Here is a 57671-nt window from a genome sequence, read left to right as displayed (position 1 = left end):
CAGCCAGCCCTGTACCGGTGCAGTCAACGGCCAGGTGCTGCGGGTCTGTGGCCAGGCACTGATGGGGGCTTGAACATGAAACGAACCTGGCACCACGTGCACCGCCCAGCTGGCCGCGCCAGCCTGTACCTGCGCGCCGCTGGCAAGCGCAGCATCACGGGTGACCGCCTGCCGGAAGCAGGCCTGCGCTGCTACATCCCACTGCAGCAGCAAAACCTGCAGGCCTACCGCCGGCTCTGTCACTTCGCCGATGACGGCCGCCTGCCGGCCACGTACCCGCACGTCATGGCGTTCAACCTGCAACTGCAACTGATGACCGGCCATGACTTCCCGTTCCCGCTGCTGGGCCTGGTGCACTTGCACAACCGCATCGAAGTACTGCGCCCGCTCGGGGGGCTTGAAGGGCTGCATATGGCCGTGTACGCGGATAACCTGCAACCCCATGCCAAAGGCGGCACGTTCGACCTGGTGACCGAGGCCCAGGACGGCATAGGCCCGCTGTGGCGGGAGACCAGCCGCATGCTGGTACGCGGGCTAAAGCTCGAAGGCGCCGCCACCCCCACGCCCCCGGACGAGCCCGTAGACCTGCCCGAAGCCACGCGCTGGTATGCCGACCGTGACATTGGCCGGCGTTACGCCAAGGTGTGCGGCGACTACAACCCCATCCACCTGAGTGCTGCCAGTGCGCGGCTGTTCGGTTTCCCCACCGCCATCGCCCATGGCATGTGGAGCAAGGCCATGGCCATGGCGGCATTGCGTGGGCATCTGCCCCACAGTGGGTATGGGTTCGAAGTGGCGTTCCACAAGCCTGTGCGCTTGCCCTCAGAGGTGATACTCAGTGCCAGTGAAGCTGGCACCACTGGCGCTGTGCGGCTGGATGGCCATGCCGGGGTGCTGCACATGGCTGGCCAGTGGTCACGCCTGTAGCCAACCGGGGCACTGTTGACCGTACGTTTGTGTGGGGCCCTTGCTTTGCAGCGGCCCTGCGCAGAAGCTATGCGGCACCAGGAGGCCCCGATGAACTTGCAAGAACTCACCCAACGCCTGCACCAGATCCGCGACAACAATGACTGGCAGCGCTTCCACAGCCCCAAGAACCTCGCCATGGCCGCCAGTGTGGAAATGGCCGAGCTGGTCGAAATATTCCAATGGCTGAGCGAAGACGAATCGCGCCAGCTGCCTGCTGACAAACTGGCCCACGCGGGCCAGGAAGTCGGTGATGTAGTGCTGTACCTGTTGCTGCTGTGCAGCGAGCTTGGCCTGGACATGGACCAGGTCGTGCGGGCCAAGCTTGCTGACAGCGAGAGGCGCTTTGCCCGATGAACGACCGCCACTTTGATGAACTGGCCACCCGCTTTGCCGAAAAAATCTATGGCGGAGCCAAGGGTGCGATACGCCTTGCCGTGCTGCAGGCCGACCTGGCCGAGGCACTGCCCGACCGCCCACTGCGTATCCTCGACGTGGGCGCAGGGCTGGGCCACATGGCCTTGTGGCTGGCCCAGCGCGGGCACCATGTCACCCTGGCCGAACCTGCCGCCCCCATGCTCGATGGCGCACAGGCGCGCTTTGCCGAGGCCGGCCAGGCCGCGACATTCATTCATGCGCCCTGGCAGGCGCTGCTCGGTGAGCTGACCGAACCCTACGATGTGGTGGTGTGCCATGCCGTGCTGGAGTGGCTGGCCGAACCAGAAAGCATCCTGCCGGTACTGCACCAGCTCACAGCTCCCCAAGGCTGGTTGTCGCTGGCGTTCTACAACCGTGATGCCCTGGTGTACCGGAACCTGCTCAAGGGGCATTTCCGCAAGTTGCGCAGCAACCGGCTGGAAGGTGAAAAGCAAAGCCTCACCCCGCAAAAACCTCTTGATCCCCGCCACCTCAAAGCGCAACTTGAGCCCATGTGGCAGGTCGAAAGTGAAAGCGGTATCCGGGTGTTCCACGACTACATGCCCAAGGACTTCCAGGACAAGGCGGAGCTGCTCGACCTGCTGGAAATGGAACTGGCCCACCGTCGCCACCCCAGTTTTGCCGGGCTTGGTCGTTACCTGCATTGGGTTTGCCGCCCACGTTGATCTGCCAGGCAGGAGGAAGCATGCCGTATCGTCTGTTTCGCCTCGCCCTGCTGCCGCTGGTCCTCGCGGGCTGTCAGGGCACCAACCCCTATGTGGCCAGTAGCCGGCCATTGCCCCCGGCGCCGGCGCAGGCGGCCAACACCTTCGATGCCAGTGCCTACCCCACCCCTGCCCGGGATTACGGGCATTACCAGAGCTGGGGCTGGCGCAATGGGCAGTTGCCCACCGGCTCGGCAAAGGCCGACCCGGCACAATTGGCCGATGCCGTCAGCGCCGCCCTCGACCAGCACGGGCTACGCCCTGCACGCAACGGCTCGCCAGACTTGCTGGTAAGCGCCAACATCCATCTGGAAAAGCGCCTGCGCCAGGTTCGTGATTACGACAGTTATGACCCTTACCCCTACGGCAGTGTCGGCTACGGCGGGTACCGCAACGGTTACGGTGGCTATGCCAGCGTACCGGTGGTGCGCACTTACCAGGTGGAAGTAATGGTGGTACGCGTCGATCTGTATGACGGGCGCAGCGGCCAGCCCGTGTGGAGCGGCAATGCCGAAAGCGGCAGCGACCAGGGGTCGCCCCGTGATCGTGAAAGTGCTGTGCGCCAGGCCGTCAGCAAGGCACTCAGCGGCTATCCTCCCAGTTAACGCTTAACGGAGAACCACCATGTTGCGCCGTCTGTTTCTACTGTCGTTTGCCGTGTTGCTGGCTGCCTGCTCGAGCAACAACGTGCAGCAGGATTACGACGCCAGTCGCGATTTTGCCGCCTACCGCAGCTGGGCCTGGCAAGAACCTGGGTTGCAGTACCGCCCGGACGACCCGCGCATCAAAAGCGACCTGACCGAACAGCGCATTCGCCAGGCTGTAGCCGATCAGCTCGACCAGCGCGGCCTGCGCCCGGTGCAACCCGGCAAGCAGGCTGATGTAAAAGTGCGTACCTATCTGATCGTTGAACAGCGCCAACAACAGATCACCACCAACTATGGCGGCGGCTGGGGTGGCTATTGGGGCGGTTACTGGGGCGGGCCGATGTATAACGAAACCCGCAGCGTCGACTACAAGGTGGCGACGATTCAGGTGGACCTGCTCGACGGGCGCGATGGCAAGTTGGTGTGGCGCGGCAGCGCCGAGCAGATCATGAACAACTACCCGCCTGGGCCGGATGAGCGTAACAGCGCCATTCAGAAAACGGTGGCGCAGGTACTGGGGAATTACCCGCCGGGTAGCCGGAGGTAATCGAATGATTGAACAGCGCTGAAGCGGGGCCGCCCGGCGGCCCTTGTGTCACCTGCGACAAAATCCATTCCGGCCACGCCTTTTCCCTGCCCATACCCCGCCCGCTCCCGGGTTCCGGTCTATCTTGACTGTGAAACCTGACTGAACAGGTAGTGTTCAACTTCAAGGGAAGGTGGGCTGTCGATGCAAAGCATTGTGCTTCTCCTATGGCTTGCCCTGTGCACCGAACAGGACGTGCGCCAGCGTCAGATCTCCAATGTACTCACCCTCGGCGTGGCCGTCTGCGCGCTATTCTGGCTATTCGCAACCGGCCACACCTGGTTGGGGGCAGACCCCGGCGATGCGGGCTGGGCATTGGCGATTGTGATGCTGCTTACCCTGCCGGTGTACATGCTCGGCCATTTCGGTGCGGACGACGTCAAGCTGATGGGCGCCCTGGCACTGGCCACAGGGCCCCAGTATGTATTGGGGACCTTCATTGGGGCCGGCATCAGCCTGCTGATCTGGCTGATGACCCGCAGGCGCTTGTGGGCACTGCTCGATGCGAAGGTGAAAAAGCGCCTGCAAGCCCTGACCGAGGCCATGGGCGACAAGCAGGCATTCGTACCTTACGTGCTGGCCGGCTTCCTCCTGACAGCTGTATGGATCCAATGAACATCCCGGCGGTCCGAAGATGTGTACGTGCCTTGTACATATTTCAGAGGTACGGCTACTTTTAAACTGCCAGAGCGTCTAGCCCGGGAGCAGGGCCGTATACGAACAGGGAGTTGATCGTGTCCAGACCAGTGAGTGAAGTAAAGGTGTTGGTGGTCGATGATCAATCGGCCATCGTTGAACAGTTGTGCGAATTCCTCAAAGCCAAGGGCTATGCGTGCACATCGGCCCTTTCCACCAACGAAGCGATCGAACGCTACATGGCCGACCCTGCCATCGGCCTGGTCATCTGCGACCTGCATATGCCTGAACGTGACGGCATCGAGCTGGTACGGGCGCTCAAGCAGATCAACCCGGGGCAGCGCATGTTCGAGGCCATCATGCTGACCGGGCGTGCGGAGAAACAGGACGTGATTCGCGCCTTACGTGAAGGCTTTGCCGATTACTACCAGAAGCCCATGGACCTGGACGAGCTGCTCGAAGGCGTGCGCCGGCAGGAAGAGGTGCTGGTGGAACGCCAACGCAATCTCAGCGACCTCGGCGGGTTGAACCAGCGGCTGCAGGAGCTGGCTGACTCTGTCGACGAGTTGTACCAGGACCTGGAGAAAGCCCGAGGCCAGGGCGCGCACCGTCGCGCAGGGGATGCCGAGGATACCGAGGGCGAGTTGCCTTCAGTGTTCGACAAGCTCTCGCCGCGCCAGCTTGAGGTCGCCCGCCTGGTGGGCAAGGGCAAGACCAACTACCAGATTGCCTGCGAACTGGGCATTACCGAAAACACGGTCAAGCTGTATGTCTCCCAGGTGTTGCGCCTGACCCACATGCACAACCGCACCCAACTGGCATTGGCGCTGACCCCGGGCTCCGCCCCCGTGCATCAGCGCTTCACCGCCCACTGACGGGCGACACCTGCCGGGCTACCTCACTGGCTGACCTGGAACGTTACGCGGGCTGTTTCGCCGCTTTCGTCCAGTGCGCTCAGCTCGGCCCGCCCTGCCTGCGGCAGGCGTAACGGCAGGCTGTCCTGGCCCTGGGTGTCACCCAGCGGCTGGCCATTGAGGAACCACCAGCGCCGGCCGGCGCCGCCCAGTGCTGACACATCAAGCTGCAATGGCTCACCGCTGTTGGCGGGACGACGCAGGTTATCACCCGGCCGCACCCCGACGATGGACAGCGGTGGCGCGCTGGCCGCAACCTGTGGCGGGCAGCCAGGGTCGATGGCAGGCAGCAGGGCCGCACGGCGCTCCGCCCGCGGCAGCCAGGGTTCCAGCGGCGCCGGCCATAACGCGATATCCCGCTGTCGGGCACCCGGGCAACTGCCGTCTACCCGCAACCCACGGTCATTGACCCACACGTTTTCGTGCAACCCCAGGCCGAGCGGTTGATCCGCCGCCTGCAAGGTCGGAGGGATGGTGCCGTCCAGCGTCCAGGCAAAGCGCTGGCGCCGGCAGTTCGGGGCCTGCCGCTGCAGGGGCTGGCCGAGTGGCCAGCAGATCGCAGCCACCCCCACGCTCGTCGGTACAGGCTGTGTCGGCACGCTCAGCCCCCGTTGGCGGTCACGGTTGGTCAACAGGTCATGCACCTGCAGCATCAGCGGTGCTGCAGAGGCCAGGCCGAACTGCCCGGGCACCGGCGTACCGTCGGGCCGGCCGATCCACACACCGATCAGGTAGCGAGGCCCCACCCCGACCGACCAGGCGTCCCTAAAGCCGTAGCTGGTACCGGTCTTCCAGGCAAGCTGCGGGCGCTGCACCCACTCGGCATGAGGGTCGCGGTCTGGCCGGGCCTGGCCACTGAGGATGCGGCGGATGATCCAGGCAGCACCCGGCGACATCAGGCGATGCTCTACCAACCGAGCCTGAGGCTGCAAACGTATCTGGGCCGTGTTGCCCTCACGGGCCAGTGCCGCATAGCCCCCCACCAGGTCTTCCAGGCGGCTGCCAGCTCCGCCCAGAATCAACGAAAGGTTCGGTTCGGCCAGCGGCGGCAATACCAGCGGCAAGCCCGCCATGCGTAGCTGTGCGGCAAAGCGCTTGGGGCCGTAGGCTTCCAGCAGCTGCACCGCTGGCAGGTTGAGTGACAGCGCCAGCGCCGAGCTGGCCGACACCGGGCCGCTGAAGCCGGACGAAAAGTTGCCGGGGCGATAATCGCCGTAGCGGCGCGGCACATCCTGCAGCAACGACTCGGAATGAATAAGGCCATCGTCCAGCGCCATGCCATACAGGAAAGGCTTGAGCGTGGAGCCTGGCGAGCGCAACGCCTGCACCATGTCGACATGGCCGAAGCGCCTGTCATCCGCCAGGTCGACCGAGCCCAGGTAGGCACGCACGGCCATGTTCTGCGCCTCGACCACCAAGATGGCCGCTGAGGTACGTTCGGGCAGCCGGGCGCGCCAGCCCAGCAGCAGGTCCTCAAGGCGCCTTTGCAGGGCGGCGTCCAGGGTGGTGCGTATCAGGGGCGGGCTACCGGCCGTATTCAGGCGCCGGGCCAGCAGTGGGGCCAACGCCGGCTCCTGGCGTGGCGCCAACAACAGCGGTTCCTCGGCAGCCTCGCGGATGCGCTGGGCAGGCCATACCTGGTATTGCGCCAGGCGTTGCAGCACCTTGTCACGGGCGCGCTGTGCGCGTTCTGGGTGGCGGTCCGGGCGCAGCCGGCTGGGGGCCTGGGGCAGCACGGCCAGCAACGCGGCCTCGGCGGGCGTCAGGTGCAAGGGCGACTTGCCCAGGTAGGCCCAGCTCGCGGCGGCGACGCCCTGCAACGTGCCGCCGAATGGCGCGCGGTCCAGGTATATCTGCAGGATCTCGCGCTTGGGCAAGTGCCACTCCAGCTGTAGCGTGCGCCACAGCTGGCGCAGTTTGCCTGCCAGGGTACGGTCATGCGGGTCGAGCAGCCGTGCCACCTGCATCGACAAGGTACTGCCCCCCGACACCACCCGCCCGCCGCTCAGGTTCAGCCAGGCCGCCCTGGCCAGCGCCAGCGGGTTCACCCCCGGATGGCGATAGAACCAGCGGTCCTCGTAGGTGAGCAGCGCCTCGAGATAAAGCGGCGACACCTGCTCGGGGCTGACCGGGTAACGCCAGACACCGTCGGCATCGGCAAAGCGCCACAGGGGCGTACCGTCTTCGGCAAGCACCACGCGCGCCAGGTCGTCCTGGGGCATCGGTAGCGGCCATAGGCGATCAGCCAGCCACAGCAGGCCAACCACAATCAGGCTGCCGAGTAGCGCAGCGCGCAGCAGCTTGCCCGCACGGGTGCGCGGCCACGCTAAGCTTGGCATTGGGAACCGACCTGGCCAGATAATGGCCAAAGGGTAGGGGACGGCACAATCGCCGAGTCGATCATCAGGAAGCAACTATGCATGTAGAAGGTTTTTTCGAGTGGCTGGGCCAGGCGCTGGGGTCGCTGATCCGTATCATCGTCGACGCGTTGAGCGGCCTGTTCAACCTGCTGGCCAATGCCGGTGGCAACTTCGTCGACGGCCTGGCACGCACCTTGGGCATGGACACCTCGCTGGTCAGCATCCTGGCGCTGATCGTCGGCCTGATGCTGCTGTACTCGGCAATCCGCGCGTTCATGCGAGCCTCAATCATCCTCGGGATCATCTGGCTGGTGCTGGGGTTGTGGGTGATGAGCTGGGTCATACACTAAGCGCCGGGCTGCCGTGTGTGGGCGCCAGGCAGGTGGGCACATTGCCCTCCTGCCTGGCGCTACCGCTGCCTAACGCGGCTTGACTGTCATTTCCCCTTGCCCGTCACCCACAGCCTGCAGGTTCGGGCGGTACATCGACTCGACCTGCGGCGGCGGCACCCGGTAGGTGCCCGGGGTGACTGCACGCGCCAGGTACAGCAGGTGGGTGGTGCCGTAGCCGTCGAGCTTCACGGCCGCGACGTAACGGTCGTCGCGGTACTCCTGGTGCACCACATTCGCGTTCTGCATCGACTCACGCCACTCTTTCACCGCGCTACTGGCGTTGTCCAGGCTGGCAGCGCTTTGCGCCAGGTTCTGGTTCTCCAGCTCCAGGCCGGCTGGCAGCAGGTCGACTACCAGCGCATCAGGCACACGGTCCTCGGCCTTCAGCGCCAGGTGCACCAGCACCAGGTCACCGCTGCGCAGGTTACCCAGGTCCAGCGGCTGGCCATTCATGCCCAGGTACTCACGACGGACCTGCATACCATTGCCGCTGGCCGCTGGGGCCTGACGGGGGTAACCCGAAACCGTCAGTTGCTGATAAAGCGTCTCGCCGCCCTGGTTCTGCACGGTCAGCGGGGAGGCCAGTAACGGGCCCTCCAGCTTCATGCCCGTATCGGCGTTGTCGAATTCGCGGATTTCACCCGCGCTGTCCAGCCGCGCTTTCCATGGGCTTTCAGGTTTACCGAGCAAGCCACGGCCTGCCAGGAACAGCGCATTACGCTCCTGGGTAGAGAGCCAGCGGTTGGCAGCCAACTCATCCGACAGGGCAAACAGGCGTTGATCGACCTGGCTGCTGGCAAGGTTGTTCTCCTGCAGCAGTGCCAGAATCAGCGCCTGGTCCCGCAGGGCGCTGCCGTAATCGGCCATCCAGCCTTTGCCACGGCTGACTGCAAGGCCAGCCTGCAGCGCCTGCTGCGCACGGGGCTTGTCACCCATTTTGTCCAAGGCCACGGCCAGTTGCACCAGCGGCAGGCCAGAACGGGCATCGGCCCGGCGTTCGAACAGGCCACGCAGCGCACCCAGCGGTGCCTGCTGGCTGCGCGCCAATACCAGGGCGGCATAGGCCTGGACCGCAAAGCGGGTGTGATCGGCGTTGTCGCTGTAGTCCACTTCGATCAGGTTGCGCTCCTGCAGGTAGCGCAGCAGGCGTTCGTTGGCCTTCTTCAAGGCTTCGGCCGGCACCCCGTAACCCTGGTCACGGGCCCGCAGCAGGAAGTCGCTCACATAGGCGGTCAGCCAGTACTCCTCCTCGCTGTCCGAACTCCACAGGCCGAAGCTGCCGTTGTAACGCTGCATGCCCAGCAGGTGTTCGATGCCCATTTCGATCTTGCGCTTGCGCACGTCTGCCGGTTCGCCCTTGATGCCCAGGCGCTTGAGGCTGTCGGCATCGGCGTACAGCGATGGGTAGAGGCCGCTGGTGGTCTGTTCCAGGCAACCATAGGGGTAGGCTTCCAGCGCACGAATCTGCTCGCCCAGGTTCAGCGGCGGCCGGCTAGACAGGGCCAGGGTGGCTTCGAGGCCCGCCGGCTCATAGGCCGCCAGGTCTGCTTCGGGCAGGGTCCAGGGCTGGTCTTTCAGTGCCACGCGGTAATGCTTGAGCATGGCCGGATAGGCAGGGCGCACGCCCAGCGTCCATTCACGTTCGAACGCAGCCGCTGGCTCATCTGGCAATTGCAGGCCTGTGACACGCACGTGGACCTTGCCCTGCCCCAACCCGCCTTGAGCTTGCACAGGGATCATCAGCGTGGAGCGCTGGCCTTCAGCCAGGGATACAGCTTGCACGGCACTGGCCGTGAGGCTGACTTGCCCTTCGGTGGTGATCTCCACGTTCAGCTGTTGGGCACGGCCCGACAGGTTGGCCAGGTCCAGCGCCAGGCGGGTACGGTCACCACCCGCCAGGAAGCGCGGGGCGGACAGTTCAGCAATGAGTGGCGCAGCGACCACGGTCTTGGCTTCAGCCATGCCGAAGTCTTCCTCGGCCCAGGCCTGGGCCATCACGCGCAGTTCACCATTGAAGTCGGGGATATCGACACTGGCCTGGCCTTCGCCGTTTTCGTCCAGGGTCACCGGCAGGCTCTGCTGGGCGACGATGGTCACCGTGGTATTGGGGCGTTTGCCGCCTTTGGCCATGGCCGCATCGCCACCAAATGCCAGGCTGGCCAGGCGACCTTGCCCGGCTTCGATCAGTTGGCCGTAGATGTCCAGCTGGTCGGCGCCATAGGCCTTGCGCCCGAACAGGCTGGCGAAGGGGTCTGGGGTTTTGAAGTCGGTAATGTTGAGGATGCCCACATCCACCGCCGACAGCAGCACATGCACCTGCTTGGGCACGCTGCCATTGCTTCTGGCGGCTTTGATCTTCACGGTAAGCGGCTGTTTGGGGCGCATTTTCTCCGGTGCCTGCAAGCTCACCGCCAGCTTGCGCTCGGCGCGGTCCAGCGGGAGGTGCAGCACACCCACCGCACGCTTGGGCGTGGCATTGGCCTTGCGCTCACCCGGGCGAATCACCAAGGTGCTCAGGTACAGGTCGTGGCGCGCCCAGGCCTTGTCCAGCGACACCTCGAAGGTTTTGCCCTCGGCAGGTACATCGATTTCCTGCCACCACAACGGGCCATCGCTGGATTCGATCATCAGGTAGCCACTGCCTGCAGCAGGCGGGGTGACAGTGACCTTGGCGGTCGCGCCGTCGGCATAGGACGGCTTGTCCAGCGCCAGCTTGACCTGGTCTGGCCGTACGGCGCCACCTTCGGCGTTATCCTGGGCGCGGTAACCGGCCCAGAAGCGTTCGCTCGACACCATACCCGTCTGTGGGTCTTCCACCTCCACGCGGTAGGGGCCCCACTCCACCTGGAAGTTCATCTTGGCGGTGGAGCCCGCCTTGACGCTGAGGGTTTCCTCGCTCTGGGTGAGGAATTTTTCGTTGTAGGCGTAGCTCCAGCCATCACTCTGGGAGTAGTTCCAGTAATAATCGCGTCGCTCGCGAATCAGCCGCACTTTCAGGTCGTTGGCCGCAAGCTTGTTTCCCTCGCGGTCGGCGACCAGGAATTCGAACTCGACGGGGCCATCGCTGTTGGTTTCTTCACCGTCAAACAGCCCACGCAGCCCGGGCAGGCGCTCGGCGGGCCACACAGGTTGCTCCAGGCGCCGGGTGATCGGCCTGCCACCGGACTCCTGCAAGCTGGCCTGCACGGTCAGTTGCAGCGGCGAACGCGCTTCGCCCCAGCGGCTGGCGATGTCGAGTACGGCCTTGCCCGCCTGGTCGAGGGTGACTTCGTCCAGTTCCAGGTCCTGGGTCAGCTCGGCCTCGGTGACCGAGCCAAACTGGTAGCCGGGCAGCGCAGGCACCGCCTCACGCAGCGGGCGAACATAGGCCTGACCGCTTAGGCGGTTGCCTGCCGCCGGTGCGCCGTACAGGTAGCGGCCGGTCACTTGGATGCGCGCATCTTCATCGGGTGCAAGGGGCTTGCTACTGCCTTTGAGCTCCAGCGCAAGCCGCTCGGGCAGGAAATCCTCGACCAGGAATTCATACACCTGCTTGCGCCCGCCACCCAGGTCGAGCAGCAGCTGCCAGCGGCCGGTTGGGGCCTCGGTCGCCAACTGCAACTGGTATTGGTACAGGCCATTGTTGTCGGCCTCCCAGACAAACTTGCGGCTGACCTGCTCATCCGGGCGCCGCACTTCCACATTCACTGGCTGGGCTTTCACCGGCTTGCCGTCCTGGTCGCGCAGCAAGCCGTTGAGCAGCACCGTCTCACCAGGCCGGTACAGGTCGCGCGGGCCGAAGATAAAGAACTGCAGCGGGTTGGCCTGGGGGCCGGTGATGTCAAACTCGGCCAGGTCCAGGGCGGCGGTATTGAGGCGCAGGAGCGTGGTGTGCACACCCTGGGTTGCGATCAGGGTATCGGCCTTGGTCGTGATCGGCAGTTGGGCATGGCCCTTGCCGTCCGTGCTGGCCTGCGCCAGCAGCTTGCCTTTTTCGTCATGGATTTCGAGGTTGACGCCGTTCAGTGCCTTGCCACCCTCCAGGGCCTGGGCGAACACGTCGATACGGTCACGATAACGATGGGCAGACACGCCGATGTCGCTCAAGGTAAACATCGTGGCCGGCTGCGAGTAGTCATAGGTACCCGATGCGCGCATCACCGCCAGGTAAACGCCTGGCGCTTGCAAGGGCTTGATGCCAGCAATCGGCAGCAGCACGGTTTCGCGGGTATTGCGCGCAGGGTTGAGGTCGAAGCGGCCGCTGTACACCAGTTCGGCCATGCTCAGGGTGTCTTTGGACTGGTAGTACTCCAGGCTGCTGCTACGCCCCCAGTTGGCGAGGAACGACGAGAGCATGTCCGGTTTGACCCGGAAGAACTCCACATCCACCTTGTCCACGTTCAAGGCAATGACCGGCAGGCCTTCGGCAAGGCGTGTCGGAAGCAGCGAACCCCGGCTGGCAAAGCCGATGGTCGGCTGCATGTCACGGGTTTCGAGGCGGGTGATGGACTCGTCCTGCAACTGCTCACCGTTGACTGCCAGCAAGCCCTTGTCCACGGTCAGCACCAGTTTGCGCTTGGGCTCAAGGTGGCGCAGGCGCAGCTCCATCTGGTTTTCGGACAGCTCCCAGGCGCCATCGACCTTGCCCTTCACGGTATCGACCAGATGCACCTTGCTGGCAAAGTCCTGTTTGGCGTCCAGCGGCGCCGAGAAGCTCAGCGACAGCGTGGCTGCGCCATCGAGTTGCACTTCGGAGGCGTCCAGCACGGTCAGCTCGCGGCCCTTGTAACGCTCGGCGAGCAGCGCCGGATCTTCGCGCTTGACGGGTTGGCTTGCGGCGGCCGTCGGCTTCTGAGCAGGTGCCGGCTTGTCCGGCGTGGAAGAGTCACAGGCGCTAAGCAGGGCCAGCGCACAGGCCAGCAACAATCCTTTGTTGAACATGGAGTACAAACTCTTGGACAGTGTGTAGGTGAGGGCTGCAACTATAGCGCACGCGCAGGCATGGCACCCAGCGCGACGCGGCAAGTGAGACCCCGCTCGGGCATATTGGTTGCGTGGTCGGTACACTCTGTTGCTGCATTGCCATACGGCTGTACTGCAACCCCGACTTTCCAGGCCCCCGATGACCTCGATGCTTACCGACTGGCGGCACCGCCCCACCCACCTGAAGGTGTGGGCGCTGGCCGCGCCGATGATCCTGTCCAATATTTCCGTGCCGCTGGTTACCCTGGTGGACAGCACGGTGATCGGCCACCTGCCCCACGCCCATCAGCTGGGGGCCGTGGCCGTGGGCGGCACGCTTTTCACCTTCATGGTGGGCCTGCTGGGGTTTCTACGCATGGGGTCTACCGGTTTCGCTGCCCAGGCAGCCGGGCGGGGCGACGGCGCGGCCTTGCGCCAGGTGCTGGTGCAGGCGCTATTGCTGGCCCTCGCCCTGGCCGTGCTGATCGCCCTGGTGGCCCTGCCCTTCAGCCAGCTGGCCCTGCATGCGATGCAGCCCAGCGCCGCGCTGCAGCAATCCACCGAGGCATTCTTTCACACCCGGCTGCTGGGTTTGCCGGCGGCGCTGGCCAGCTACGCGTTGGTTGGCTGGTTCCTGGGCACCCAGAATGCAAGGGCGCCGCTGGCGATCCTGCTGACCACCAACCTGCTGAATATCGCGCTGAATTTATGGTTCGTGCTGGGCCTGGACTGGGGGGTGCTGGGGTCGGCGCGGGCGTCGGTGATTGCCGAGTGGAGCGCTGCCCTGCTCGGCCTGGCACTCACCCGCCCAGCCTTGCGAGCCCACCCAGGGCAAGTGGCGTGGCGGGCACTCACCCGCTGGCAGGCCTGGCGGCCTCTGCTCGCAGTGAACCGCGACATCTTCCTGCGCAGCCTGGCGCTGCAAGTGGTGTTTCTGCTGATCACGGTACAAGGCGCTCGCCTGGGTGAGGCGACCGTGGCGGCCAATGCGCTGCTGCTCAACGGCCTGCTGCTCACAGCCTACGCCCTGGACGGGCTGGCCCATGCAGTCGAAGCCTTGTGCGGCCATGCCATTGGTGCACGGGACCGAGACACCTTGCGGCGCTCCCTGGTGATAGCCGGTGGCTGGTCACTGTTCGTCAGCCTGGGTTTTGCCGGGTTGTTCCTGCTGGGTGGGCACCTGTTCATCGACCTGCAGACCAACATCGAAAGCGTGCGCATGGCGGCATACCCGTACCTGCCCTACCTGGCGGTGCTACCGTTGATTGCGGTGTGGAGCTACCTGCTGGACGGGCTGTTCATCGGCGCGACCCGGGCACGGGAGATGCGCAATGCAATGCTGCTGTCGGTGTTGGTGGCACTGCCCTTCGGCGTGGTGATGAGCGGGTTTGGCAACCACGGGTTGTGGCTGGCCTTTCTTGGCTTCATGGCGTTGCGGGCGGTGACGCTGGGTTGGGTGGGGTGGCGGTTGCAGGTGCGAGGGGGTTGGGTGGGGTGAGGGTCGCGCCGCGTTGCGGCGCACCGCGAGCTTCGCTCGCTCCTACAGGGGGGTAGAAGCGAGCGATATACCGCCGCTTACGACGACAAGTACGAAGACCGGGTCAACCCAAGGCGCAACGCATCCAGGTACTGGGTACGTTCGCGTGCGGTGATCTTGGCGCTGGCCACCTTGTCGCGGTAATGGGTCATCAGTTCCTCCGGCGACAGGTGCACATAGCGCAGCATGTCCTCGATGGTGTCGTGCGTCTCGATACCGGCGTGGTAAACGCTGCCATCAGCGTTCTGGTAGATGTTCACCGAGTCGGTATCACCGAACAGGTTGTGCATATCGCCCAGGATCTCCTGGTACGCCCCCACCAGGAACACACCCAGCAGGTAGTCCTCGCCCTCGTTCAAGGCATGCACCGGCATGCTGGTCTCGATGCTCTGCTCATCCACGTACTGGTTGATCTTGCCGTCGGAATCGCAGGTCAGGTCCTGCAGCACGGCGCGGCGCAGGGGCTCTTCGTCCAGGCGGTGCAGCGGGATGATCGGCAGCACCTGGCCAATGGCCCAGGTGTCGGGCAGGCTCTGGAACACCGAGAAGTTGCAGATGTACTTGTCGGCAAGCTTGTCGTTCAATTCGTCCAGCACCTGGCGGTGGGAGCGCTGGCGAGCCTTCAGCGAGTTGTGCAGGCGGCGGCACACGGCAAAGTAGCACTGTTCGGCCAGGGCTTTCTCGGCCAGGGTCAGCTTGCCGTCGGCATACTGCGCCGCCACGTCACCCATGTAGTGGGTGGCGCGCCAGTAAGTCTCGGTCACCATCTCGATGTCGGTAGGGCCCAGCAGGTCGACCAGCCACTGCACGGTCTCGGGCAGGGCTGCCTTGTTCTCGATGGTCGGCACCTGGTCGTTGTGTTTCTCGACGTCGGTCACCTGGATCACCAGCATGGCATGGTGCGCGGTCAGCGAGCGGCCACTCTCCGAGAAGATGTGCGGGTGCGGCAGGCCCTGCGCGTCGCAGAACTCCTTGAGCATGCCCACCACCACGCCGGCGTAATCGTCCATGTCGTAGTTGATCGAGCTTGCATTGCGCGAGTGGGTGCCGTCGTAGTCCACGCCCAGGCCACCGCCCACGTCGATATGGTCCACCGGCAGGCCCAGGGCACGCAGTTCGCCGTAATAGCGGATGGCCTCCTTGAACCCATGCTGGTAATCGGCCAGGTTGGCGATCTGCGAGCCCATGTGGAAGTGCAGCAGGCGGATACCCTGGTCCAGCCCGGCATCACGGAAACGCTGTACCACCGAAATCAGCTGCGCGGCCGACAACCCGAACTTGGACTTCTCGCCACCGGTGTCGGCCCATTTGCTCGAGGCCAGCGACGACAGGCGCACCCGCAGGCCCACCTGCGGCTTGACCTTGAGCTCGGCGGCCTCGTCGATCACCAACGCCACTTCCGACTCTTTCTCGATGACGATGAACACGTTGTGGCCCAGCTTCTGGCCCATCAGCGCCAGGCGGATGAACTCACGGTCCTTGTAGCCGTTGCAGACAATGGTGCCGCCCTTGGGCGCCAGTGCCAACACTGCCAGCAGCTCAGGCTTGGAGCCGGCTTCCAGGCCGATGGACACGTTCTGCGTGGCGATGATGTTTTCCACCACCGCTTCCTGCTGGTTGACCTTGATCGGGTACAGCGCGGTGTACTGGCTCTGGTAGTCCAGGCGCGCGATGTTGGCATCGAAGGCGCCGGTCAGCTGGCGCACGCGGTCCTGCAGAATGTCAGGGAAGCGCACCAGCAACGGCAGCGACAGCCCACTCTGGCGCAGCTCGTCCACCTGCTCGAACAGGTCGATCGGGGCACTGTCCGGCCCATTGGGGCGCACTTCGACGCGCCCGGCATCATTGATGGCGAAATAACCAGCGCCCCAATGGCGGATGCCATACACACTGCGGCTGTCGGCCACGGTCCATTGGCTACCATCGTCTTTGCGTGTGCGTCGTACGGACATTCAAGTCCCCTATAAGTAAGTCGTAAACACGGCCCTGCCAGCTGGCGGGCGCAGTGTAAAAGCCAAAAGTGACGGTTCGTCTGTTGCCTGGGTAGACCCTGGTCACAGCAACGAGTTTAGAAAGCACCGGGCAAAAAGACTCAGCCGCCAGACTTCTTCGCCTTGAAACCCTGCTTGATGAGTTCGGCAACCAACAGCTCCACATGGTCGCCCTGAATTTCGATAACCCCGTCCTTCAACGCACCACCGGTGCCACAGCGGCGCTTAAGGGTGGTGGCCAGCTCCTTGAGCTGATCCAGCGGCAGCGGCACCCCGGTGACGGTGGTTACGGTCTTGCCGCCGCGGCCTTTGCTTTCACGGCGCACGCGGGCAATGCCATCCCCTTCGGGGATAGCCTGCTGCTTGCAGGTGCAGGCATCCACCGGCTGGCCACAGTCCGGGCAGTGCCGACCGGCATCGGTGGAGTAAACGAGACCGCCAAGGGCGGAAAAGGAAGAAGCTTTCTTGGCCACTTTTGTTCCTCTGCGCTGAGGACAAATACTGGTCGAGCCTGGGACAAGGCCGACCGCAAAGCCCCACTCTGGCAGGGGCAGCGCTACTGCCGCAAGGTGTTGCGGCAGCCTGAAAAGGGCGCGCAGTGTAACGATAAATCTGGCTATTGTGTAGGCGCGCCGCGATCGCGAGCGAAGTATTTGCACAGGAACGGGGTCATTGGCCAGCTCCACTTCCTGAGCAACACGCAAGCACTCAAAGGCTGGCTTTATAGCGCTGCAACGCCGCCAACGAATCCGGGCAATAAGGTTCGCTCAGGCTCTGCGCCTCAGCCTGCTCCAAGCCCATGAACCGCGCCTCCATCACCTCTTCCGGCTGCAAGCGCAACGGCGCATCGGACACCGCCGAATAAACTGCACACCACAAGCGGTTGCCAGGCTAGTCAAAGTAGAACCGCTCATGAAAGCGCAGTTTAACGCCCTCCACCCCCAGCTCCTCGGCCAGCTCCCTGGCCGCAGACTGGGCATAGCCCTCGCCCGCTGCGACCATACCCCCTGCCGCGACGTCCCAGTAACCTGGGTACAGCGCCTTGCTCAAGGTGCGCCTGTGCACGCACAACTCACCGGCGGTATTGAACAGCAGGATGAAGGTGCAGCGGCCGATCAGGCCGCGTTCGCGTAACTGCGCCCGGGGCAAAGCCCCCTGCACCTGGTCGGCTTCATCCACCCAGGTCACCAGCTCGCGGTCTGAAGCCGCCCGGTGGGCGGCCTCGCGGGCAGTGATGCTCACCTTAGCCCTGCGACAGCAACTGGCGCAGGTCGATGACGGCAGCGTTGGCGCGGGAGATGTAGTTGGCCATGACCAGCGAGTGGTTGGCCCACATGCCAAAGCCGCTGCCGTTGAGCACCATCGGGCTCCACAGCGGTTCCTGCGAGGCTTCCAGTTCACGAATGATCTGGCGCACGCTCACCGTGGCATTCTTCTTCGCCAGCACGTCGGCGAAGTCCACCTCGATGGCGCGCAGCAGGTGCGACAGTGCCCAGGCCTGACCACGGGCCTCGTAGAACACGTTGTCAATCTGCAGCCAAGGGGTTTCCACCACTTCCTCGTCCACCTGCGGCGCCTGGCCAGCCACCACCGAGTCGGTCTTGGACGTGGTGTTGAGCTTGACCCGGCCGACGCTGGCCGACAGGCGCTGGGACAGCGAACCCAGGCGGGTGGCGACATCGCCCAGCCAGTTGTTCAGGTTGTCGGCGCGGGTGTAGAAGATTGCACCTTTGTCACCCGAGGCCAGGCGTGCCTGGTAGCGCGACAGCGACTTGATACCTTCCTCGAACTCCGACTCGCTGGAAGGCAGAATCCAGCTCTTGTTGTCGAAGTTGAAGCGTGGCTCGGCCTTGGCCAGGTCGGCGTCTTCAGTGGACTGCGACTGCGAACGGGCGAAGTCCTTGCGCAGGGCCCGGGACAGGTCACGCACCTGGACCAGTACGCCGTATTCCCAGCTCGGCATGTTGTCCATCCACAGCCCTGGTGGGAAGCGGTCGTTGGAAATGTAACCGCCCGGTTTGTCCAGCAACGTGCCGGCCACGGTCTTGAGGGTTTCGATGGTGGTGTAACCCACGACCATCTGCTGGGCGTTACGTTGAGCGGCCGCTTGCGCGTTCTGCTGGACCGGGAACAGGTCCGGCTCCTGGCTCCAGTACCAGCCAAGGCCAATGCAGACCAACAGGTACAACCCGACCAGGGTCAGCAGCGCACGGCTCCACAACCCGCCAAAGTAGCTACGGGCGGCAGCGCCGCGGCTGTCGGCACGCTCACGGGGCTCGGCTTTCGCCTCGCGGTTTTTCCAGTCCAGCATGGCTTTGTCCTTAATCAGTCACGACGGTTCAGGGGCTTGGACCACAGGCCTACGCCAGGGTGCCACGGCAAGCCCGCCTCGCTGCACTATAAAGCAGACACTGCCTTACGCATAAACGACTCATCAGTCATGAACTGAATAGTGATCCTGGTCATTTTGTTGACATGTGACACTCACCCTGCAATGAAGAGGTGCTAGCATAGAGCCATCACTGCCCCTGCATACCACAACCTACAAAGTAGCCAGGACATGAGCCAAGCAGTCGAGCCGAGCCCGCAGCGCCCCGCCCAGCAGCTCACGCGTAGCGGCCTGCGCAAGGATGACCCGCTCGACCAGGTACTGCTCGCGCCTGTGCGCAGGCCGGTCTACATCCTGCTGCAGGACCACGAGCGTGCCGAGCGCCTCGCGCAACAACTGGAATTCTTCGGCCTTGGCGTCCAGGCGTTGCCAACGGCTGATGCGTTTCGTGCCTCCTTCAGTGAATGCCCGCCGTCGGCGGTGATCATGGATGTCGATTTCAGTGGCGCCGGCCAAGGCCTGGCACTGGCTGCCGAGATCCAGGCCAGCCTGGTAAAACCCGTGCCGTTGCTGTTCTTCAGCCACCACGAAACCGACACCCCTACCCGCCTGGCTGCGGTAAGGGCAGGTGGCCAGGACTTTCTCACCGGCACCCTGGAGGCCTCCAGCCTGCTGGAAAAGGTCGAACGCTTGACCGACGCCGCCCCCTACGACCCGCTGCGGGTGCTGATCATCGATGACTCGCGCACCCAGGCCTTGTACACCGAACGGGTACTGGCCGGGGCGGGCATGGTTACCCGCAGCCTGAGCGACCCGATTCGCACCATGGCCGAACTGGCCGACTTCCAGCCCGACCTGATCATCCTGGATATGTACATGCCCGCCTGCACGGGCCCGGAGCTGGCCAAGGTCATCCGTCACAACGACCGTTACGTCAGCGTGCCGATCATCTACCTGTCGGCCGAAGACGACCTGGACAAGCAGCTCGATGCCATGAGTGAAGGCGGCGACGATTTCCTGACCAAACCGTTTCGCTCACGCCACCTGATCACCACCGTGCGCAACCGCGCCGCCCGCGCCAGGCACCTGAAGGCACGCATGGTGCGCGACAGCCTGACGGGCCTGTACAACCACACACACATCCTGCAACTGCTCGAAGACTGCAGCTTCCGGGCGCGGCGTGAGTGCCAGCCGCTCAGCTTTGCCATGCTCGACATCGACCATTTCAAGAAGATCAACGACCGCCACGGCCACCCCATGGGTGACCGAGTGATCAAGAGCCTGGCGCTGTTCCTCAAGCAGCGGCTACGCAAGTCCGATTTCATTGGCCGTTATGGCGGTGAGGAATTCGCCATCGTCATGCCCAATACCGCCCTGGAGGCGGCGCACCAGGTGCTGGACGAGATCCGCCGGCGCTTTGCCGACATCCTGTACCCGGCCCAACCCCGGGACCTGCAGTGCACCTTCAGTGCAGGTGTGGTGCAACTGGATGACGGGCTGGACGCACTGACCATGGCCAGTGCCGCGGATGAAGCCCTCTACCGGGCCAAGCACGCAGGCCGTAACTGCGTGGTACGCGTAGAGCCTTGAAACGGGACCTACGCAAATAGCGGCACTTTGCCACTTTTTTTGACGCCGGGCCTTTGTCGTCATCACCACGTCACAAAATCGCAATAACTTCAGGCGCCTATCTCCCCCCTGCGCAGGAAGTGTGCGGCTATGCGCCTGAAGTGGCTGACCAATTTCAACACGCTGTTGCTGGTGACCGTGTGCATTGCGCTGGCGGCCACGTTGTGGTGGTCGCAACGGGCGCTGGAACGCCCTTACCAGATGATGGAGCGCTACCTGGGCCTGTCCCAGCAGTTCCAGAACCAGGCGGCGCGCAATATCCAGGCCTACCTGGGCAGCGGCGATGCCCTGCGCCACGCTGCCGCGCTGGAAGCCACCCAACAGTTACAGGCGGGCCTGGCCGAATGGCCGGGCGAACTCGCCGACAAGCTGCAGCCTAGCCTGGATGGGCTGCAGGCCTTCACCGCCGGGGATCTGCTGGCGGCAGGCAAGCTGGCAGGCGACCCGCAAGCCCTGCTGCTGCAGGCCGAGCGTGAACTGGGCGCCAACCTTGAGCAACTGGCCGGCTATGCCCGGGACAGCAACAGCCCCGACGCCAACCGTTATCAGGTACCGTTGCTGGATGCCGCCGTGCACCTGGGCCGGCTGTCGCTGGCACGGGACAAGCTGGTCAGCAGTGGCCGACCGGAGCTTGCCGATGAAGTGGAGCGCGAACTGCAACTGATACGCGCCCAGGCCCAGGTCATCGACGGCCTGCCGCTGCTGGGGGTGACCCGCGCCGCCGAGTCCGGGGCCGACGATTTTGCCGCCATGATGGGCCTGCAAACCCAGGCCAGCGAGCAGCAGGAAGATATGGCCGTGCCTCTCAAGCGCGAACTGCAGAGCCTGCTGGGCCGTTACCCTGCCGAACTGCAGCGCACCCGCGCCCAGATCGAGCGCCGCGCCGCGTTGGCGACCAGCACCGGCCAGCGTCTGGATGCGGTGCAACAGGCCATTGCCGCCCTGGAGCCAGAAGTGCGCAACCTGCATGGCAAGATTGCAGGGGAAGTGCGCATCATCCAGGGCCTGATGATCGGCCTGATCCTGTTGATCGCCTTGTTGATCGATACGCTGCAAAGGCGCCTTGCGCGCACCCTCACCAGCCTGGCCCCGGCCCTGTCGCGCTGGGCCGAAGGCGACTTCGCCCAGGCCATCGCCCTGGGCAAGACCAACCGCGAACTGCACGATATTCAGGAATCGCTCAACCGCCTGCGCCAATACCTGGTCGAGCTGGTGGGCACCATCCGCCACAATGCCGAACAGGTAGCCGGCAGCAGCCATGCCCTGGCAGGCATGAGCGCCGCCCTGCACGACGGCGCCCAACGCCAGGCCGGTGATACAGGCCAGATCCGCGACGCCCTGGGCGAGCTGGAAGCGACCATCCAGCAGGTGGCCGGCGATGCCAGCGCCGCCGCCCATGCCAGCCGTGATGCCGGGCGTGCGGTGGAACAGGGGCAGACGGTGATTGGCCAGAGCCTGTCAGGGCTGCGCACGCTGGTCGACGAGGTGCAGGGCAACGCCCGCATGATCGAGCAATTGGCCGAGGAGTCTGCCACCATTGGCGGGGTGCTTACGGTCATCCGCTCGATCGCCGAGCAGACCAACCTGCTGGCCCTGAATGCCGCCATCGAGGCGGCCCGCGCTGGCGAAATGGGCCGCGGCTTTGCGGTAGTGGCCGATGAGGTGCGCTCCCTGGCCCAGCGCACCACGGGCGCCACCGGCGAAATCCAGACACTGATCGACCGGCTGCAGCAGGCGGCCAGAAGCGCCGTGACCGGCATGCGTACCCAGCTTGAGCACGCCGAGGCGACCGCCAGCCAGGCGCAGACGGCGGACGGCGCGCTGGATGAAATCGTCTGCGCCATCCGCACCATCTCCGATACCGCCGTGCGCATCGCCGACGTCACCGCCCAGCAGAGCGGCGCCGTGAGCGAAATTCGTGACCACAGCGAACGTATCCATGAACTGGGCGGCGACAACCTGCAGCGCATAGGCGAAGGCCGCGAGCAAGGCGAACAGTTGCTGAGCCTGAGTGGCGAGCTGAACCGGGCGGTACGCGCGTTCAGGGTGTGAGCCAGTGCCCATGGGGGACATCGCACGGGCGCTCCGCTATCATGCGCGGCACGTTCCACCTCGCGAGTCCGCCATGCGCCGCCTGTTTTTCCTGTTGTTCCTGCTGCTGGCCAGCCCGGTGTTCGCCACCGGCCTGCTGGACAACCGCCCCAGCGCCACCCTTGGCGCCGCCTCGCTGGCCAACAATGCCGACTTCCTGCCGGTGCACGAGGCCTTCAAGCTCAGCCTGGTACAGGCCGATGCGCACAGCATCAAGCTGCGCTTTGTGGCCACCGATGGCTACTACCTGTACCGCCACCGGTTCCAGTTCCATGCCGAACCGGCGGACATCGCCCTGGGCACGCCGAATATCCCGAAAGGCGAGCCCAAGCATGATGAGTTCTTCGGCGACGTCGAGGTGTATCACGGGGTGCTCGACATCGAACTGCCGCGTACAGACTCCCGTGCATTCACGTTGCAGGTGGGTTACCAGGGCTGCGCCGACAAGGGCCTGTGCTACCCGCCGGAAACCGAACGCATCAGCATCGACGGCCAAGGCGCCAGCACCGCACTGGCTAGCCCCTCTGCCCCTGGCAGCGAACAGGGCTGGACGTGGAAGTCACTGCTGCTGTTCTTTCTCGCCGGCCTGGGCCTGACCTTTACCCCTTGTGTGCTGCCGATGCTGCCGATTCTGTCCGGGGTGGTGCTGCGCGGCCAGGTAGGCGGGTTGCGCGGCCTGGCGTTGTCGCTGGCGTATGTGCTGCCGATGGCCGCAAGCTTTGCCGCCCTGGGCGCGCTGATGGGCCTGTTTGGCGCAGGCCTCAACCTGCAGGCCCGCTTGCAGTCGGCCTGGGTGCTGGTGCCCTTCGCGCTGTTCTTCGTGGTGTTCGCCCTGGCCATGTTCGGCTTGTTCGAACTGAAACTGCCACAGGCGCTGAGCAGCCGCCTGGACAGTGTGGCCAGCCGCACCAAAGGCGGCTCGCTGCTGGGCGCGGCAGCGCTGGGGGTGCTGTCGAGCCTGCTGGTTTCACCCTGCGTTTCGGCCCCCTTGGCCGGTGCCCTGCTCTACATCAGCGCCAGTGGCGACGCCCTGGGCGGCGCCCTCAAGTTGTTTGCCCTGGGCCTGGGCATGGGCGCCCCGCTGCTGCTGATCGCCACCGGTGGTGCCGCCTGGCTGCCAAAAAGCGGAGCCTGGATGAACACGGTGAAAAATGCCATTGGCGTGCTGTTGCTGGGGCTGGCTGTCGGCCTGCTCAGCCGCGTGCTGCCCGGCCCGCTGACGTTGTTGCTGGTGGGCCTGCTGAGCGCCGGTGTGGCGCTGTTTCTCGGCGCCCTTGAGTTCGTGGTCAAGTCGCCACGCCAGCGCCTGGCACAGTTGCTGGGCCTGGCGTTGCTGGTGTACGCCCTCGCGTGCTGGTACGGCGCGCTCAGTGGCCAGGGCGATCCGCTGCGGCCATTGCCGCCCGCTGTTCAGGTGGGTGTCGGCACCCCTGCGGTACCGGCCGACGCCTGGCAAACCCTAACCGCCCCCGCCGCCCTGGACGCAGCGCTGGCGCAGGCCAAGGCGGCTGGCCAACCGGTGCTACTGGACTGGTATGCCGACTGGTGCATCAGTTGCAAGGTGATCGAGCACGAGGTGCTGAATGCCGCACAGGTGCGCCCGCAGTTGGCTGGGTTCAAGCTGCTGCGCTTTGATATCACCCAAAGTGATGCCGCCCAACGCGGCCTGCTGGACCGGTACGGGCTGTTCGGCCCACCTGCAATCCTGTTTTTTGGCGGTAATGGCAGCGAAATTACCGCTGATCGGGTCATTGGTGAAGTAAACGCCGATGAATTTGCCGCTATTCTTCAGCGCGTACGCGCTACTGCGGGGCTTTGAGGCGCCCGTATGCCGGGCGCAAACCTGCACTGAGTGACCGGATCCAAACATCCGGTCACATACTTCGCGCGAACCTCGGGCATCGTGCTGGCTATTTCGGGGAACTGGACACTTGGTACCCCTTTACGGCACACTCGCCGCGCTGTGTCGAATTGCCCTACAAATCCAAGGAATCCGCAGATGGCAACGCTACTGGTGCTTCACGGCCCCAACCTGAACCTGCTCGGCACTCGCGAGCCTGGCCATTACGGCGCCGTGACCCTGGCCCAGATCAACCAGGACCTGGAGCAACGCGCCCGTGCAGCGGGCCACCATTTGCAGTATTTGCAGAGCAATGCCGAATACGAACTGATCGAACGCATTCACGCGGCGCGCAATGAGGGTGTGGACTTCATCCTGATCAATCCGGCGGCGTTCACCCATACAAGTGTCGCATTACGTGACGCGTTGCTTGCGGTGAGCATCCCATTCATCGAAGTGCACCTGTCCAACGTGCACAAACGCGAACCGTTCCGCCATCACTCCTACTTTTCCGACGTTGCAGTGGGTGTGATCTGCGGCCTGGGCGCCAGCGGTTATCGGCTGGCCCTGGAGTCTGCGCTGGAACAACTGGCTGCCAACGCACAGCCCAAATAATGAAAACCCTGGCCTCGGTGGCCAGGGTCGAGAGAAACGTGTCGACACGTTTTTACCTTTCGCCCCCTGACCGAACCTTTGGGAGTTGATGATTAATGGATATCCGTAAAGTCAAGAAACTGATCGAGCTGCTGGAAGAGTCTGGCATCGACGAGCTGGAGATCAAGGAAGGCGAAGAGTCTGTCCGTATCAGCCGTCACAGCAAGACCCCGGCTGCCCAGCAGTTCTACGCACCTGCGCCAATGGCTGCTGCCCCAGTAGCCGCCCCGGCAGCCGCCGCGGCCCCGGTTGCTGAAGCCGCTGCTGCTGCCCCTGCCCTGAAAGGCACCGTGGTCCGCTCGCCAATGGTCGGCACCTTCTACCGCAAGCCTTCGCCGACCTCGCCGAACTTCGCTGAAGTTGGCCAGACCGTGAAAAAAGGCGACACCCTGTGCATCGTCGAAGCCATGAAGATGATGAACCACATCGAAGCCGAAATCAGCGGTGTGATCGACGCCATCCTGGTAGAAGACGGCCAGCCGGTTGAGTTCGACCAGCCGCTGTTCACCGTCGTTTGAATCGCGGAGAGCCAACGATGTCTGGGAAGCTCGAAAAAGTCCTGATCGCCAACCGTGGGGAAATTGCCCTGCGGATCCTGCGTGCCTGCAAAGAGCTGGGCATCAAGACCGTCGCGGTGCACTCCACCGCCGACCGTGAACTGATGCACCTGGGCCTGGCAGACGAGTCGGTCTGCATCGGCCCTGCATCGTCCAAGGATTCCTACCTGCATATTCCGGCAATCATCGCGGCCGCCGAAGTCACCGGCGCCACGGCGATCCACCCGGGCTACGGCTTCCTGGCGGAAAACGCCGACTTCGCCGAACAGGTGGAAAAATCCGGGTTCGCCTTCATCGGCCCCAAAGCTGACACCATTCGCCTGATGGGCGACAAGGTTTCGGCCAAGGACGCCATGATCAAGACCGGCGTACCTACCGTGCCCGGCTCCGATGGCCCGCTGCCGGAAGACGAAGAAATGGCCCTGGCCATTGCCCGTGAAGTCGGCTACCCGGTGATCATCAAGGCCGCCGGTGGCGGTGGTGGTCGCGGCATGCGCGTGGTGCACAAGGAAGAGGACCTGATTGCCTCGGCCAAGCTCACCCGTACCGAAGCCGGTGCTGCCTTCGGCAACCCGATGGTGTACCTGGAGAAGTTCCTGACCAACCCGCGCCACGTTGAAGTGCAGGTGCTGTCGGACGGCCAGGGCAACGCCATCCACCTGGGCGACCGTGACTGCTCGCTGCAGCGCCGTCACCAGAAGATACTGGAAGAAGCGCCGGCCCCGGGCATCGACGAGAAAGCCCGCCAGGAAGTGTTCAAGCGCTGCGTGGACGCGTGCATCGAGATCGGCTACCGCGGTGCGGGTACTTTCGAGTTCCTGTACGAAGACGGTCGCTTCTACTTCATCGAAATGAACACCCGCGTACAGGTTGAGCACCCGGTTTCGGAGATGGTCACCGGTGTCGACATCGTCAAGGAGATGCTGAGCATCGCCGCTGGCAACAAGCTGTCGTTCCGCCAGGAAGATATCGTGGTCCACGGCCATTCGCTGGAATGCCGGATCAACGCCGAAGACCCGAAGAAGTTCATCCCGAGCCCAGGCACGGTGAAGCACTTCCACGCACCCGGCGGCAACGGCGTGCGTGTCGATTCGCACCTGTACAGCGGCTACTCGGTACCGCCGAACTACGACTCGCTGATCGGCAAGCTGATCACCTGGGGCAAGGACCGCGACGAGGCCATGGCCCGTATGCGCAATGCCCTGGACGAAATCGTGGTCGATGGCATCAAGACCAACATCCCGCTGCACCGCGACCTGGTGCGTGATGAAGGCTTCTGCAAAGGCGGCGTCAACATTCACTACCTCGAGCACAAACTGGCGAACCAGGATTGATCGCGTAGTGTGATGTTCAACAACCCCGGCCCTGGTGCCGGGGTTTTTTATGGCCTGTCCGGGCCTGTGCTCACCCCTTCATCCGCGGCATTTCGATGCGGTGTTCATGTACGCGCCGATACAGCGTCGCGCGCGATATGCCCAAAGCCCGCGCCGCTTCAGCCGGCTTCCAGCGGTGACGTATCAAGGCATCGAGCAGCAACTGCCGGGCGGGGCACGATACCCCTGGGGCATCTGCAACAGGGGGTTCGTGTTGCAGCGCCTGGGGCAGGTCTTTCATCCGGATGTGCCCGCCTTCACTCACTGCGCAGGCGTAGCGCAGCACCTGGCGCAACTGCCGCAGGTTCCCAGGCCAGCGGTACTCCAATAGCGCTTGCAGCGCATCATTGGCCAACACGGCGTCGGTACTGCAGTTGGCCGCTTCTTCACTCAGCATCTGGTGGATCAACCCCAGCAGGTCCTCACGCTCACGCAGCGGCGGCAGCGCGAAGCTGGCGTTGGCCAGGCGGAAGTAGAGGTCCTCCCGGAACTGGCCCTGCTCCACCCTCGCCGCCAGATCCCGGTGCGTCGCGCAGATCACCTGAATGTCCACGTGCTCACGCCGCGCCGCGCCCAAGGGCGCCACTTCGCCGTCTGCCAGCACACGTAACAGGCGGGTTTGCAGGGTGAGGGGCATGTCGCCGATTTCATCGAGGAACAACGTGCCGCCGTCGGCCTGCTGCAACAGCCCCTGCATCCCTTTGCTGGAAGCCCCGGTAAACGCCCCCGCCGCATACCCGAACAGTTCGCTCTCGATCAGGCTTTCCGGAATGGCCGCACAGTTGAGGGCCACGAACGGCCCTTCGTGGCGACGGCTCAGGCGATGCAACTGGCGGGCGAACACTTCCTTGCCAGCCCCCGTCTCGCCCAGCACCAGTATTGCCAGGCCACAGTCCTTGACCCGCGTGGCCAACTGCAGGTGCTGCTCGATACGCGCGTCCTGGCCTTGCTGCACGGCCCGCGCAGGCGTGCGGCGCTGGGGCGGGCTGACCCGGCCGTACAGCCCGGCAAGGCCTGGCAGGCGCTGGGCACTGGAAGCACTGACACGCCGTAGCTGCTCAGGGTCGAACAGCTCGCCGATGTGCGCCGGCAAGCGCCCAAGCCTTTGCGCCAGGTGCTCTCGTGCCAGGCTGTTGAGCGCCTGCAGGCGCCCATCGGTGTCCCAGGCCAGCAGGTAGTCGGGCTGGCTTTCCACGTAGCCCGGGGTGCCATGGGCACGCATCACCCAGTGCCCCTGCGCACTGTGCATGAATACCGCGTTCTCGATCTCGCGCGCGGTCTGCTCCACCAGTTGGCGAATCAGGTGCTGGCTGCGACGGTCATCCGGCGACTGCAGGGCCGATACATCCAGCACGCCCAGCACCTCGCCTTGCGGGTCAAACACCGGCGCCGCCGTGCACGTCAGGCCGATGAAGGCCGCACGAAAGTGGTCGCGCTTGTGCACCGTGACCGGGGCCCTGCTGGTCAGCACCGCGGCCACCCCGCAGGTGCCCTCCACGCCCTCCGACCAGCAGGTGCCCAGGTCGAGCCCGGCCTTGCGGCAGTCCTTGCGGATGGCTGACTCGACGCGATAGTCGATGGTACGGCCCTGGGCATCGGTCAGCAGCACGCAGTAGTCGGCGCCGCGCACCCGTTCATGCAGGCGTGCCACCGCATCGCTGGCAATGCGCAAAAACAGCTCGGCACGCTCGCGGCATTCGTTCAGCAGGCTGGGTGAAAGCACCCGCGGCCCTTGTTGGGAGGCAGGGTCCAGGCGGTATAGCTCCATGGAGCGGCGCCATGAATCCAGGATCAGCGGTGGCACCGGCGCCTGGGGCAGGCGGTCGGCATTTTTCAGCACCCGGCTGACGCAGTCGACATGGGCTCGGGAGTTCGCGGCAAGCATTCAGGCCCTCCGGTTCTCGTTACAGCTTTTTATGGTTGTGCGGCCATTAAGCGCCCGCTGGCATGCCCCGACAAGCACGGGGTGATTATCGGCAGGCGTGAGACGCAGCGTCTCAACGTCTCACCGGCCGCAGCCGCGCGCCGGCACCGGGCGTCTCAGCCTGCCTGGCGAGGCTGATCACGAAATACATGCAGGGCCGCTCTGCAACGGGCCTTTCCGGCAGCCTGCACAAAGCTGGCACCGGCCTTGCTCCAGCCCAGGCAAGCACGTGCGATGGGCCTGCACGCTGTGAACCGTTGAGACACCCCGGAGAACAACAACATGTCCAATCAACTGAGCACCGAACAACTGCTGCATGCCTACGAGGTGATGCGCACCATCCGCGCGTTCGAAGAACGCCTGCATGTCGAATTCGCCACCGGCGAGATACCCGGCTTTGTCCACCTTTATGCCGGCGAGGAAGCCTCGGCCGCCGGCGTCATGGCGCACTTGCGCGACAGCGACTGCATCGCCTCCAACCACCGTGGCCATGGCCACTGCATCGCCAAGGGCGTGGATGTGTACGGCATGATGGCCGAGATCTACGGCAAGAAGACCGGTGTGTGCGGCGGCAAGGGCGGCTCGATGCACATCGCCGACCTGGGCAAAGGCATGCTCGGGGCCAACGGCATTGTCGGCGCAGGCGCGCCGCTTGTGGCCGGCGCCGCGCTGGCGGCTAGGCTCAAGGGCCGTGACGATGTGGCGGTGGTGTTCTTTGGCGACGGCGGCTCCAACGAGGGTGCAGTGTTCGAGGCCATGAACATGGCGGCGATCATGAAGCTGCCCTGCATTTTCGTGGCCGAGAACAACGGCTATGCCGAAGCCACCGCCTCGAACTGGTCGGTGGCCTGCAAGCACATCGCCGACCGCGCCGCAGGCTTCGGCATGCCAGGGGTGACCATTGATGGCTTCGACTTCTTTGCCGTGCACGAAGCTGCCGGCGCCGCCGTCGAACGCGCCCGCATTGGTCAGGGCCCCTCGCTGGTCGAGGTGAAGCTCACCCGCTACTACGGCCACTTCGAAGGCGACGCACAAACCTACCGTGCGCCCGACGAGGTAAAGAACCTGCGCGAGACCCGCGACTGCCTGATGCAATTTCGCGACAAGACCACGCGGGCGGGCTGGCTGAGCGTCGCACAACTTGACGCTATCGATGCGCGCATCGAAGACCTGATCGAGGACGCCGTGCAGCGCGCCAAGGCCGACCCCAAACCGCAACCTGCCGACCTGCTGACCGACGTCTACGTCGCCTACCCCTGAGCTGCCCATAACAAGAACGACAGGAGAATCACCATGGCAAGAAAGATCAGCTACCAGCAAGCCATCAACGAAGCCCTGGCCCAGGAAATGCGCCGCGACGAGAGCGTTTTCATCATCGGCGAAGACGTCGCCGGCGGCGCCGGCGCGCCGGGCGAGGATGACGCCTGGGGCGGCGTACTGGGGGTTACCAAAGGCCTGTACCACCAGTTCCCCGGGCGGGTGCTGGACGCGCCGTTGTCCGAGCTTGGCTATGTGGGGGCGGCGGTGGGCGCCGCGACCCAGGGCCTGCGCCCGGTCTGCGAGCTGATGTTCGTCGACTTCGCCGGCTGCTGCCTGGACCAGATACTCAACCAGGCCGCGAAGTTTCGCTACATGTTCGGTGGCAAGGCGGTCACCCCGCTGGTGATGCGCACCATGTACGGTGCCGGGCTGCGTGCCGCTGCCCAGCACTCGCAAATGCTCACCTCGCTGTGGACGCACATTCCTGGGCTGAAGGTGGTGTGCCCGTCTTCGCCCTACGACGCGAAAGGCCTGTTGATCCAGGCCATTCGCGATAACGATCCGGTGATCTTCTGCGAGCACAAACTGCTGTACAGCCTGCAGGGCGAGGTGCCGGAAGAGGTGTACAGCGTACCGTTCGGCGAGGCCAACTACCTGCGCGACGGTGACGATGTGACCCTGGTGACCTACGGCCGCATGGTCCATGTGGCACTGGAAGCTGCCAACAACCTTGCCCGCCAGGGGATCGACTGCGAGGTACTGGACCTGCGCACCACCAGCCCGCTTGATGAGGACAGCATTCTGGAAAGCGTAGAAAAAACCGGGCGCCTGGTCGTCATCGATGAAGCCAACCCACGTTGTTCCGTGGCCACCGACATCAGCGCGCTCGTTGCACAAAAGGCGTTTGCCGCACTCAAGGGACCGATCGAGATGGTGACCGCACCGCATACTCCCGTGCCGTTCTCCGATGCGCTGGAAGACCTGTACATCCCTGACGCAGCCAAGGTCGAGGCCGCCGTACGCAAGGTGATCGACGCGAAAAGGAGCGCCGCATGAGCCAGATCCATACCCTGACCATGCCCAAGTGGGGCCTGTCGATGACCGAAGGCCGGGTGGACACCTGGCTCAAGCAGGAAGGTGACCCGATCAGCAAGGGCGATGAAGTGCTGGACGTGGAGACCGACAAGATCAGCAGCAGCGTCGAGGCGCCTTTCAGCGGGGTGCTGCGCCGCGTGGTGGCCAAACCCGATGAAACCCTGCCGGTGGGGGCGCTGCTGGCGGTGGTGGTCGAAGGCGAGGCTGACGAGGCCGCAATCGAGGCCGTGGTACAGCGGTTCCAGGCCGAGTTCGTCGCAGAGGGCAACGCCGACCAAGCCCAGGGGCCCGCCCCGCAAAAGGCCGAGGTGGCCGGGCAACTGCTGCGCTGGTTCGAGCTGGGCGAAGGGGGTACGCCGCTGGTGCTGGTGCACGGCTTTGGCGGCGACCTCAACAACTGGTTGTTCAACCACCCCGCCCTGGCCGCCGAGCGCCGGGTGATCGCACTCGACCTGCCAGGCCACGGCGAGTCGGCCAAGGCTCTGCAACGCGGCGACCTGGGTGAGCTGGCCGAAACCGTGTTGGCCTTGCTTGACCACCTGGGCATCACCAAGGCTCACCTGGCTGGCCACTCGATGGGCGGCGCAGTGTGCCTGAACATTGCGCGCATGGCCCCGCAGCGGGTGGCAAGCCTGAGCCTGATCGCCAGCGTGGGCCTGGGCGAGCATATCAATGGGCAGTACCTGCAAGGCTTCGTGGCTGCCGCCAACCGCAATGCCCTGAAACCGCACATGGTCCAGCTGTTCGCCGACCCGGCGCTGGTGACCCGGCAGATGCTGGAGGACATGCTCAAGTTCAAGCGGCTGGAGGGCGTGGACGGTGCCTTGCGCCAGCTGGCTTCGGGCCTTGCCGAGGGCGATACCCAGCGCCACGACCTACGCCATGTACTTGCCCAGCAGCCGGCGCTGGTGATCTGGGGCGGCAAGGACGCGATCATCCCGGCCAGCCATGCCGAAGGCCTCGATGTTGAAGTGCTGCTGGTGCCTGAGGCTGGTCACATGGTGCAGATGGAAGCTGCCGAAGCGGTGAATCGCAGCATGCTGGCGTTTTTGCGCAGCGCCTGAAGGACCGGGGCTGCTACGCAGCCCATCGCGAGCTGCGCTCGCTCCTACATTTTTGTGGGCAATTATTCCAGTGTAGGAGCGGGCGGCGCTCGGGTTCACAGGCGGAAAAATCATCAGAGCGGGCACCTTCAAGCCCTCCCTCCCTCCTACCGTCGCTCACCCAATCTGCGTCATACTCGGCAAACTTATTGCCCGGTCATCGCCATGCGTCCACTGCTGCCTTTTACCTTGCTTCTGCTGCTTACCGCTTGTGGCGATGGCGAATCCCTGTTGCCGCCAGATGCGCGCCTGCCCGATGGCGGCCGCTACCGAGGCCAGGTGGTCGATGGCCTTCTGCAGGGCGAAGGGCGCATCGACTACCCCAACGGCAGCTGGTACGCCGGTACCTTCAAGAATGGCCAGTGGCACGGCCAGGGTGAATGGCATGGCCAGAACGGTGAGGTGTACCGTGGCCAGTTCAAGGATGGCCTGTTCGAAGGCCTGGGCGACCTGATCACCCCCGGCAGCCATTACGCCGGCACCTTCCGCCACGGCCGCCGTGACGGTGAAGGCACCCTCAAGCAGGCCGACCAGACCTACCGTGGCCAGTTCAAGGACGACCAGTACGAAGGTGCCGGCCAGCTGGAGCTGGCCGACGGCAGCCGCTACCAGGGCCTGTTCGCCAAAGGCAAACCCAACGGCGCCGGGGTACGCAGCGACGCCAGCGGCAACCAGTTCAGCGGGCGCTTCGTGGACGGCCAATTGCAAGGCACCGGTACTTACGACAGCGTCGACGGCGAGCAGTACATCGGTGAATTCAAGGACAACCGCCTGGAAGGCCGGGGCCGCTATGAAAATGCCGACGGTGATGTGTGGATCGGCCAGTTCAAGGACGGCGCGCTGGTGGGCGAAGGCGAAATGCTCGGCAGCGATGGCAGCCATTACAAAGGCGCTTTCGTCGACTGGCGCATGTCTGGCCACGGCAGCCTGAAACTGGCCGATGGCAGCCAGTACGTGGGTAACCTGCTCAACGATGCCTACCACGGCCAAGGGCGCCTGACCCTGGCCAACGGCCAGGTGCAAAGCGGGGTCTGGGCCAACGGCGTGCGCGTGCGCGACCAGCACGGCAAGCTGCTGCCCGACCCTCTCGACCTCGCCCTGCTCAACCAGGGCCGGCTGCTGGACGAAGCGCTGGCGGCAGTGCCGCGCTCGCTGGCGCCCATCCAGCTGTACAGCCTGGTGGTGGCCGGGGATGGGCAGCAGAGCGTGTTCCTGCGTGAGGCCGACTACGTCAGCAACCTGCTGAAGGTACGCTTCGGTGCCCGTGGCCAGGTCACCCTGGTCAATCACCGCGACTTCATGGCCACACGCCCCATGGCCACCCGCCAGAGCATTACCCGCGCGGCCCAGGCACTGGCAGAACGCAGCGGCCCGCAAGACCTGCTGTTCATCTACCTCACCAGCCACGGCAGCGAGGATCACCAGCTGGTGCTGGACCAGCCACGGCTGCAGCTGGCGGACCTGTCTGCCGACGAGCTGGCCAGCGCCCTGGCACCGCTCAAGGACCGGGACAAGGTCATCGTCATCTCTGCCTGCTATTCCGGTGGCTACATCGCCGGCCTGAAGGACGAGCGCACCGTGATCATGACCGCAGCGCGGGCTGACCGGGTGTCGTTCGGCTGCTCGGAAGAAGCCGACTTCACCTACTTTGGCGATGCCCTGTTCGCCCAGGCACTGAACCAGACCGACGACCTGAAACAGGCGTTTGAACTGGCGCGTGACAGTGTTGCCGAACGGGAACGAAGGGAAGGCTTCGAGGCGTCTGAACCGCAGTTGTGGGCGCCGCCCAAGGTGCTGGAACACTGGCAGCGGCTGCGCAGCCAGCAAGCCGAAGAAGCCTTGCGCAATGCCACGCATGCCAAGGTGGGGGCCCAGGCAAAAACGCCGCGCAACCACTAAGCTTGGGTGTAACAAGGGAGAGACATCATGTACTTGACGCCTCAGCATGTCCTGCTTGCCGGAGCGACCGGCCTGACCGGTGAACACCTGCTCGACCGCCTGCTCAACGAGCCGACCATCACCCGGGTGCTGGCACCGACCCGGCGGCCACTGGCCGAACATCCTCACCTGGAGAACCCCGTCGGCGACCCGGCGGTGTTCTTGCCACAGCTGGGTGGGCGTGTCGACATTGCCTATTGCTGCCTGGGCACCACGCTGAAACAGGCGGGCTCCGAGTCTGCTTTCAGGGCAGTGGACCTGGACATGGTAGTGGCCTTCAGCAAGCGGGCGCGGGAAATGGGCGCCCGTCACCTGTTGGTGATCAGCGCGCTGGGCGCAGACCCGAAATCCTCGATTTTCTACAACCGGGTCAAGGGTGAGATGGAGCAAGCATTGAAGGCCCAGGACTGGCCACAGCTCACCATCGTGCGCCCCTCGTTGCTACTGGGCGAGCGCAGCCACCCGCGCCTTACAGAAAAACTCGCAGCGCCGTTTTCCAAGCTGATACCGGGCAAATACCGGGGTATCGAGGCCTGCACCTTGGCCAGGGCCCTGTGGCGCCTGGCGCTGGAAGAACAGGACGGGGTACGCATCGTCGAATCGGACGAGCTGCGAAAGCTGGGCAGGCCGTAGCCGTCAAAGGCCGCCCGAGGCCCTGTACTCGATACCCGCTGCGGTCAGCAGGGACAGTGGCAGCAGCAGGGTATCGAGGAGCATGCTGGGCACAAGGTCAGCCTTTGCAAAATAGGGCGCCTCAGCACCAAACCGATCCAGCGGGCAGCAGCCGCCATTGATCACGTACCAGTCCAGCCGGGCCCCGGCATACACCACCGGGGCCCCAGGTACATTCGCATCCAGTGTACGCACCGTGGCGCAGCCGCCCAGCGCAGCCACTGCCATCAGGCAGGCCAATGCTCGCTTCAATCATCCACCCCAAGGTGATGCTCACCCCAGCGCGGCAGCATGTCCTGCGGGATGTCCAGCAGGTTGAGAATGCGCGCCACCACAAAATCCACCAGGTCATCGATGGTCTGCGGCTGGTGATAGAACCCGGGCGCGGCAGGCAAAATCACCGCGCCCATCTGGGAGAGCTTGAGCATGTTCTCCAAGTGAATGGTGGAGAACGGCGCTTCGCGCGGCACCAGGATCAGCTGGCGACGCTCCTTGAGGGTCACATCGGCAGCCCGCTCGATCAGGTTGTTGCAGGCGCCAGTGGCAATGGCGGACAACGTGCCCGTCGAACAGGGCACTACCACCATGGCAGCGGGCGCGCCGGAGCCCGACGCAACCGGCGACATCCAGTCTTCCTTGCCGTACACCCGCACCTGCCCGGCGGCGGCACCGGTGTACTCGGTAAGGAACGCCTGCATGGCCTGAGGCTTGGCCGGCAGCAGCACGTCGGTCTCGGTGGCCATCACCAGTTGTGCGGCCTTGGAGATCAGAAAGTGCACCTCGCGGTCCTCGCGCACCAGGCAGTCGAGCAGGCGCAGGCCATACTGGGCGCCCGAGGCCCCCGTCATGGCCAGGGTGATGCGCTGCGGCCCGCTCACTTCAGGGCCTCTGCCAGCTTGCCGTGCAGGCCGCCAAAGCCGCCGTTACTCATGATCACCACGTGGGTGCCTGGGCGGGCCTGGCCCTTGATCTGCTCGATGATCGCCTCGAGGCTATCCGCCACCGTGCTCGGTACCGTGCACTGTGCGGCAGTGCCCGCCAGGTCCCAGCCCAGGTTGGCAGGCGCGTACCAGATGACCTGGTCGGCATCATTGACGCTTTCGGGCAGGCCGTCGCGGTGCGCCCCCAGCTTCATGGAATTGGAGCGTGGCTCGATCACCGCAATGATCGGCGCCTCGCCTACGCGCTTGCGCAGGCCGTCCAGGGTGGTGGCGATGGCGGTAGGGTGATGGGCGAAGTCGTCGTAGAGGGTTACACCCTGGACTTCAGCGACCTTTTCCATGCGCCGTTTAACGCTCTTGAATGCGCTGAGGCCTTCGATACCCATGGCGGCCACCACGCCCACATGGCGTGCTGCCGCCAGGGTAGCCAGGGCATTGGCCACGTTGTGCTGGCCAGTCAGGGCCCAGTCCACCACGCCCTGCACCTGGCCTTCGAACAGCACCTCGAAGCGCGAGCCGTCCGGGCTGAGAAGGCGCGCCTGCCACTGCCCGCCATCGCCCGTGGTCTGTACCGGCGTCCAGCAACCCATGCCAATCACCCGCTCCAGCGCCTGTTCGGAGGTGGGGTGAATCACCAGGCCTTCGCTGGGGATGGTCCGCACCAGATGATGGAACTGCCGCTCGATGGCCGCCAGGTCCGGGAAGATATCTGCGTGGTCGAATTCCAGGTTGTTCAGGATGGCGGTGCGTGGGTGGTAATGCACGAACTTGGAGCGTTTATCGAAGAAAGCACTGTCGTATTCGTCAGCCTCTACCACGAAGAAGGGCGTCGCGCCCAGGCGGGCCGACACCGAAAAATTCTGCGGCACACCGCCAATCAGGAAACCCGGGCTCATGCCAGCGTGTTCCAGCACCCAGGCCAGCATGCTGCTGGTGGTGGTCTTGCCGTGGGTACCGGCTACCGCCAGTACCCAGCGCCCCTGCAGCACATGGTCGGCCAGCCACTGCGGGCCAGACACATAAGGCAGGCCCTTGTTCAGCACGTACTCCACTGCCGGGTTGCCGCGGGACATGGCGTTGCCGATGACCACAAGGTCTGGCGCCGGGTCGAGTTGCGCAGGGTCGTAGCCCTGGGTCAGCTCGATGCCCTGGGCTTCAAGCTGGGTGCTCATGGGCGGATAGACATTGGCGTCGGAGCCCGTGACGCGGTGGCCAAGTTCCTTGGCCAGCACCGCCAGCGAGCCCATGAAGGTGCCGCAAATACCGAGAATGTGAATATGCATGGTCGACCTCGCAAAACATCGAGGCAGGGTAGCCCAGGGCGCGATAAATCGCACCAGCTGTTTCGCTCAGGCTGGTCGGTTCAGGTCGTGCTTGCGCAGTTTCCGGTACAGGGTGTTGCGGCTGATGCCCAAGTACTCGGCAACCCGGGTGAGGTGCCAGTGTTTTGCTTGCAGGGCGGCCAGGAGTGTTTGGCATTCGGCATCTTTCAGGGCGTCGGGCCCTGACGCGGGCAAGCCAGCACCTGCACGCAAGGGCGAGCCCTCGCGGATGATGTCTGGGAGGTCGGCAAAAGCGATGTGGGTGTGCTCGCACAGCGCTACCAGGGTGCGCAACACGTTACGCATCTGCCGCACGTTGCCGGGCCAGGCGAAAGCCAGCAGCGCCTGGCGCGCGCAGGGTGCGATGTCGATCAACTGGCCTTTGGCCTCCTCGCGGAACAAGAAGTCCAGCAACTGGGCCTTGTCGCTGCGCTCGCGTACCGCAGGCAGTGCTACCTCCAGGCCATTGAGGCGGTAGTAGAGGTCTTCGCGGAAGGTGCCCTGCTCCACACGTTGCAGCAAGTCACGGTGGGTGGCGCTGATGATCCGCACGTCCACCGCCTGGGGCTCGCCGCCAATCGGCACCACCTGGCGTTCCTCCAGCACCCGCAGCAGGCGCGTCTGCAGGTCCAGCGGCATGTCGCCAATCTCGTCCAGCAACAAGGTGCCGCCATCGGCCTGCAGCAGCTTGCCGCGCATGCCTTCCTTGCGTGCGCCGGTGAAACTGCCGCCGCGGTAACCAAACAGCTCGCTTTCGATCAGGCTCTCGGGGATGGACGCGCAGTTGATGGCCACGAACGGTTTGTCGCGTCGCCCGCTGGCCTGGTGCACGGCGAGGGCAAAGGCCTCTTTGCCGCAACCGGTCTCCCCGCGCAGCAGCAACGGCACATTGCGCTCGAACACCCGCACGCTACGGCGGAAGTGGTTCTGCAACGCAGGGTCCAGCAGGCACACCTGCGGCTGCACCTCGGGCACCGGCAGCGGCTGAGCCGCAGGCACCGACCACACCGGCGCGGGCGCCTGACCACGCAGGCTGGCAAACACCAACCGGCCATCGACGGTGTGCAGCGGCCACACCGCACTGCCGCCCGGGGTGGCTCGGCTGAATACCTCGTCGTGGCGGCAGGTGAAAAAGTCTTCCAGTGACTGGCCGACTACGCCCCCGCGCACGCGCCCCAGCAGGTTGAGCGCGCTCTGGTTGGCAGCGCAGATGCGCCCATCCCCCTCCACCGCCAGCAGCCCTTCGCTGAACAGCCCGACCGATTCGGCCTGGACATGAAAACGCAGCAGCCAGTACTGCTCGAACTGGCGCAGGAAATAGCAACTCTCGATCATCTTGGCCGACAGGGTGACCATGGCCATGGTGTGGAATTCGCTTTGGCGCGAAACATCGGGCCGCGCTGACGACACGTCGAGCACCGCCAGCAACTGGCCGTGGGGGTCGAACACGGGGCTCGCAGAGCAGGTCAGCCCGGTGTGCCGCCCACGGAAATGTTCATGCTGGTGAATGGTGAGCGCCTGGCGCTCGACCAGGCAGGTACCGATGCCGTTGGTGCCCTCGCGGGCTTCGCTCCAGTCGGCGCCCAGCCACAGCCCGGCGCGCTCGAAACTGCGCCGCTCGGCAGGCGCGGTGACGCAGTTGAGGATCACCCCGCGTGCGTCGGTGAGCAGCACCGCGTGGCCGGCACCCGAGAGCTGCTGGTGCAGGCTGTTCATCTCGTGCTCGGCAATTTGCAGTACCTGGCGCAGGCGCTCGCGGCTCTCCTGCAGGCGGCCATGCTCCAGCACCACCGGAGCCTCGATCAGTGCCGGGTCGAGGTGATAGTCCTCCAGGCAACGCAGCCAGGAGCGAGCGATGGACGGGTCGCCGCCACCCTCGCTGGCGCCGCCGTGGGCCACCGTGTGCACTTGCCGGGCGTGGCGGGTGAACGGGTTGCTCTGCATTGTTGTTGTGCTCCGCAGATGAGTGCATCGCCCCAGCATCCTCCACCGCGCAGGGGTTTGCAATGCAGCGGCCCAACGTTGTGCCGTAAACGGTACACAGTGTCATGCCCAACCGTACCGCCAGCGGTACAAGGGCCAGGCTGCAACAACCGAAAACTGGCACAAACCTTTGATTTTATTGAGCGAAGGCACAGTGGCCCGCGCTTTGCTCTACGCTTGGTAACTCCACACAAACACAATAGCCAGGAGACACACCATGCGTTACGCACATCCCGGTACCGAAGGCGCGAAGGTTTCCTTCAAGAGCCGCTACGGCAACTACATCGGTGGTGAGTTCGTTCCTCCGGTAAAGGGTGAGTACTTCACCACCACGTCCCCGGTGGACGGCCAGCCGATTGCCGACTTCCCGCGTTCCACTGCCGAAGACATCGACAAAGCCCTGGACGCTGCACACGCGGCCGCCGATGCCTGGGGCCGCACCTCGGTGCAGGACCGCTCCAACGTGCTGCTGAAAATCGCCGACCGCATCGAGCAGAACCTCGAAGTGCTGGCCATTACCGAAACCTGGGACAACGGCAAGCCAATCCGCGAAACCCTGAACGCCGACATCCCGCTGGCAGTGGACCACTTCCGCTACTTCGCCGGCTGCATACGCGCCCAGGAAGGCGGCGCTGCCGAGATCAACGAAAACACCGTTGCCTATCACATTCACGAGCCACTGGGCGTGGTCGGTCAGATCATTCCCTGGAACTTCCCGATTCTGATGGCCGCGTGGAAGCTGGCCCCGGCACTGGCGGCCGGCAACTGCGTAGTGCTCAAGCCTGCTGAACAAACGCCGCTGGGCATCACCGTACTGGTCGAGCTGATCGGCGACCTGCTGCCCAAGGGCGTGCTCAACGTGGTGCAAGGCTTTGGCCGCGAGGCCGGCGAGGCGCTGGCCACCAGCAAGCGCATCGCCAAGATTGCCTTCACCGGCTCTACCCCGGTGGGCTCGCACATCATGAAATGCGCGGCCGAAAACATCATCCCTTCCACCGTCGAACTGGGCGGCAAGTCGCCGAACGTCTATTTCGAAGACATCATGCAAGCCGAGCCGAGCTTCATCGACAAGGCCGCCGAAGGCATGGTGCTGGCGTTCTTCAACCAGGGCGAGGTGTGCACCTGCCCGTCGCGGGCACTGGTGCAGGAGTCGATCTACCCGCAGTTCATGGAAGTGGTAATGAAGAAGGTGCTGCAGATCAAGCGCGGCGACCCACTGGACACCGACACCATGGTCGGCGCACAGGCCTCCCAGCAGCAGTTCGAGAAGATCCTGTCGTACCTCGACATCGCCCAGAAGGAAGGCGCCGAGCTGTTGACCGGCGGCAAGGTGGAAAAACTGGAGGGCTCGCTGGCCACCGGTTACTACATCCAGCCGACGTTGCTCAAAGGCAACAACAAGATGCGCGTGTTCCAGGAGGAAATCTTCGGGCCGGTGGTCAGCGTGACCACGTTCAAGGATGAGGCCGAGGCCCTGGCGATTGCCAACGACACCGAGTTTGGCCTGGGTGCCGGGGTGTGGACCCGCGACATCAACCGCGCCTACCGCATGGGCCGCGGGATCAAGGCTGGCCGTGTCTGGACCAACTGCTACCACCTGTACCCGGCCCACGCGGCGTTCGGCGGCTACAAGAAGTCGGGTGTTGGCCGTGAAACGCACAAGATGATGCTCGACCACTACCAGCAAACCAAAAACCTGCTGGTGAGCTACGACATCAACCCGCTGGGCTTCTTCTAAAAGGGCAGCTGCAAGCTGCAAGTTACAAGCGGCAAGAGGGGCGGACCGCATCATGGCTGCCCCTGTTGCTCGCTTGTGGCTAGAAGTTTGCTAGTGATCTTCGTGGCTCAACGCTCGCCACTGATAACAACCACATAAATTCAAACAGCGAGCTCCAAGCTAAAGAAGATGGCGAGCCAGGCGCAGTTCGCTTTGTCTTGCAGCTTATGGCTTGCCGCTTGCCGCTTTTTTTTGAAAGGTGAAATTATGCCAAGCGATCATTCCGCCGGCTCGCCGGCAGGCTCTTCCGTCGATTTCGAAAAGGTCGGCTCCGACTATTTCCAGCAACGTGAACTGAAAAAGGGCGCCGCAGGCTGGGTTTTGCTGGTCGGCCTGGGTGTGGCGTACGTGATTTCCGGCGACTATGCCGGCTGGAACTTCGGCCTGGCCCAAGGTGGCTGGGGCGGCATGTTCCTGGCCACCTTGCTGATGGCCACCATGTACCTGTGCATGTGTTTCTCCCTGGCTGAGCTGTCGTCCATGATCCCTACAGCCGGCGGCGGCTACGGCTTTGCCCGCAGCGCATTCGGCCCCTGGGGCGGGTTTCTGACCGGTACGGCGATCCTGATCGAGTACGCCATTGCCCCCGCCGCCATCGCCACGTTCATCGGCGCCTATTGCCAGTCGCTGTTCGGCATCGGCGGTTGGCTGATCTACCTGGTGTTCTACGTGGTGTTCATCGCCATCCACATCTTCGGCGTGGGCGAGGCGTTGAAGCTGATGTTTGCCATCACTGCCGTCGCGGCCATTGCACTGGCCGTGTTCCTGGTGGCCATGGTGCCCCATTTTGATGCAGCCAACCTGTTCGACATCGCCGTTACCGACGCCGCAGGCGCCAGCAGCTTCCTGCCGTTCGGCTACGTGGGCGTATGGGCGGCCATCCCCTATGCCATCTGGTTCTTCCTTGCAGTGGAGGGCGTGCCGCTGGCCGCTGAAGAAACCAAAAACCCCAAGCGCGACCTGCCGCGCGGGCTGATCGGCGCCATGCTGGTGCTGGTTGCCTTTGCCTTGCTGATTCTGGTGGTAGGCCCAGGTGGCGCGGGCTCCGAAGCCCTTAAGGCCTCCGGCAACCCGCTGGTCGAGGCCCTGGCCAAGGCCTATGGTGGTTCCACCTGGATGGGCAGCTTTGTAAACCTGGTGGGCCTGGCCGGCCTGATCGCCAGCTTCTTCTCGATCATCTACGCCTATTCCCGGCAGATCTTCGCCCTGTCCCGGGCTGGTTACCTGCCGCGCAAGCTGTCGGAAACCAACAAGAGCAAAGCGCCGGTGATGGCCCTGGTCATCCCTGGCATCATCGGTTTTGCTTTGTCGCTCACCGGCCAAGGTGATCTGCTGATCCTGGTGGCGGTTTTTGGCGCTACCTTGTCTTATGTACTGATGATGGCGGCGCACATCACCTTGCGGATCCGTCGGCCGAAGATGGAGCGGCCCTACCGCACGCCGGGGGGCATCTTCACCTCGGGGCTGGCCCTGGTGCTGGCCTGTATCGCGGTGGTCGCGGGCTTCCTGGTAGACCCGCGGGTGGTGATTGGCGCCGCCGTGATCTATGCGGTGCTGATCGCGTACTTTGCCTTCTACAGCCGCCACCACCTGGTAGCCGGCACACCGGAAGAGGAATTCGCCGCGATCCAGCAGGCCGAACAGGCCCTGCACTGATCATCGCCACCTGCCGCGGGGCAGCCCGCGGCTCTGGAGAACCTGTATGGCAACTTTCGTGCACACGGTCGGCCAGATGGTCTACCGCTTCGACAGCCTCAAGGAGGTGATGGCCAAGGCCAGCCCGGCGCGTTCCGGTGACTACCTGGCCGGCGTCGCCGCCAGCAACGATGGCGAGCGGGTGGCCGCGCAGATGGCCCTGGCGAACATCCCGCTGACACACTTTTTGAGCGAGGCATTGGTCCCCTACGAGGACGACGAAGTCACCCGCCTGATCATCGACACCCATGATGCCCAGGCATTTGCTGCGGTCAGCCACCTGACAGTAGGTGGCCTGCGGGACTGGCTGCTCAGCGAGCAGGCCGACGAGACGAGCCTGCGGGCACTGGCACCTGGGCTGACGCCGGAAATGGCCGCAGCCGTGTCGAAGATCATGCGCGTGCAGGACCTGGTGCTGGTAGCCCAGAAAATTCGCGTGGTCACGCGCTTTCGCGGCACCATGGGCCTGCGTGGGCGGCTGTCGACGCGGCTGCAGCCCAACCACCCCACCGACGAACCGGCAGGCATTGCCGCGAGCATTCTCGACGGCCTGCTGTACGGCAATGGCGATGCCATGATCGGCATCAACCCGGCCACCGACAGCATCGCCTCCATCTGCGCACTGCTGGAGATGCTCGACGCCATCATCCAGCGCTACGACATCCCTACCCAGGCCTGCGTACTCACCCACGTCACCACTTCGATCGAGGCGGTCAACCGTGGCGTACCGCTGGACCTGGTGTTTCAGTCCATCGCCGGTACCGAGGCCGCCAATGCCGGGTTCGGCATCAACCTCAACGTGTTGCAGGAAGGCTACGAAGCCGGCCTGTCGCTGCAGCGCGGCACCCTCGGCCAGAACCTGATGTACTTCGAAACCGGCCAGGGCAGTGCCCTGTCGGCCAATGCCCACCATGGTGTCGACCAGCAAACCTGTGAAACCCGCGCCTACGCCGTCGCCCGCCACTTCAAGCCGTTTCTGGTCAATACCGTGGTCGGCTTCATCGGCCCGGAGTACCTGTACAACGGCAAGCAGATCATCCGTGCCGGCCTCGAAGACCACTTCTGCGGCAAGTTGCTGGGCGTGCCCATGGGTTGTGACATCTGCTACACCAACCATGCCGAAGCCGACCAGGACGACATGGACACCCTGCTGACGCTGCTGGGGGTGGCCGGGATCAACTTCATCATGGGCATCCCCGGCTCCGACGACATCATGCTCAACTACCAGACCACCTCGTTCCATGACGCCCTGTACGCGCGCCAGACCCTGGGCCTGAAACCCGGGCCGGAGTTCGAAGCGTGGCTGGCCCGCACCGGCATCTTCACCCAGGCCGACGGCCGGGTGCGTTTCGGTGACAACCTGCCGCCGGCGTTCCGCCAGGCATTGGCGCAGCTCGCATAGGGATGACCATGAACAAACACACACCTACTGCCGACAACCCCTGGCTGGCCCTGCGCAACCTCACCCCGGCGCGTATTGCCCTGGGCCGTGCCGGCACCAGCCTGCCCACCGGCGCGCAACTGGATTTCCAGTATGCCCATGCCCAGGCCCGCGATGCGGTGCACCTGCCATTCGATGCTGACGGCCTGGCGGCCCAGCTGAGCGAGCGTGGCCGCCACAGCCTGCTGCTGCACAGCGCGGCAAGCGACCGCCACCAGTACCTGCAGCGGCCCGACCTGGGGCGGCGGCTGAACGACGAGTCGGCGGCAACCCTGCGCCAGTACGCCCAGCAAAACCCCGGCGGGGTCGACCTGGCGATCGTGGTGGCCGACGGTTTGTCGGCCCTGGCCGTACATCGCCATACCCTGCCGTTTCTGGCCCGCTTCGAGGAGCAGGCCAGCGCCGACGGCTGGGCCTGCGCGCCGGTCGTGCTGGTGCAACAAGGCCGGGTAGCGGTGGCCGACGAAGTGGGCGAATTGCTGGGCGCGCGCATGACGGTCATGCTGATCGGTGAGCGCCCAGGGCTCAGTTCACCCGACAGCCTGGGGCTGTACTTTACCTACGCCCCCCGGGTAGGCCTGACCGACGCCTACCGCAACTGCATCTCCAACGTACGCCTGGAGGGGCTGAGTTACGGCATGGCAGCGCACCGCCTGCTGTACCTGATGCGCGAAGCCTGCCGGCGCCAGTTGTCGGGCGTGAACCTTAAAGACGAAGCCGAGGTGCATAGCCTGGAAAGCGACGACCTGGCCAGCCAGAAGGGCAACTTTCTGCTGGGCAAAGATTAACCAAGCTGTCACGTAGGGCAGATTGCACTTGCCCCGGGCATTGGGCAGCATGGCCTTGGACGCTGCTGGCGTTGCACTGTTTTCCACATGGACGCTGAGGGCCGCACATGCGCATCATCAAGGCAACCCTGGATCACCTCGACCTGCTAACCCCGATGTTCGTCAAATACCGGGAGTTCTACGGCCAACTGCCCTACCCCGACAGCTCTCGCAGCTTTCTGCGCAAGCGCCTGACGCGTGAAGAGTCGGTGATCTACCTGGCATTGCCCGATGACGATAACAGCAAACTGCTGGGCTTCTGCCAGCTGTACCCTAGCTTCTCGTCACTGTCGTTGAAGCGGGTGTGGATTCTCAACGACATCTATGTGGCCGAAGACTCCCGGCGCATGCTGGTGGCTGACCACCTGATGCGCGAAGCGAAGAAGATGGCGCGCCAGACCAACGCCGTGCGCATGCGGGTTTCCACCAGCATCGACAACCAGGTGGCGCACAAGACCTACGAGTCCATCGGGTTTCGCGAGGACACCGAGTTCCGCAACTACATTCTGCCCATCAGCCAGGAATGACCTGCGGTTGCCTTATCGCGGGTATGCCCGCGACAAGGCCAGCCGAGGACGACTTCCGTCGTAACCCGCCGCTACAAACTCCCCGGGCATGATCCTGACTTCGCCGTATAATGGCCTACTTGTCATGTGAGAAATGTTTCCCCTCTCCCAGCTAACCGAGCCTTCGACCAAGAACACAGGTGCTGTACATGGATTTCAACCCGCTGGACCTTATCCTGCATCTCGATGCGTACCTCGACCTGCTGGTCACCAATTACGGCCCCTGGATCTACGCCATTCTGTTTGCCGTGATTTTCTGCGAAACCGGCCTGGTGGTCATGCCGTTCCTGCCGGGTGACTCGCTGCTGTTCATCGCCGGCGCCGTGGCCGCGGGGGGCGGTATGGACCCGGTACTGCTTGCCGGGTTGCTGATGATCGCCGCTATCCTCGGCGACAGTACCAACTACGTCATCGGGCGAACGGCCGGGGAGCGTCTGTTCAGCAACCCCAACTCGAAGATCTTCCGCCGCGACTACCTGCAGCGCACCCACGATTTCTACGAACGCCACGGCGGCAAGACCGTGACCATGGCGCGCTTCCTGCCAATCCTGCGTACCTTTGCCCCGTTTGTTGCCGGCATCGCTCACATGCACTACCCCCGCTTCCTGGGGTTCAGCATTGCCGGGACCTTGCTGTGGGTAGGTGGGCTGGTCACCCTGGGTTACTTCTTCGGTAACGTGCCGTTCATCAAGCAGCACTTGTCGCTGATGGTGGTGGGCATCATCGTGTTGTCACTGGTACCCATGATCCTGGGCCTGCTGCGCACCCGCCTGGGCCGCACGGCCAAGGCACACTGACCGCCAGGCGTTGCGTCCATGTGGTCATTCAGCGCCTGGCGGCGCAAGCGCACCCTGGCGCGCTACCCCATCACGCCCCAGCAATGGCAGGCCGTGCGCGAGCGCCTGCCAATGCTCGACGGTATCAGCGACGAAGAAGACCACTGGCTGCGCGAAGCCTGCATTCTGTTCCTGCTGGACAAGCACCTGACATGCCTGCCGGGGGTCGAGCTGGACGACCAGCAGCGCCTGATATTGGCAGCCCAGGCCCAGTTGCCGTTGCTGCACCTGGGCGAGCTGCACTGGTACCAGGGCTTTCACGAAATCATCCTCTACCCCGACGATTTCAAGAGCCCCCAGCGCCACCGTGATGCCAGCGGCATCGAGCATGCCTGGGACGGCGAGCACAGCGGCGAGGCCTGGCAGCAGGGCCCGATCATCCTGGCCTGGAGCGGGGTACTGGCCAGCGGTGGCTGGGAAGCCTACAACCTGGTCATCCACGAGCTGGCGCACAAGCTGGACATGCTCAACGGCGACGCCAATGGCCTGCCGCCCCTGCACAGCGACATGTCGATCGAGCACTGGGCCAGCGCCATGCAACACGCCTACGACGACCTCAACCGGCAGCTGGACGCCAACCCCGACGCCGAAACCGCCATCGACCCCTATGCGGCAGAAAACCCCGCGGAATTCTTTGCAGTGGCCAGCGAGTACTTCTTCAGCGGGCCCGACCTGCTGTACCAGGCCTACCCACAGGTCTACCACCAGCTGTCGCTGTTCTACCGCCAGAACCCGCTGGCCCGGCTCAAACAATTGCAGGCGGAGCACCCCGCGTACCGTGAGCACCCCGCCTGACGCCCCGCGGCATCAGGCCAGGCGTGGCATGCGCAGGCAGAATATGCCTATAATCGCCGCCACTTTTTTGGTCAAACACGGGGGCACTGCCCAATGAGCTACAGCAAGATTCCGGCGGGCAAAGACCTGCCGAACGACATCTACGTCGCCATCGAGATCCCGGCCAACCACGCGCCGATCAAATACGAAATCGACAAGGACAGCGATACCCTGTTTGTCGACCGTTTCATGGCTACCCCGATGTTCTACCCGGCCAACTACGGTTTCATCCCCAACACCCTGGCTGACGACGGCGACCCGCTGGACGTGCTGGTGGTCACCCCTTACCCGGTAGCCCCAGGCTCGGTCATCCGTGCCCGCCCGGTAGGCGTGCTGAACATGACCGACGATGGCGGCGGTGACGCCAAGGTTATCGCTGTTCCACACGACAAGCTGTCGCAGCTGTACGTGGACGTGAAAGAATACACCGACCTGCCAGCCCTGCTGATCCAGCAGATCGAGCACTTCTTTGCCAACTACAAAGATCTCGAGAAAGGCAAGTGGGTCAAGATCGAAGGCTGGGATGGCGCAGACGCCGCCCGCGCTGCGATCACCAAATCGGTCGCTGCCTACAAGGGCTGATACCGTTGTATGAAAAACCCCGCTTTGGCGGGGTTTTTTTATGGCGGCTGAACGCGTCACGCGCTGTGTAATGAGGCCGGTAACAGGTCCTACAACGTCTTACGTCTTAGCCCTACAAACCACCGTATTTCTTACAAGCCCTGTCAACCTGCTGTTCATATCCTTGCTGGCACCTCGCCGCTACACTCGCGCCATGAACACATCCGGTGACCGCCTCAGGGCCCTGCTTCATGAATGCGGGCTTACAGCCTCCGACTTCGCTGCCCAGTGCGGCGTGACCCCACAGCATGTCAACAACTGGTTCAACCGCGGCGTGCCACTGGCGCGCCTGGACGAACTTGCCGACCTGTTCTGCGTGCACCGCCGCTGGCTGCGCAGCGGCGAGGGCATCAAGCACCCCAATGCGATTTTGCGCAATTGCGCGCCGCGGCCTGCGCCTGCGCAGGTGCCCATCCCGTTGTCGGTGCAGCGCGGCCGGGTGGTGAGTGTGCCCTTCCATGAGTTGCGCAGTGGCCTGCTGTGCCCGGTAGCCGGCCGCCACCTGCGCCTGCCCGCCAATGCCTTGAAGGGGCTGGGGGTACACCCCGACAACACCCTGTGCGTGGCCATGCCCACGGGCAACATGGCGCCGCTGATTCCACTGCAGGCGACGTTGGCAATCGACATGGGCATGACGCAGATTGTCGAGGGCGAAACCTATGCCTTGATGCTCAATGGGGCCTTGCGCGTGCACAACCTCAGCCTTGGCCAGAACGGCACCCTGTACCTGCACAGCCACGACCGGCACAACTATGCGGTTGAGCGCTACACGCCCGCCCAACGCCATGCCCAGGGGCTGGAGATTCTGGGCTGGGTGTTCCACTGGGCGTTCTTCCGCCAGCAACGCCCGCGGTGACACACCCTGTGCCATTTTTTGCTGTGCATACTGGCTGGGGCCTTGTATGCTACGCCGCACATCAGCCCCGCCCGGTGCAAACCGCGGCCCAGAGGGCTCGGCGATACCCCACACGGGCATCTGCCTTCTTTTTCAGGCCTTTGCTGGCCACCCTGTTAAGGCGATTGCGGCTTACCATAAATTAGCCGGAAGCGTCCCCGAGAAGCCGGCCACAAGCCGGCTTTTTATTGTGTTTTTTTCGGCTGCGTGAGGTCGATTCAAAACGCATCACCCCCTCAGAAATCGTAACGCGCCCCCACCATCATGCTGCGCGACGGCCCGTAGAAGTTGAACGTCGAGGTAGACCCCACCCGCGACAGGTAGTCCCGGTCGAACAGGTTGTTCACGTTCAACGTGGCTGTAAGCTTCGAGGTCACCGGGTACGACAGCATGGCATCCACGGTAGCGTACCCCGGTGCATCGATACGAACCCCGCCATTCTCCGAGTGGAAGTTGCTCATCGCCGAAACGCCGCCGCCGATGGCCAGCCCTGTCAGCGGGCCCTCGCTGAGGGTGTACTTGCTCCACAACGAAGCCTGGTTGCGCGGCATGATGAAGAAGGTGGTTTCGGCATCACCCTTGACCGTTTCGGTTTCCATCCAGGTGTAACCGGCCAGCAATTCCCAGTTCGGCGTCAGTTTGCCGCTAACTTCCACCTCGGCGCCCTTCACCCGGGTCTTGCCTGATGCCGCCGAGTCATTGGTGGCCACGCCGTCGGCGTCGTACACCGTGGTAGCGCGGTTCTCATCTGTCAGCCGGAATATTGAGAACCGTGTATTCAGGTCGCCACCGAAGTAGCTGCTTTTCAAGCCGAACTCATACTGCTCGCCCTCGCGCGGCTTCAATACACGGCCATTGCCATCAGTGGCAGACTGCGGCTTGAACACTTGCGAGTAGCTCGCGTACAGGGCGTGGTTCTCGGTGAGGTCGTAGACCAGCCCACCGTAAGGCGTGAAATGGCCATCTACCTGCTTGCTGTCGTTGGTGGTGGCGCCGGTCTTGAGCGTGGTGGTGTAGAAGTCGCCGCGGTACCAGCTGAAGCGGCCACCGGCGATCAGCGCCAGGCGCTCGACCGGGCGGAAGGTCACCTTCGAGTACAGGCCGTATTCTTCTTCCTGCATCCCCGTCTCGGTGCTGTAGTTGGGCGACGGCTTGGCGAAGCGCTTGGGCGTGTAGGTATTGACGTTGATGGCCCCCAGGTTGGTGGTGCCGTTGAGGTACTCGGTGTCGTAGTTCTTGTAGTCGCTGCCCACCACGAACTCACTGACCTGGCCGAAAGTTTCGAACGGCTGGCTGTAGCTGGCGTCCAGCGCGTAGGTGTCCTGGGTGAAATCCCGGGCGCTGGCGCGTTCGGAGTTGGCACCATTGGCCGCATTGGTGGCGGTGAAGGCATACAGGTAATCGGTATCACGGTGCGAGCCGCGGGCGGCGATCCGGCCATAACCACCATTGTCGAAACGGTGGGTCAGTTCTGCGACCAGGTCGGTGGTCTTGCCGTCGAAGCTGTTCCAGTCCGCCCCCAGGAAGCGGGAGTGGCTGAAGTCTGGCACCTGGCCGGCCAGTGTCGCCGGGTAGCCGTTGTGCGGGGTGATGTTCTTCACCTCATGGATCAGCCCGAACGACAGGGTGGTGGCATCGTCCAGGTCCACATCCAGCGCACCGTAGTAACTGTTGCTGGTGTTGGCGTTGTAGTCGACCTCGCCATTGGTGTCGTCGCGTGAGGCAATCAGGCGGCCACGCACGCGGCCAGCATCGTCCAGCGGCCCGCTCAGGTCGATTTCTTCATGGTTGGTGTCCCAGCTGCCGTAGCGGCCTTCCACATGGCCCTGGAACTCGGCCGTAGGGCGCTTGCGCACCATGTTGACGATGCCACCCAGTTCGCTGGTGCTGCTGAACAGCCCCGCCGGGCCACGCATGATTTCCACACGGTCGAAGGCCACCAGCGACGGCACGGTACCGAAGATGCTGGCCATGGGCGCCGGCAGGCCATCGATGTTGAACTCGCTGTATTCGTAGCCACGGGCATAGATGGAGGAGCGGCCGCTGTCGTTGGTCAGCGTGCGCAGGCCGGCGGTGTACTTGGCCAGGTCATCCAGGTGCACGAACTGGCGATCCTTGACGTAATCCTGGGTATAGACGGTGATCGATTGCGGGATGTCTTTCAGCGCAGCCGGCGTTTTGGTCCCCACCGTGGCGGCGTCCACGCTGTAACCGCCAGTCTGCTCCGATGGCAGCATGTCGTAGAGCCGGTTGCCCTCGATGGTCAGCGCCGGCAGATCAAGCGTGCTGTCTGCGGCCGAAGCCTGCACCGCCACCGTTTCGGCCAGTGCCGACAACGAAAACGGCGCCATCAACCCCAGCATTACCCAACGCACACGCCCCACCCCGTTTGAACCCTTCATGACCTACCCTTCGCCCAAATAGAAATAGTTCGCAAACGAAACACGTTGCTTTTTGCGAACGATACCGGAGCAAAATCAGGGGTGCAGCAGGATTAACCTTCTTAACACACGCAGGCATTGCCCCTGCCGGGGCGACAGTGGGATGATCCACAACTGATAGACATTCTCATTCAAGGCTGCCCGTGCCCACCTCCCTGCTGCTCGTCGAAGACGACCCTTGCCTGCGCCACGACCTGGACCGCCACTTCCTCGACCGCGGGTTTCGCGTGCAGGCCTGCGCCTGCGCCGAGCAGGCCCTTGGCGCCATCGCCCAGGCACCGTTCGACTTGGTGTTGCTGGACATCATGCTGCCAGGCATCGATGGCCTGACCCTGCTCGACGCCCTGCGCCATCGCCAGGCCGTACCGGTGATGCTGATGTCGGCGCTGGGCGCAGAGCAGGACCGCATCACCGGCTTTACCCGGGGCGCCGATGACTACCTGCCCAAGCCTTTCAGCCTGGCAGAGCTGGATGCACGGGTGGACGCGCTGCTGCGCCGGGCGGCGTTTGCCCGCCAACCCGCACGCCTTGCAACCCTTGGCAACTTGCTGTTGGACCAGGACCGCCAGGATGCCCTGAACGGCGGCAAACCGGCCGGCCTGACGCCGTCCGAATTCCGCTTGCTGGTGACCCTTCAGGCCCATGCCGGCGAGCCGCTGAGCAAACCGTTTTTGTACCAGACCGTGCTGCACCGGGCCTATACCCGCCTGGACCGGGGCCTTGACGTGCACGTGTGCAACCTGCGGCGCAAACTCGCCGACATCGACGTGCAGCACGTGCAGATCCAGGCGGTGCGTGGCCAGGGTTACGTGCTGGTCGACCAGGAGCAGGCGTGATGCGCCGTCACCCGCTGCTATGGAAGCTGGCATTGCTGCAGGTGAGTTTCTGCCTGCTGCTGACCTGGCTGATATGGACGTGGGGCCTGAGTGTTGAACGTGGCAGCTACTTTCTGCCTGAGGCCGACCAATTGTACCTGGCGCGCTATGGCCAACAGGCCGAACAGGCCCTGGCGGCCGGTGGAGCGCCTGCAGTCGAAGCCTGGCGCCAGCACGTGCAGGCAACCGAGGGCACCTGGGTCGCAGTGGTAGGCCCGCACCTGCAAAGCCTGGGCACCACGCCGCTGACCGCCGACGAGGCCGGCCACCTCACCTTCATGCGCAAGCTGGCCTGGCCCATGAGCCGACGCCTTCAGGATGAACTGCCCTACGTGAGCATCGCCTTCGTGCAACACCCCGGGCAAGGTCGGGTGGTGATGCAGTTGCCCGAGCGCCTGCTACCCACCGGGCTGACCCCCTGGACCCACGTGGTCACACACGGTATTGCCCCGGCACTGCTGGCGCTGCTGCTGGGCCTGGCGCTGTACAGGCACCTTGTGGCGCCATTGAACCGCCTGCGTGACCGCGCCGATGCCCTGCGCGCCAACGACCTGGAGAGCCCCGGTTTGCATTTGCACGGCCGCCACGACGAACTGGGCGAGCTGGCGCAGGCGTTCGACCACATGGCCACCCGCCTGCGCCACAGCCTGGAGCAACAGCGCCTGCTGCTGCGCACCCTCTCCCACGAGCTGCGCACGCCCCTGGCACGCCTGCGTATCGCCCATGACAGTGGCCTGCCAGCAGCGCAGCTACGCGAGCGCCTGGATTACGAAGTCGCCGATATGCAGAAGCTGCTGGAAAACACCCTCGACCTGGCCTGGATGGATACCGAACAGCCCAGCCTGGCCACCGAGCCTGTGCTGATGGCTTCGGTGTGGGAGGCGCTGTGCCAGGATATCTGCTTCGAAAGTGGCTGGGGCCGGGAGCGCCTGCCCTGCTCGCTCGGTAGCGACTGTGTTGTCCAGGCCCATCTGGACAGCCTGGCCCAGGCCCTGGAAAACCTGATGCGCAATGCCATTCGCCACTCCCCGCCCGCAGGCCGGGTGAGCCTGGACGGCTGGCGCGAAGGGGGAAGCTGGCACCTGTGCCTGCGTGACCAGGGCACGGGCGTTCCCGAGCATGAGCTGGAGCGCATCTTCACGCCTTACCAACGCCTGCCGGGCAGTGGCACAGGGTTCGGCCTGGGCCTTGCCATCGCCCGCCGCGCCATCGAATTGCAGGGTGGCCGGCTGTGGGCCAGCAATGGCAACCCCGGGCTGCACCTGCACCTGACACTGCCCATGGCACCTGACGGTTTAGAAAGTTAAGGCGCTTTACGCGCTGGCGGGGCTGTCTATCATCTGGCGATTCAACCCTTGCCCCCTGACGAGACGCCCGATGAGCAAGTTGATCCTGGCACTGACGCTCGCACTGGCCTTCGTCGCCTGCGGCGCCACGGCCCAGCCCCAACACGACCAGGTGATGGACACGACGTTGTTGCACCGCCCCGGGCTGGCTTACCGCTTCAGCCAGCTCGACCTGGACTCGGCCGACGGTAAGCGCCACTACCGCTTGTGGGTCGGCAAGCCGAACCGCCCTGCACCGGCAGCCGGTTACCCGGTTCTGTGGATGCTCGATGGCAACGCCGCCCTCAGCGCACTGGACGAAGCCCAGCTGGCCAAGCTCGCCGAGGGCCAGGCACCGCTGCTGGTGGCGGTGGGGTACCAGACTGACCACCGCATCGACCGGGCAAGCCGCACCTACGACTACACCCCGGCGCTGGCCGGGCAGGCTGACCAGCGAGACCCGCTCACCGGGCAACCCAGCGGCGGCGTAGAGGCGTTTTTCGACCTGCTGCGCACCCGCATGCGGCCGATGGTGGCGCAGGTTGCGCCCATCGACACACAGCGCCAGACGCTGTGGGGGCACTCCTACGGAGGCCTTGCCGTGCTCCACGCGCTGTTCACCCGGCCAGGGGAATTCAGCCTCTACGCGGCCGCCAGCCCCTCATTGTGGTGGCACGACGGGGCCATCATCGATGAAGCCCAAGGTGTGCAACAGCGCCTGGGCACTGCCCGGCCACATGTGGTGCTGATGCGCGGTACGGACGAGCCTGGCAGCCCGCAAGGCCCCGTGGGTGATGACGCGGAGCAACGCAGCCGCGAATTGCTGCAGTACCTTGGCAACGTTGCAGGCCTGCAGGTGCAGTTCGAGCGCTTCCAGGGGCTCGGGCATGGGCCCATGCTGCCCGCCTCGCTGGGCTGGGTGATCCAGGGCATGGGCGGCATGCAAGGCAACCGCCCACTGCCCCGGTAGCCCAGGCCCTCGCCATTCAGGCTTGCCAAAGCCGTAGGCCGGTACGGTATGCTGGGCCGGTCTTCAGGGCGGGGTGAAAGTCCCCACCGGCGGTAAATCGAAAGATGAGCCCGCGAGCGCCCCGGCCATGCCGGGGGTCAGCAGACCTGGTGAGAACCCAGGGCCGACGGTCATAGTCCGGATGAAAGAAGGCGTCAGGCAGGGGCCATCAACGGGCGCCCCTGCGCGCGCATTGTGTTCGCCCCGAGACGTTCATCGACCCTTCACGAGGAGCGTTTCATGTCTACGTTGCACCCTTTGCACTTCCCCAACGTCAGTGCTGCCATCGCCGCCTTCCAGGCTGGCCGCCCTGTGCTGTTGCTCGATGATGACGACCGCGAGGACGAAGCGGACATCATCGCCGCCGCCGAGAACATTTCGTTGCAGACCATGGCCATGATGATTCGCGATTGCAGCGGCATCGTCTGCCTGTGCCTGGATGAAACCACCGTCGATGACCTGCAGCTGCCGCCCATGGTGCAGAACAACCAGGCCCGGCACGGCACCGGGTTCACGGTAACCATTGAAGCCGCAGAAGGCATCACCACTGGCGTGAGCGCCCAGGACCGCCTCACCACCATTGCCGCTGCACTGGCCTCCACCGCAGCGCAGCGCCATATCGTCAGCCCAGGGCATGTGTTCCCGCTGCGCGCACGCAATGGTGGGGTGCTGGTACGCCGTGGCCATACCGAAGGCTCGGTGGACCTGGCGCGCCTGGCAGGCCTGCGCCCCGCTGCCGTGCTGTGCGAGCTGATGAACCCCGATGGCAGCATGGCACGGGGTGAAGACGTGGCCGTGTATGCGCGCCAGTACGGGCTGCGGATGCTGACCATCGACGAGCTGGCGCGCTACCGCGAAGCACAGCTGCAGCGGGTAGCCGAAACCGCCTGACACGCCATACCCTGGCCGGCTTCTCCTGCCTGCAAGCTGCACGGGCAGGCGGGGCCTCGCCGCTCAAGTTTGCTCCCCCCGGCCCGCTCTGCTAGTGTCGCGGCGTTCAGAATGCCACCGAGACAGCCGCCATGGCCCGTAAAAAAGCTTCCCTCGATTTCGAGCAATCCCTTGCCGAGCTGCAAGCACTGGTCGAGCGCCTGGAGAACGGCGAGTTGTCGCTGGAAGACTCACTGGCCGCCTTCGAGCAGGGCATCGCCCTGACCCGTGATTGCCAGGGCGCCCTGGCCCAGGCCGAGCAAAAGGTGCAGATTCTGCTGGAGCGCGACGGCGAGCTGGCCGCCCAGCCCTTCGATGTGGAGCCCGAGGCATGATCGGCGCCTACCAGGCCACCTGCCAGGCGCGTGTCGACAGCGCCCTCGAACCGCTGTTCGTCGCCCCCAGCGAACCGCTGCAACGGCTCTATGCTGCCATGCGCTACAGCGTGATGAACGGCGGCAAGCGGGTGCGCCCGCTGCTGGCCTACGCCGCCTGCGAGGCACTGGGTGCACCGGCAGAGCAAGCCAACGGCGCCGCCTGTGCGGTCGAGCTGATCCATGCCTACTCACTGGTGCATGACGACCTGCCGGCCATGGACGACGACGACCTGCGACGCGGCCAGCCGACCACCCACAAAGCCTTCGACGAAGCCTGTGCCATTCTTGCCGGTGACGGCCTGCAGAGCCTGGCATTCAATGCCCTGCTGGACCCACGCCTGAGCCCCCAGGCCGACAGCATCCGCCTGGCCATGGTGCAAGCCCTGGCCAAGGCGGCGGGCCCAGCCGGCATGGTGGGCGGGCAAGCCATCGACCTCGGTTCGGTGGGCATCAGGCTGGACCAGCGGGCGCTGGAATTCATGCACCGCCACAAGACCGGTGCGCTGATCGAAGCCAGTGTGCGCCTGGGCGGCCTGGCCAGCGGCCGCGCCGAGCAACCTCAGCTGGATGCCTTGCAGGCGTACGCACAGGCCGTGGGCCTGGCGTTCCAGGTGCAGGACGATATTCTCGATGTCGAGAGCGATACCGCCACCCTGGGCAAACGCCAGGGCGCAGACATTGCCCGTGACAAGCCCACCTACCCCTCGCTGCTGGGCCTGGAGGCCGCCAAGGCCTATGCGATCGAACTGCGCGACCAGGCGCTGGTCGCACTGGAAGGGTTCGATGAAAAAGCCCAGCCGCTGCGTGAGCTGGCGCGCTATATCGTCGAACGCCGCAACTGACCCTGCGGCCCCTGCGACACCCGTGTGAATGGGCAGCTTTTCCTCCAATGGGGTAAACTGCCGCGTCTTAACACCTATAACGACTCGCCTGATGCCCACGACGTTTCAAGAGATCCCCCGCGAACGCCCGGTCACGCCGCTGCTCGACCGCGCTGACACGCCTGACGGCCTGCGCCGCCTGGCCGAAGCCGACCTGGAGAGCCTGGCCGACGAGCTGCGCCAGGAGCTGCTGTACACCGTGGGCCAGACCGGTGGGCACTTCGGTGCCGGCCTGGGCGTGATCGAGCTGACCATCGCCCTGCACTACGTTTTCGATACCCCGGACGACCGGCTGGTATGGGACGTGGGCCACCAGGCGTACCCGCACAAGATCCTCACCGGGCGCCGCAACCGCATGCTCAGCCTGCGCCAGAAGGACGGCGTGGCCGCCTTCCCGCGCCGCAGCGAAAGCGAGTACGACACCTTTGGCGTCGGCCATTCCAGTACGTCCATCAGTGCCGCGCTGGGCATGGCCATTGCTGCACGCCTGCAAAACAGTGGGCGCAAGTCGATTGCCGTGATCGGCGATGGTGCGCTCACCGCAGGCATGGCCTTCGAAGCGTTGAACCACGCCCAGGAAGTCAACGCCGACATGCTGGTGATCCTCAACGACAACGACATGTCGATCTCGCGCAACGTCGGCGGGCTGTCCAACTACCTGGCCAAGATCCTCTCCAGCCGTACCTACGCGAGCATGCGCGAGGGCAGCAAGAAGGTGCTGTCGCGCCTGCCGGGTGCCTGGGAAATCGCCCGCCGCACCGAAGAATATGCCAAAGGCATGCTGGTGCCCGGCACCCTCTTCGAAGAGCTCGGCTGGAACTACATCGGCCCCATCGACGGCCACGACCTGCCCACCATGATCGCCACCTTGCGCAACATGCGGGACCTGAAGGGCCCGCAGTTCCTGCATGTGGTGACAAAGAAGGGCAAGGGTTTCGCCCCGGCTGAAATCGACCCCATCGGCTACCACGCCATTACCAAGCTTGAGCCAGCGGACAAACCCGCTGCGCCCAAGCAGGCCAGCGGCCCCAAGTATTCTGCCGTGTTTGGCCAGTGGCTGTGCGACATGGCGGCTGCCGACAACCGCCTTGTGGGTATCACCCCGGCCATGAAGGAAGGCTCCGACCTGGTGGCCTTCAGCGAACGCTACCCCGAGCGCTATTTCGACGTGGCCATCGCCGAACAGCACGCGGTTACCCTGGCGGCCGGCATGGCCTGCGAGGGCAGCAAGCCGGTGGTGGCGATCTACTCCACCTTCCTGCAGCGTGCCTACGACCAGTTGATCCATGATGTGGCCGTGCAGAACTTGGACGTGCTGTTTGCCATCGACCGTGCTGGCCTGGTGGGCGAAGACGGGCCGACCCACGCCGGCAGCTACGATTTGTCGTACCTGCGCTGTATCCCGGGCATGCTGGTGATGACCCCCAGCGACGAAAACGAGTTGCGCAAGATGCTCAGCACCGGCCACCTCTACAACGGCCCGGCGGCTGTGCGCTACCCACGTGGCACCGGCCCGAA

General features: G+C 64.4%; 48 protein-coding genes, 1 pseudogene and 1 riboswitch (2 of these 50 running past the window's edge). Of the genes and pseudogenes, 37 read left to right on the top strand and 12 right to left on the bottom strand.

Going from position 1 to position 57671, the window contains the following annotated elements; translation table 11 throughout:
• The 8 genes from PPA02S_RS17745 to PPA02S_RS17710 all read left to right on the top strand — a co-directional run.
• A protein-coding gene (locus PPA02S_RS17745; RefSeq protein WP_028632993.1) for a 3-oxoacyl-ACP reductase crosses the window boundary here: on the top strand, nt 1-73 show its 3' portion. It extends 1280 nt beyond the left edge of the window; 73 of the gene's 1353 nt are visible here — the last part of the coding sequence; its start codon lies beyond the left edge, outside the window; the stop codon is at nt 71-73.
• Between the two features lie 2 nt (nt 74-75).
• Nucleotides 76-927 (top strand): MaoC family dehydratase, encoded by an 852-nt coding sequence (locus tag PPA02S_RS17740; protein ID WP_028632994.1) that lies wholly within the window; start codon nt 76-78, stop codon nt 925-927.
• A 90-nt stretch (nt 928-1017) separates the two neighbouring features.
• On the top strand, nt 1018-1323 hold the full coding sequence (locus PPA02S_RS17735; RefSeq protein ID WP_028632995.1) for a MazG-like family protein: 306 nt from the start codon (nt 1018-1020) through the stop codon (nt 1321-1323).
• Entirely contained in the window at nt 1320-2069 is a 750-nt protein-coding gene (locus tag PPA02S_RS17730; protein WP_028632996.1) for a methyltransferase domain-containing protein, read from the top strand. The genes PPA02S_RS17735 and PPA02S_RS17730 overlap by 4 nt, the downstream gene beginning before the upstream one ends.
• A gap of 20 nt (nt 2070-2089) precedes the next feature.
• Nucleotides 2090-2713, top strand: a complete 624-nt coding sequence (locus tag PPA02S_RS17725) for a DUF4136 domain-containing protein (protein ID WP_028632997.1) — start codon at nt 2090-2092, stop codon at nt 2711-2713.
• Nucleotides 2714-2732: 19 nt separating this feature from the next.
• Nucleotides 2733-3302, top strand: coding sequence for a DUF4136 domain-containing protein (locus PPA02S_RS17720; RefSeq protein ID WP_028632998.1), 570 nt, complete (start codon nt 2733-2735; stop codon nt 3300-3302).
• A gap of 183 nt (nt 3303-3485) precedes the next feature.
• Nucleotides 3486-3956, top strand: coding sequence for an A24 family peptidase (locus tag PPA02S_RS17715; protein WP_028632999.1), 471 nt, complete (start codon nt 3486-3488; stop codon nt 3954-3956).
• 119 nt (nt 3957-4075) lie between these two features.
• Nucleotides 4076-4852: a response regulator transcription factor gene (locus PPA02S_RS17710; protein WP_028633000.1), complete on the top strand. Its 777-nt coding sequence runs from the start codon at nt 4076-4078 to the stop codon at nt 4850-4852.
• 23 nt (nt 4853-4875) lie between these two features.
• Here the strand turns inward: PPA02S_RS17710 and pbpC are convergent, their stop codons facing one another.
• The gene (pbpC, locus tag PPA02S_RS17705; RefSeq protein WP_028633001.1) at nt 4876-7230 is read right to left on the bottom strand and encodes a peptidoglycan glycosyltransferase PbpC; all 2355 of its coding nucleotides are present in this window, start codon (nt 7228-7230) and stop codon (nt 4876-4878) included.
• A 77-nt stretch (nt 7231-7307) separates the two neighbouring features.
• Here pbpC and PPA02S_RS17700 point away from each other — a divergent pair, with 77 nt between their 5' ends.
• Entirely contained in the window at nt 7308-7601 is a 294-nt protein-coding gene (locus tag PPA02S_RS17700; RefSeq protein ID WP_028633002.1) for a hypothetical protein, read from the top strand.
• 69 nt (nt 7602-7670) lie between these two features.
• Here PPA02S_RS17700 and PPA02S_RS17695 read toward each other — a convergent pair whose 3' ends face one another.
• Nucleotides 7671-12563, bottom strand: a complete 4893-nt coding sequence (locus PPA02S_RS17695; protein ID WP_028633003.1) for an alpha-2-macroglobulin family protein — start codon at nt 12561-12563, stop codon at nt 7671-7673.
• Nucleotides 12564-12744: 181 nt separating this feature from the next.
• On the opposite strand from PPA02S_RS17695, the gene PPA02S_RS17690 reads away from it, so the two are divergent.
• Nucleotides 12745-14082, top strand: a complete 1338-nt coding sequence (locus tag PPA02S_RS17690) for an MATE family efflux transporter (protein WP_028633004.1) — start codon at nt 12745-12747, stop codon at nt 14080-14082.
• A 77-nt stretch (nt 14083-14159) separates the two neighbouring features.
• On the opposite strand, the gene speA is transcribed toward PPA02S_RS17690, so the two are convergent.
• From speA to PPA02S_RS17670, 4 genes and pseudogenes are all read right to left on the bottom strand, one after another.
• A complete protein-coding gene (speA, locus tag PPA02S_RS17685) occupies nt 14160-16073 on the bottom strand; it encodes an arginine decarboxylase (protein WP_028633005.1) in 1914 nt (637 codons plus the stop codon).
• 140 nt (nt 16074-16213) lie between these two features.
• Entirely contained in the window at nt 16214-16585 is a 372-nt protein-coding gene (locus PPA02S_RS17680; RefSeq protein ID WP_028633006.1) for a translation initiation factor Sui1, read from the bottom strand.
• A gap of 235 nt (nt 16586-16820) precedes the next feature.
• Nucleotides 16821-17354: pseudogene (locus PPA02S_RS17675) on the bottom strand (NUDIX hydrolase).
• 1 nt (nt 17355) lies between these two features.
• Nucleotides 17356-18423 (bottom strand): DUF2333 family protein, encoded by a 1068-nt coding sequence (locus tag PPA02S_RS17670; protein WP_028633007.1) that lies wholly within the window; start codon nt 18421-18423, stop codon nt 17356-17358.
• Nucleotides 18424-18672: 249 nt separating this feature from the next.
• Between PPA02S_RS17670 and PPA02S_RS17665 the strand changes: the two genes are divergently transcribed.
• From PPA02S_RS17665 to accC, 6 genes are all read left to right on the top strand, one after another.
• On the top strand, nt 18673-20031 hold the full coding sequence (locus PPA02S_RS17665) for a diguanylate cyclase (protein ID WP_028633008.1): 1359 nt from the start codon (nt 18673-18675) through the stop codon (nt 20029-20031).
• A gap of 129 nt (nt 20032-20160) precedes the next feature.
• The gene (locus PPA02S_RS17660; protein WP_028633009.1) at nt 20161-22122 is read left to right on the top strand and encodes a methyl-accepting chemotaxis protein; all 1962 of its coding nucleotides are present in this window, start codon (nt 20161-20163) and stop codon (nt 22120-22122) included.
• A gap of 73 nt (nt 22123-22195) precedes the next feature.
• Nucleotides 22196-23980 (top strand): protein-disulfide reductase DsbD, encoded by a 1785-nt coding sequence (locus PPA02S_RS17655; protein ID WP_028633010.1) that lies wholly within the window; start codon nt 22196-22198, stop codon nt 23978-23980.
• Between the two features lie 180 nt (nt 23981-24160).
• Nucleotides 24161-24616, top strand: coding sequence for a type II 3-dehydroquinate dehydratase (aroQ, locus tag PPA02S_RS17650; protein ID WP_028633011.1), 456 nt, complete (start codon nt 24161-24163; stop codon nt 24614-24616).
• A gap of 95 nt (nt 24617-24711) precedes the next feature.
• A complete protein-coding gene (gene accB, locus PPA02S_RS17645; RefSeq protein WP_028633012.1) occupies nt 24712-25173 on the top strand; it encodes an acetyl-CoA carboxylase biotin carboxyl carrier protein in 462 nt (153 codons plus the stop codon).
• Nucleotides 25174-25190: 17 nt separating this feature from the next.
• Nucleotides 25191-26546: an acetyl-CoA carboxylase biotin carboxylase subunit gene (gene accC, locus PPA02S_RS17640; RefSeq protein WP_028633013.1), complete on the top strand. Its 1356-nt coding sequence runs from the start codon at nt 25191-25193 to the stop codon at nt 26544-26546.
• A 70-nt stretch (nt 26547-26616) separates the two neighbouring features.
• On the opposite strand, the gene PPA02S_RS17635 is transcribed toward accC, so the two are convergent.
• Nucleotides 26617-28470, bottom strand: a complete 1854-nt coding sequence (locus PPA02S_RS17635; RefSeq protein WP_028633014.1) for a sigma-54-dependent Fis family transcriptional regulator — start codon at nt 28468-28470, stop codon at nt 26617-26619.
• A gap of 321 nt (nt 28471-28791) precedes the next feature.
• Here PPA02S_RS17635 and PPA02S_RS17630 point away from each other — a divergent pair, with 321 nt between their 5' ends.
• From PPA02S_RS17630 to PPA02S_RS17610, 5 genes are all read left to right on the top strand, one after another.
• Nucleotides 28792-29769 (top strand): thiamine pyrophosphate-dependent dehydrogenase E1 component subunit alpha, encoded by a 978-nt coding sequence (locus PPA02S_RS17630; protein WP_028633015.1) that lies wholly within the window; start codon nt 28792-28794, stop codon nt 29767-29769.
• A gap of 33 nt (nt 29770-29802) precedes the next feature.
• A complete protein-coding gene (locus PPA02S_RS17625) occupies nt 29803-30825 on the top strand; it encodes an alpha-ketoacid dehydrogenase subunit beta (protein ID WP_028633016.1) in 1023 nt (340 codons plus the stop codon).
• Entirely contained in the window at nt 30822-31928 is a 1107-nt protein-coding gene (locus tag PPA02S_RS17620; protein WP_028633017.1) for an acetoin dehydrogenase dihydrolipoyllysine-residue acetyltransferase subunit, read from the top strand. Before PPA02S_RS17625 ends, PPA02S_RS17620 begins: the two co-directional genes overlap by 4 nt.
• Before the next feature lie 204 nt (nt 31929-32132).
• Entirely contained in the window at nt 32133-33866 is a 1734-nt protein-coding gene (locus PPA02S_RS17615) for a C13 family peptidase (protein WP_028633018.1), read from the top strand.
• 27 nt (nt 33867-33893) lie between these two features.
• The gene (locus PPA02S_RS17610) at nt 33894-34538 is read left to right on the top strand and encodes an oxidoreductase (protein ID WP_028633019.1); all 645 of its coding nucleotides are present in this window, start codon (nt 33894-33896) and stop codon (nt 34536-34538) included.
• A 3-nt stretch (nt 34539-34541) separates the two neighbouring features.
• Here PPA02S_RS17610 and PPA02S_RS17605 read toward each other — a convergent pair whose 3' ends face one another.
• From PPA02S_RS17605 to PPA02S_RS17590, 4 genes are all read right to left on the bottom strand, one after another.
• On the bottom strand, nt 34542-34829 hold the full coding sequence (locus tag PPA02S_RS17605) for a YceK/YidQ family lipoprotein (protein WP_028633020.1): 288 nt from the start codon (nt 34827-34829) through the stop codon (nt 34542-34544).
• On the bottom strand, nt 34826-35455 hold the full coding sequence (ubiX, locus tag PPA02S_RS17600; protein ID WP_028633021.1) for a flavin prenyltransferase UbiX: 630 nt from the start codon (nt 35453-35455) through the stop codon (nt 34826-34828). The genes PPA02S_RS17605 and ubiX overlap by 4 nt, the downstream gene beginning before the upstream one ends.
• A complete protein-coding gene (mpl, locus tag PPA02S_RS17595) occupies nt 35452-36801 on the bottom strand; it encodes a UDP-N-acetylmuramate:L-alanyl-gamma-D-glutamyl-meso-diaminopimelate ligase (protein ID WP_028633022.1) in 1350 nt (449 codons plus the stop codon). The genes ubiX and mpl overlap by 4 nt, the downstream gene beginning before the upstream one ends.
• A gap of 66 nt (nt 36802-36867) precedes the next feature.
• Complete coding sequence (locus tag PPA02S_RS17590) at nt 36868-38784, bottom strand: sigma-54-dependent Fis family transcriptional regulator (protein WP_028633023.1); 1917 nt, start codon at nt 38782-38784, stop codon at nt 36868-36870.
• Between the two features lie 256 nt (nt 38785-39040).
• Here PPA02S_RS17590 and exaC point away from each other — a divergent pair, with 256 nt between their 5' ends.
• The 9 genes from exaC (at nt 39041) to PPA02S_RS17545 (ending at nt 48276) form a co-directional block, all read left to right on the top strand.
• A complete protein-coding gene (gene exaC, locus PPA02S_RS17585) occupies nt 39041-40561 on the top strand; it encodes an acetaldehyde dehydrogenase ExaC (RefSeq protein WP_028633024.1) in 1521 nt (506 codons plus the stop codon).
• A 246-nt stretch (nt 40562-40807) separates the two neighbouring features.
• Nucleotides 40808-42256, top strand: coding sequence for an ethanolamine permease (gene eat, locus PPA02S_RS17580; RefSeq protein ID WP_028633025.1), 1449 nt, complete (start codon nt 40808-40810; stop codon nt 42254-42256).
• A 46-nt stretch (nt 42257-42302) separates the two neighbouring features.
• Nucleotides 42303-43697 carry an ethanolamine ammonia-lyase subunit EutB gene (locus PPA02S_RS17575; RefSeq protein ID WP_028633026.1) on the top strand — a complete coding sequence of 465 codons (1395 nt, stop codon included), beginning with the start codon at nt 42303-42305 and terminating at the stop codon, nt 43695-43697.
• An 8-nt stretch (nt 43698-43705) separates the two neighbouring features.
• On the top strand, nt 43706-44524 hold the full coding sequence (gene eutC, locus PPA02S_RS17570) for an ethanolamine ammonia-lyase subunit EutC (protein ID WP_028633027.1): 819 nt from the start codon (nt 43706-43708) through the stop codon (nt 44522-44524).
• Nucleotides 44525-44631: 107 nt separating this feature from the next.
• Nucleotides 44632-45090 carry a GNAT family N-acetyltransferase gene (locus tag PPA02S_RS17565; RefSeq protein WP_028633028.1) on the top strand — a complete coding sequence of 153 codons (459 nt, stop codon included), beginning with the start codon at nt 44632-44634 and terminating at the stop codon, nt 45088-45090.
• Between the two features lie 188 nt (nt 45091-45278).
• Entirely contained in the window at nt 45279-45926 is a 648-nt protein-coding gene (locus tag PPA02S_RS17560; protein ID WP_028633029.1) for a DedA family protein, read from the top strand.
• 18 nt (nt 45927-45944) lie between these two features.
• A complete protein-coding gene (locus PPA02S_RS17555) occupies nt 45945-46760 on the top strand; it encodes a M90 family metallopeptidase (protein WP_028633030.1) in 816 nt (271 codons plus the stop codon).
• Between the two features lie 93 nt (nt 46761-46853).
• Entirely contained in the window at nt 46854-47381 is a 528-nt protein-coding gene (gene ppa / locus PPA02S_RS17550) for an inorganic diphosphatase (protein WP_016484715.1), read from the top strand.
• A 193-nt stretch (nt 47382-47574) separates the two neighbouring features.
• The gene (locus PPA02S_RS17545; RefSeq protein WP_028633031.1) at nt 47575-48276 is read left to right on the top strand and encodes an XRE family transcriptional regulator; all 702 of its coding nucleotides are present in this window, start codon (nt 47575-47577) and stop codon (nt 48274-48276) included.
• A gap of 275 nt (nt 48277-48551) precedes the next feature.
• Here PPA02S_RS17545 and PPA02S_RS17540 read toward each other — a convergent pair whose 3' ends face one another.
• The gene (locus PPA02S_RS17540) at nt 48552-50717 is read right to left on the bottom strand and encodes a TonB-dependent siderophore receptor (protein WP_028633032.1); all 2166 of its coding nucleotides are present in this window, start codon (nt 50715-50717) and stop codon (nt 48552-48554) included.
• A 182-nt stretch (nt 50718-50899) separates the two neighbouring features.
• On the opposite strand from PPA02S_RS17540, the gene PPA02S_RS17535 reads away from it, so the two are divergent.
• The 7 genes from PPA02S_RS17535 to dxs form a co-directional block, all read left to right on the top strand.
• A complete protein-coding gene (locus PPA02S_RS17535) occupies nt 50900-51592 on the top strand; it encodes a response regulator transcription factor (RefSeq protein WP_028633033.1) in 693 nt (230 codons plus the stop codon).
• The gene (locus tag PPA02S_RS17530; RefSeq protein WP_028633034.1) at nt 51592-52938 is read left to right on the top strand and encodes a HAMP domain-containing sensor histidine kinase; all 1347 of its coding nucleotides are present in this window, start codon (nt 51592-51594) and stop codon (nt 52936-52938) included. The genes PPA02S_RS17535 and PPA02S_RS17530 overlap by 1 nt, the downstream gene beginning before the upstream one ends.
• Before the next feature lie 70 nt (nt 52939-53008).
• The gene (locus tag PPA02S_RS17525; protein WP_028633035.1) at nt 53009-53926 is read left to right on the top strand and encodes an alpha/beta hydrolase; all 918 of its coding nucleotides are present in this window, start codon (nt 53009-53011) and stop codon (nt 53924-53926) included.
• A 55-nt stretch (nt 53927-53981) separates the two neighbouring features.
• Nucleotides 53982-54123: riboswitch (FMN riboswitch) on the top strand.
• 82 nt (nt 54124-54205) lie between these two features.
• Nucleotides 54206-54856: a 3,4-dihydroxy-2-butanone-4-phosphate synthase gene (ribB, locus tag PPA02S_RS17520; RefSeq protein ID WP_028633036.1), complete on the top strand. Its 651-nt coding sequence runs from the start codon at nt 54206-54208 to the stop codon at nt 54854-54856.
• Between the two features lie 131 nt (nt 54857-54987).
• On the top strand, nt 54988-55230 hold the full coding sequence (locus PPA02S_RS17515) for an exodeoxyribonuclease VII small subunit (protein WP_028633037.1): 243 nt from the start codon (nt 54988-54990) through the stop codon (nt 55228-55230).
• A complete protein-coding gene (locus PPA02S_RS17510) occupies nt 55227-56114 on the top strand; it encodes a polyprenyl synthetase family protein (protein WP_028633038.1) in 888 nt (295 codons plus the stop codon). Before PPA02S_RS17515 ends, PPA02S_RS17510 begins: the two co-directional genes overlap by 4 nt.
• A 91-nt stretch (nt 56115-56205) precedes the next feature.
• Nucleotides 56206-57671, top strand: partial view of a 1-deoxy-D-xylulose-5-phosphate synthase gene (gene dxs, locus PPA02S_RS17505; protein ID WP_028633039.1) — the 5' portion only. 430 nt of this gene lie beyond the right edge of the window; only the first 1466 of its 1896 coding nucleotides appear in the window; the start codon lies at nt 56206-56208; the stop codon falls past the right edge of the window.

Origin of the sequence: Pseudomonas parafulva NBRC 16636 = DSM 17004, from assembly GCF_000730645.1 — a bacterium.
Classification (GTDB): domain Bacteria; phylum Pseudomonadota; class Gammaproteobacteria; order Pseudomonadales; family Pseudomonadaceae; genus Aquipseudomonas; species Aquipseudomonas parafulva.
The sequence above is the reverse complement of the archived record's forward strand: the minus strand, read 5'-3'. Positions and strand labels throughout refer to the sequence as shown.

Coding starts and splice junctions, on each gene's coding strand:
- PPA02S_RS17740 (WP_028632994.1), top strand. CDS start 76: ATGAAACGAACCTGGCACCACGTGCACCGCCCAGCTGGCCGCGCCAGC.
- PPA02S_RS17735 (WP_028632995.1), top strand. CDS start 1,018: ATGAACTTGCAAGAACTCACCCAACGCCTGCACCAGATCCGCGACAAC.
- PPA02S_RS17730 (WP_028632996.1), top strand. CDS start 1,320: ATGAACGACCGCCACTTTGATGAACTGGCCACCCGCTTTGCCGAAAAA.
- PPA02S_RS17725 (WP_028632997.1), top strand. CDS start 2,090: ATGCCGTATCGTCTGTTTCGCCTCGCCCTGCTGCCGCTGGTCCTCGCG.
- PPA02S_RS17720 (WP_028632998.1), top strand. CDS start 2,733: ATGTTGCGCCGTCTGTTTCTACTGTCGTTTGCCGTGTTGCTGGCTGCC.
- PPA02S_RS17715 (WP_028632999.1), top strand. CDS start 3,486: ATGCAAAGCATTGTGCTTCTCCTATGGCTTGCCCTGTGCACCGAACAG.
- pbpC (WP_028633001.1), bottom strand. CDS start 7,230: ATGCCAAGCTTAGCGTGGCCGCGCACCCGTGCGGGCAAGCTGCTGCGC.
- PPA02S_RS17700 (WP_028633002.1), top strand. CDS start 7,308: ATGCATGTAGAAGGTTTTTTCGAGTGGCTGGGCCAGGCGCTGGGGTCG.
- PPA02S_RS17695 (WP_028633003.1), bottom strand. CDS start 12,563: ATGTTCAACAAAGGATTGTTGCTGGCCTGTGCGCTGGCCCTGCTTAGC.
- PPA02S_RS17690 (WP_028633004.1), top strand. CDS start 12,745: ATGACCTCGATGCTTACCGACTGGCGGCACCGCCCCACCCACCTGAAG.
- speA (WP_028633005.1), bottom strand. CDS start 16,073: ATGTCCGTACGACGCACACGCAAAGACGATGGTAGCCAATGGACCGTG.
- PPA02S_RS17670 (WP_028633007.1), bottom strand. CDS start 18,423: ATGCTGGACTGGAAAAACCGCGAGGCGAAAGCCGAGCCCCGTGAGCGT.
- PPA02S_RS17665 (WP_028633008.1), top strand. CDS start 18,673: ATGAGCCAAGCAGTCGAGCCGAGCCCGCAGCGCCCCGCCCAGCAGCTC.
- PPA02S_RS17660 (WP_028633009.1), top strand. CDS start 20,161: ATGCGCCTGAAGTGGCTGACCAATTTCAACACGCTGTTGCTGGTGACC.
- PPA02S_RS17655 (WP_028633010.1), top strand. CDS start 22,196: ATGCGCCGCCTGTTTTTCCTGTTGTTCCTGCTGCTGGCCAGCCCGGTG.
- aroQ (WP_028633011.1), top strand. CDS start 24,161: ATGGCAACGCTACTGGTGCTTCACGGCCCCAACCTGAACCTGCTCGGC.
- accB (WP_028633012.1), top strand. CDS start 24,712: ATGGATATCCGTAAAGTCAAGAAACTGATCGAGCTGCTGGAAGAGTCT.
- accC (WP_028633013.1), top strand. CDS start 25,191: ATGTCTGGGAAGCTCGAAAAAGTCCTGATCGCCAACCGTGGGGAAATT.
- PPA02S_RS17635 (WP_028633014.1), bottom strand. CDS start 28,470: ATGCTTGCCGCGAACTCCCGAGCCCATGTCGACTGCGTCAGCCGGGTG.
- PPA02S_RS17630 (WP_028633015.1), top strand. CDS start 28,792: ATGTCCAATCAACTGAGCACCGAACAACTGCTGCATGCCTACGAGGTG.
- PPA02S_RS17625 (WP_028633016.1), top strand. CDS start 29,803: ATGGCAAGAAAGATCAGCTACCAGCAAGCCATCAACGAAGCCCTGGCC.
- PPA02S_RS17620 (WP_028633017.1), top strand. CDS start 30,822: ATGAGCCAGATCCATACCCTGACCATGCCCAAGTGGGGCCTGTCGATG.
- PPA02S_RS17615 (WP_028633018.1), top strand. CDS start 32,133: ATGCGTCCACTGCTGCCTTTTACCTTGCTTCTGCTGCTTACCGCTTGT.
- PPA02S_RS17610 (WP_028633019.1), top strand. CDS start 33,894: ATGTACTTGACGCCTCAGCATGTCCTGCTTGCCGGAGCGACCGGCCTG.
- mpl (WP_028633022.1), bottom strand. CDS start 36,801: ATGCATATTCACATTCTCGGTATTTGCGGCACCTTCATGGGCTCGCTG.
- PPA02S_RS17590 (WP_028633023.1), bottom strand. CDS start 38,784: ATGCAGAGCAACCCGTTCACCCGCCACGCCCGGCAAGTGCACACGGTG.
- exaC (WP_028633024.1), top strand. CDS start 39,041: ATGCGTTACGCACATCCCGGTACCGAAGGCGCGAAGGTTTCCTTCAAG.
- eat (WP_028633025.1), top strand. CDS start 40,808: ATGCCAAGCGATCATTCCGCCGGCTCGCCGGCAGGCTCTTCCGTCGAT.
- PPA02S_RS17575 (WP_028633026.1), top strand. CDS start 42,303: ATGGCAACTTTCGTGCACACGGTCGGCCAGATGGTCTACCGCTTCGAC.
- eutC (WP_028633027.1), top strand. CDS start 43,706: ATGAACAAACACACACCTACTGCCGACAACCCCTGGCTGGCCCTGCGC.
- PPA02S_RS17565 (WP_028633028.1), top strand. CDS start 44,632: ATGCGCATCATCAAGGCAACCCTGGATCACCTCGACCTGCTAACCCCG.
- PPA02S_RS17560 (WP_028633029.1), top strand. CDS start 45,279: ATGGATTTCAACCCGCTGGACCTTATCCTGCATCTCGATGCGTACCTC.
- PPA02S_RS17555 (WP_028633030.1), top strand. CDS start 45,945: ATGTGGTCATTCAGCGCCTGGCGGCGCAAGCGCACCCTGGCGCGCTAC.
- ppa (WP_016484715.1), top strand. CDS start 46,854: ATGAGCTACAGCAAGATTCCGGCGGGCAAAGACCTGCCGAACGACATC.
- PPA02S_RS17545 (WP_028633031.1), top strand. CDS start 47,575: ATGAACACATCCGGTGACCGCCTCAGGGCCCTGCTTCATGAATGCGGG.
- PPA02S_RS17540 (WP_028633032.1), bottom strand. CDS start 50,717: ATGAAGGGTTCAAACGGGGTGGGGCGTGTGCGTTGGGTAATGCTGGGG.
- PPA02S_RS17530 (WP_028633034.1), top strand. CDS start 51,592: ATGCGCCGTCACCCGCTGCTATGGAAGCTGGCATTGCTGCAGGTGAGT.
- PPA02S_RS17525 (WP_028633035.1), top strand. CDS start 53,009: ATGAGCAAGTTGATCCTGGCACTGACGCTCGCACTGGCCTTCGTCGCC.
- ribB (WP_028633036.1), top strand. CDS start 54,206: ATGTCTACGTTGCACCCTTTGCACTTCCCCAACGTCAGTGCTGCCATC.
- PPA02S_RS17515 (WP_028633037.1), top strand. CDS start 54,988: ATGGCCCGTAAAAAAGCTTCCCTCGATTTCGAGCAATCCCTTGCCGAG.
- PPA02S_RS17510 (WP_028633038.1), top strand. CDS start 55,227: ATGATCGGCGCCTACCAGGCCACCTGCCAGGCGCGTGTCGACAGCGCC.